Annotated in this window: 43 protein-coding genes, 1 tRNA gene, 1 pseudogene and 1 riboswitch (2 of these 46 running past the window's edge); of the genes and pseudogenes, 21 read left to right on the forward strand and 24 right to left on the reverse strand. The window is 37.0% G+C overall.

The window, feature by feature from the left end:
• A protein-coding gene (locus H4J66_RS10570; protein ID WP_182174142.1) for a lipopolysaccharide biosynthesis protein crosses the window boundary here: on the forward strand, positions 1-1,175 show its 3' portion. It extends 322 nt beyond the left edge of the window; the window shows 1,175 of its 1,497 coding nt (coding positions 323-1,497); its start codon lies beyond the left edge, outside the window; it ends in the stop codon at positions 1,173-1,175.
• Between the two features lie 75 nt (positions 1,176-1,250).
• Complete coding sequence (locus H4J66_RS10575; RefSeq protein ID WP_182174145.1) at positions 1,251-2,945, forward strand: hypothetical protein; 1,695 nt, start codon at positions 1,251-1,253, stop codon at positions 2,943-2,945.
• An 8-nt stretch (positions 2,946-2,953) separates the two neighbouring features.
• Here the strand turns inward: H4J66_RS10575 and H4J66_RS10580 are convergent, their stop codons facing one another.
• The 4 genes from H4J66_RS10580 to H4J66_RS10595 form a co-directional block, all read right to left on the reverse strand.
• Positions 2,954-4,240 (reverse strand): O-antigen ligase, encoded by a 1,287-nt coding sequence (locus H4J66_RS10580; RefSeq protein ID WP_182174148.1) that lies wholly within the window; start codon positions 4,238-4,240, stop codon positions 2,954-2,956.
• 145 nt (positions 4,241-4,385) lie between these two features.
• Entirely contained in the window at positions 4,386-5,357 is a 972-nt protein-coding gene (locus H4J66_RS10585; RefSeq protein ID WP_182174151.1) for an NAD(P)-dependent oxidoreductase, read from the reverse strand.
• Positions 5,354-6,421: a Gfo/Idh/MocA family protein gene (locus H4J66_RS10590; RefSeq protein WP_182174154.1), complete on the reverse strand. Its 1,068-nt coding sequence runs from the start codon at positions 6,419-6,421 to the stop codon at positions 5,354-5,356. The genes H4J66_RS10585 and H4J66_RS10590 overlap by 4 nt, the downstream gene beginning before the upstream one ends.
• An 81-nt stretch (positions 6,422-6,502) precedes the next feature.
• Positions 6,503-7,906: a TIGR03013 family XrtA/PEP-CTERM system glycosyltransferase gene (locus H4J66_RS10595; protein ID WP_182174157.1), complete on the reverse strand. Its 1,404-nt coding sequence runs from the start codon at positions 7,904-7,906 to the stop codon at positions 6,503-6,505.
• A 212-nt stretch (positions 7,907-8,118) separates the two neighbouring features.
• On the opposite strand from H4J66_RS10595, the gene H4J66_RS10600 reads away from it, so the two are divergent.
• The 5 genes from H4J66_RS10600 (at position 8,119) to H4J66_RS10620 (ending at position 13,970) form a co-directional block, all read left to right on the forward strand.
• A complete protein-coding gene (locus H4J66_RS10600) occupies positions 8,119-8,754 on the forward strand; it encodes an XrtA/PEP-CTERM system exopolysaccharide export protein (protein WP_182174160.1) in 636 nt (211 codons plus the stop codon).
• Positions 8,755-8,815: 61 nt separating this feature from the next.
• Positions 8,816-10,414, forward strand: a complete 1,599-nt coding sequence (locus tag H4J66_RS10605; RefSeq protein ID WP_182174163.1) for an XrtA system polysaccharide chain length determinant — start codon at positions 8,816-8,818, stop codon at positions 10,412-10,414.
• A complete protein-coding gene (locus H4J66_RS10610; protein WP_182174166.1) occupies positions 10,411-11,283 on the forward strand; it encodes an XrtA-associated tyrosine autokinase in 873 nt (290 codons plus the stop codon). Before H4J66_RS10605 ends, H4J66_RS10610 begins: the two co-directional genes overlap by 4 nt.
• A complete protein-coding gene (locus H4J66_RS10615; protein ID WP_182174169.1) occupies positions 11,249-12,847 on the forward strand; it encodes a TIGR03016 family PEP-CTERM system-associated outer membrane protein in 1,599 nt (532 codons plus the stop codon). The genes H4J66_RS10610 and H4J66_RS10615 overlap by 35 nt, the downstream gene beginning before the upstream one ends.
• 4 nt (positions 12,848-12,851) lie before the next feature.
• Positions 12,852-13,970 (forward strand): XrtA/PEP-CTERM system-associated ATPase, encoded by a 1,119-nt coding sequence (locus H4J66_RS10620; protein WP_182174172.1) that lies wholly within the window; start codon positions 12,852-12,854, stop codon positions 13,968-13,970.
• 58 nt (positions 13,971-14,028) lie between these two features.
• On the opposite strand, the gene prsR is transcribed toward H4J66_RS10620, so the two are convergent.
• From prsR to H4J66_RS10640, 4 genes are all read right to left on the reverse strand, one after another.
• Positions 14,029-15,381, reverse strand: coding sequence for a PEP-CTERM-box response regulator transcription factor (gene prsR / locus H4J66_RS10625; RefSeq protein ID WP_182174175.1), 1,353 nt, complete (start codon positions 15,379-15,381; stop codon positions 14,029-14,031).
• Positions 15,382-16,134: 753 nt separating this feature from the next.
• Positions 16,135-18,168: an XrtA/PEP-CTERM system histidine kinase PrsK gene (gene prsK, locus H4J66_RS10630; RefSeq protein WP_182174178.1), complete on the reverse strand. Its 2,034-nt coding sequence runs from the start codon at positions 18,166-18,168 to the stop codon at positions 16,135-16,137.
• Positions 18,169-18,195: 27 nt separating this feature from the next.
• Positions 18,196-21,246, reverse strand: coding sequence for an efflux RND transporter permease subunit (locus tag H4J66_RS10635; RefSeq protein WP_182174181.1), 3,051 nt, complete (start codon positions 21,244-21,246; stop codon positions 18,196-18,198).
• 5 nt (positions 21,247-21,251) lie between these two features.
• Positions 21,252-22,220 (reverse strand): efflux RND transporter periplasmic adaptor subunit, encoded by a 969-nt coding sequence (locus tag H4J66_RS10640; RefSeq protein WP_182174184.1) that lies wholly within the window; start codon positions 22,218-22,220, stop codon positions 21,252-21,254.
• A 238-nt stretch (positions 22,221-22,458) separates the two neighbouring features.
• Between H4J66_RS10640 and H4J66_RS10645 the strand changes: the two genes are divergently transcribed.
• Positions 22,459-22,535, forward strand: a tRNA-Arg gene (locus H4J66_RS10645).
• Between the two features lie 83 nt (positions 22,536-22,618).
• On the opposite strand, the gene H4J66_RS10650 is transcribed toward H4J66_RS10645, so the two are convergent.
• The 10 genes from H4J66_RS10650 to H4J66_RS10695 form a co-directional block, all read right to left on the reverse strand.
• Positions 22,619-23,599 carry a DHHA1 domain-containing protein gene (locus H4J66_RS10650; RefSeq protein WP_182174188.1) on the reverse strand — a complete coding sequence of 327 codons (981 nt, stop codon included), beginning with the start codon at positions 23,597-23,599 and terminating at the stop codon, positions 22,619-22,621.
• A 62-nt stretch (positions 23,600-23,661) separates the two neighbouring features.
• Complete coding sequence (cysC, locus tag H4J66_RS10655) at positions 23,662-24,312, reverse strand: adenylyl-sulfate kinase (protein ID WP_182174191.1); 651 nt, start codon at positions 24,310-24,312, stop codon at positions 23,662-23,664.
• A 32-nt stretch (positions 24,313-24,344) separates the two neighbouring features.
• Positions 24,345-26,069, reverse strand: coding sequence for an SLC13 family permease (locus H4J66_RS10660; RefSeq protein WP_182174194.1), 1,725 nt, complete (start codon positions 26,067-26,069; stop codon positions 24,345-24,347).
• A gap of 154 nt (positions 26,070-26,223) precedes the next feature.
• Positions 26,224-27,636 carry a sulfate adenylyltransferase subunit CysN gene (cysN, locus tag H4J66_RS10665; protein WP_182174197.1) on the reverse strand — a complete coding sequence of 471 codons (1,413 nt, stop codon included), beginning with the start codon at positions 27,634-27,636 and terminating at the stop codon, positions 26,224-26,226.
• Positions 27,636-28,544, reverse strand: coding sequence for a sulfate adenylyltransferase subunit CysD (cysD, locus tag H4J66_RS10670; RefSeq protein ID WP_182174200.1), 909 nt, complete (start codon positions 28,542-28,544; stop codon positions 27,636-27,638). Before cysD ends, cysN begins: the two co-directional genes overlap by 1 nt.
• 386 nt (positions 28,545-28,930) lie before the next feature.
• Positions 28,931-29,995, reverse strand: coding sequence for a hypothetical protein (locus H4J66_RS10675; RefSeq protein WP_182174203.1), 1,065 nt, complete (start codon positions 29,993-29,995; stop codon positions 28,931-28,933).
• 354 nt (positions 29,996-30,349) lie between these two features.
• On the reverse strand, positions 30,350-31,288 hold the full coding sequence (locus tag H4J66_RS10680) for a phosphotransferase (protein ID WP_182174206.1): 939 nt from the start codon (positions 31,286-31,288) through the stop codon (positions 30,350-30,352).
• 4 nt (positions 31,289-31,292) lie between these two features.
• Positions 31,293-31,964 carry a nicotinamide riboside transporter PnuC gene (gene pnuC / locus H4J66_RS10685; RefSeq protein ID WP_182174209.1) on the reverse strand — a complete coding sequence of 224 codons (672 nt, stop codon included), beginning with the start codon at positions 31,962-31,964 and terminating at the stop codon, positions 31,293-31,295.
• Complete coding sequence (locus H4J66_RS10690; RefSeq protein WP_182174212.1) at positions 31,964-32,230, reverse strand: hypothetical protein; 267 nt, start codon at positions 32,228-32,230, stop codon at positions 31,964-31,966. Before H4J66_RS10690 ends, pnuC begins: the two co-directional genes overlap by 1 nt.
• A 526-nt stretch (positions 32,231-32,756) precedes the next feature.
• Positions 32,757-34,880, reverse strand: coding sequence for a TonB-dependent receptor (locus tag H4J66_RS10695; protein WP_182174215.1), 2,124 nt, complete (start codon positions 34,878-34,880; stop codon positions 32,757-32,759).
• Positions 34,881-34,970: 90 nt separating this feature from the next.
• A riboswitch (TPP riboswitch) is annotated at positions 34,971-35,089 on the reverse strand.
• 119 nt (positions 35,090-35,208) lie between these two features.
• On the opposite strand from H4J66_RS10695, the gene H4J66_RS10700 reads away from it, so the two are divergent.
• From H4J66_RS10700 to H4J66_RS10710, 3 genes are read left to right on the forward strand one after another with little or no spacing between them, the layout of a single operon-like run.
• Positions 35,209-35,859: a single-stranded DNA-binding protein gene (locus H4J66_RS10700; protein ID WP_070375161.1), complete on the forward strand. Its 651-nt coding sequence runs from the start codon at positions 35,209-35,211 to the stop codon at positions 35,857-35,859.
• A gap of 45 nt (positions 35,860-35,904) precedes the next feature.
• A complete protein-coding gene (locus tag H4J66_RS10705) occupies positions 35,905-38,010 on the forward strand; it encodes an SHOCT domain-containing protein (RefSeq protein WP_182174218.1) in 2,106 nt (701 codons plus the stop codon).
• 11 nt (positions 38,011-38,021) lie between these two features.
• Positions 38,022-38,690, forward strand: a complete 669-nt coding sequence (locus tag H4J66_RS10710) for a TVP38/TMEM64 family protein (RefSeq protein WP_182174221.1) — start codon at positions 38,022-38,024, stop codon at positions 38,688-38,690.
• A 30-nt stretch (positions 38,691-38,720) separates the two neighbouring features.
• Here the strand turns inward: H4J66_RS10710 and H4J66_RS10715 are convergent, their stop codons facing one another.
• From H4J66_RS10715 to ccoG, 3 genes are read right to left on the reverse strand one after another with little or no spacing between them, the layout of a single operon-like run.
• Positions 38,721-39,353 (reverse strand): thiol:disulfide interchange protein DsbA/DsbL, encoded by a 633-nt coding sequence (locus H4J66_RS10715; protein ID WP_182174224.1) that lies wholly within the window; start codon positions 39,351-39,353, stop codon positions 38,721-38,723.
• Positions 39,354-39,394: 41 nt separating this feature from the next.
• A complete protein-coding gene (locus H4J66_RS10720) occupies positions 39,395-40,372 on the reverse strand; it encodes a serine/threonine protein kinase (protein WP_070375165.1) in 978 nt (325 codons plus the stop codon).
• Entirely contained in the window at positions 40,372-41,805 is a 1,434-nt protein-coding gene (ccoG, locus tag H4J66_RS10725; RefSeq protein WP_182174227.1) for a cytochrome c oxidase accessory protein CcoG, read from the reverse strand. Before ccoG ends, H4J66_RS10720 begins: the two co-directional genes overlap by 1 nt.
• A gap of 134 nt (positions 41,806-41,939) precedes the next feature.
• On the opposite strand from ccoG, the gene H4J66_RS10730 reads away from it, so the two are divergent.
• Positions 41,940-42,296 carry a hypothetical protein gene (locus tag H4J66_RS10730; RefSeq protein WP_182174230.1) on the forward strand — a complete coding sequence of 119 codons (357 nt, stop codon included), beginning with the start codon at positions 41,940-41,942 and terminating at the stop codon, positions 42,294-42,296.
• A gap of 86 nt (positions 42,297-42,382) precedes the next feature.
• Here H4J66_RS10730 and H4J66_RS10735 read toward each other — a convergent pair whose 3' ends face one another.
• Entirely contained in the window at positions 42,383-43,744 is a 1,362-nt protein-coding gene (locus H4J66_RS10735; RefSeq protein ID WP_182174232.1) for a formimidoylglutamate deiminase, read from the reverse strand.
• A 130-nt stretch (positions 43,745-43,874) separates the two neighbouring features.
• Positions 43,875-44,666: an N-formylglutamate deformylase gene (gene hutG, locus H4J66_RS10740; protein ID WP_182174235.1), complete on the reverse strand. Its 792-nt coding sequence runs from the start codon at positions 44,664-44,666 to the stop codon at positions 43,875-43,877.
• A gap of 309 nt (positions 44,667-44,975) precedes the next feature.
• On the opposite strand from hutG, the gene H4J66_RS10745 reads away from it, so the two are divergent.
• Together H4J66_RS10745 and H4J66_RS10750 are read left to right on the forward strand one after the other, a co-directional pair.
• Complete coding sequence (locus tag H4J66_RS10745; protein ID WP_182174237.1) at positions 44,976-48,230, forward strand: ATP-binding protein; 3,255 nt, start codon at positions 44,976-44,978, stop codon at positions 48,228-48,230.
• Positions 48,231-48,385: 155 nt separating this feature from the next.
• A complete protein-coding gene (locus H4J66_RS10750; protein ID WP_182174240.1) occupies positions 48,386-49,114 on the forward strand; it encodes a glutathione peroxidase in 729 nt (242 codons plus the stop codon).
• A gap of 96 nt (positions 49,115-49,210) precedes the next feature.
• On the opposite strand, the gene H4J66_RS10755 is transcribed toward H4J66_RS10750, so the two are convergent.
• Positions 49,211-51,091, reverse strand: a complete 1,881-nt coding sequence (locus H4J66_RS10755; RefSeq protein ID WP_182174243.1) for a methyl-accepting chemotaxis protein — start codon at positions 51,089-51,091, stop codon at positions 49,211-49,213.
• Between the two features lie 162 nt (positions 51,092-51,253).
• Between H4J66_RS10755 and H4J66_RS10760 the strand changes: the two are divergent.
• From H4J66_RS10760 to hemN, 7 genes and pseudogenes are all read left to right on the forward strand, one after another.
• Positions 51,254-51,490: pseudogene (locus H4J66_RS10760) on the forward strand (VF530 family DNA-binding protein); the annotation flags it as partial.
• A 131-nt stretch (positions 51,491-51,621) separates the two neighbouring features.
• Positions 51,622-52,482, forward strand: coding sequence for a formyltetrahydrofolate deformylase (purU, locus tag H4J66_RS10765; protein WP_182174249.1), 861 nt, complete (start codon positions 51,622-51,624; stop codon positions 52,480-52,482).
• A 124-nt stretch (positions 52,483-52,606) separates the two neighbouring features.
• Complete coding sequence (locus H4J66_RS10770) at positions 52,607-54,430, forward strand: M61 family metallopeptidase (RefSeq protein WP_182174252.1); 1,824 nt, start codon at positions 52,607-52,609, stop codon at positions 54,428-54,430.
• 120 nt (positions 54,431-54,550) lie between these two features.
• Positions 54,551-55,075 (forward strand): VOC family protein, encoded by a 525-nt coding sequence (locus H4J66_RS10775; RefSeq protein ID WP_070375174.1) that lies wholly within the window; start codon positions 54,551-54,553, stop codon positions 55,073-55,075.
• 786 nt (positions 55,076-55,861) lie between these two features.
• A complete protein-coding gene (yihI, locus tag H4J66_RS10780; RefSeq protein ID WP_182174255.1) occupies positions 55,862-56,449 on the forward strand; it encodes a Der GTPase-activating protein YihI in 588 nt (195 codons plus the stop codon).
• Positions 56,450-56,458: 9 nt separating this feature from the next.
• Positions 56,459-56,950 (forward strand): DUF2489 domain-containing protein, encoded by a 492-nt coding sequence (locus H4J66_RS10785; protein WP_182174258.1) that lies wholly within the window; start codon positions 56,459-56,461, stop codon positions 56,948-56,950.
• 153 nt (positions 56,951-57,103) lie between these two features.
• Positions 57,104-57,671, forward strand: the beginning of a protein-coding gene (hemN, locus tag H4J66_RS10790) for an oxygen-independent coproporphyrinogen III oxidase (RefSeq protein ID WP_182174261.1). Its footprint extends 803 nt past the window's final position; 568 of the gene's 1,371 nt are visible here — the first part of the coding sequence; it begins with the start codon at positions 57,104-57,106; its stop codon lies off the right edge, out of view.

Consider the following 57,671-nt stretch of genomic DNA (forward strand, 5'->3'; position numbering starts at 1 on the left):
CTGATAGTAATATTGAAAAATGGTTACTAATATTGTTGTTTTTTAGTGTCGCAATCAAAGCAGATTATATGTTTAGAGTATCAATATTTAAAGGGATAAAGCGCTTTGATATCATTGCAAAAACAAGTTTAATAGCGAACCCTTTCAACATTGTTGCCGTATTATTATGTGCTTTTATTTCTCCAAAAGTTGAAAGTTTTATTATAGTTTATTGTTCTGCTTGTATTGTTTATGGGATGAGTACTCGATTTTTCAATAAGCAATTACCCTTACAGAAATACAACAATGAGCATATTGCAGAACACAAGCAGCGCATGATGTTCCAAGTAATATCAGCAACGATTATCGTATTACTTGGTGCCTTAATTTTCAGACAAAGCCAAGTATTTGTTTTAGAAGAAAATAACTTTCTGTCTGAGGCAGGTTTTTTTAATATTGCCTTCTTACTTTCTACAGCAGCGATTACTTTAGTACCGGGAATATATCAAGAGATTTTACTCCCCAAGATTACTGAGGCAGTTCAAGACGGCAATGTAAAATCACAAGTGGCTCAAGCTGAACGATATTTACTTACTTTATCATTACTTGTAGTTGTTCCTGTAGTGCTATATGCCAATGTAATTATTGAACTTTTATTTGGTTCACGCTACTTACCTGCCGTTTTCCCTCTACAAATGATGATGATTTTCAAAACTATTATAACCTTGAATCAAGGCGCAAATTTAACCTTGATCAGTAATGACAAACAAGTAAGTATGGCAATGGTTCATGTTGCTCTATTCATTTTTGCTTGCGCTATTAGCTTTTTCATTGTTCCACAATGGGGTTTAGATGGTTCTGTTGCAATTTTTGGGCTGTTAGTGGTCATAATGCTATTTAGTTATAAGAGTCTCGCTACGAGGGTTGGCTATCAAATGATTTCTTTTATGATCGCTTCAAGATTGGTTTCTGCCGCGGCCATATCTGCGATCCCAGCAATAATCATTGATCAATACCTCGATGGAATTCTTTCAGCCATTATTGGCTCCATTGTTTTTGCACTATCTTACATCAACCTGCTATTTATTTTTAAAGGTTTTGATCAGTCTGTTCTGTATATTTTGAAAAAAATAGTTTCTACAACACCAAAGCCAATCAAAGCATATTTGTCTTGGGGTATAAAATGTTTATCCTGATCAGCAGTATATTTAAAATTTTTTTAGAAAAAAAAATCATAGCCGTAATTGACATGCCACTTAGGACAAAAAACATTGTTTAAGCAATTAATTTTTATCTTAATGTTACTCTCTTATCAATCTTATTCTAGCGATATGACGAGTTCGCTTTCTCCCTCAGATGAAACCTGTAGAACTGTTGATATCGGATTCAAATGGGAAAAACGTAAACGTGCTGCTTTTGCAACTTCACTTGCACAGCAGCCAAATAGCTTAGTGCAATCAAATTGCCTGTTATTCACGGGGATCAGCCCGTTTATCACCTTAACTAATGAATCCAATATTGAAGTATCAATTGATGGCGGGGATTATCGTCCTATGCCTGCAATCATTTTCTCAGGAAATACTGTCCGCTTACGCAAAGCAGCAAGAAATCTGTTCGGTGATAATAAAATATACTCCATATATATTTTAGGTGATGGAAAAAATAATCATAATATGCAAACAGGACGTATTGAATGGACCATCCAAACTCATGGTGTCTATAGAGAGAAAAAGATATGGAATGTAGGGCCAAATGAACCCGCTAAACAACTTAAAGACATTACAAATCTTCTAGCGCCAGGTGACGAAATACACTTAATGGGTGACGCAATTTATGACCCGATAGACATACGCGGTATATCAGGAACAAGAGCTTTGCCCATAACATTAAAGGGCATCAGTAAAAATGGAAAACGACCGACGTTAAGAGGTGGCACAGAACGTTTCAACTGGACATTAGCTCTAAGAAACTCTCATTTTTGGCATATTGATAACATTATTTTGGAGCGTGGTGGTATCTGCTACCGGCATGAGTCAGCGTACATAAAGCTTTCAAAAGTTCTAATCCGTCACTGTGGTAACGGTATATTAGGCACGGATTATAACTCGGGTTCATTACATATTTCTCAACTCGAGTTAACACGTTCGGGTGGAAAACCAGAAAAGAAAAACTGGCGACACGGCATTTATATGGCAACAGATAGAGATAGGTTTCCTGAGAGTATTTTTACTATCGAAAAAAGTTTTTTACATAACAATAAAGGTAATTCAATAAAGTCGAGAGCTGAGCGCACAGAGGTTTATGGGAATTGGCTAGAAAACACGACCAATCAACAATCTATATATGCCCTTGAATTAATTGGTTATGATGGATATGAAACCCTAGAACCTATAAATCATGACGTTGTGGGTAATGTTATTGCTATTAACAGCATTAAATATGGTGTCCGTGTGGGTGGCGATGGGACAGGTTCTTCAAATGGTCCTAGCCGTTTTTCAGAGAATATTTTCTTAATGCCAAAAGACTTCAAAGGTTATATTTTTCGATTATTAGGCCATCTCCAATTCCTAGATATCACAAACAATATGTTTTTATCACAAAATCAAGGCAGTAAAAGTATAACCTTAATTAAAGATTATATCCCAAGTGCACAATGGTTTTATCAAATGCCACACATAAGGGTTTCAGGAAATACATTTACTTCCAATATTAATTTTTATCATAGCGAAGAGAGTGGAAAGGTTACCAATTATGAAGGAATCTATAAATATATTGATGTTAATAATAATGAAACATTACAGCTTGATTTTTTAACAAATGGATCTATACACAATATTATCTTTGAGAAATTAAGCCTAAAAAAAGCATACATTAATACGAAAGTTACTCATCCGAAGTTCTTTAAAAAGTTATATAACCCAAAACTTAACCAACGGCCACATGCTGGTGGTATTCCTTTTCAATAAAGCTATATTTACAATAAGAACTTTAGTGATAAGTTAATTCCAATTAATACACAAAAAGCAATAAGGCATAGCTTTTTAAAAAGTTGACCTGTAAATTTTATAGGCTTATCTATAAAAAGGTTCATTTGCTGCATAAGACCTACGGAAACAGCACAAAACATATAAAGAGGTACAAAAGTCAGCCTACTCAGAAAAACCACCCCGATTGCATACCCACATAAACTATAAAACATTACTTTGGACATCAGTAAATAGCGATTAAATTCAAATTCAGTAATACCTTTTTTTACATTCAATTTTTCTTTTGAAAATTGAAGTTCTGAAAAACTTATTTTGTGTAGCATAAAAATAATTGAAAAAAGAAAAGAGAACCAAACTAAGAACCCCACGACACCTAACTCACTCCAACATAACACATAGGTATTATGAGCAGTTAAATGATGATTATCTAAAAACCCGCCTAATCCTGTACCAAAAAGTGGGTTACTTTTAAGCATTTGTGAACCTGCATACCATGCATCTAAACGCCCATGAGCAGATTCTTCGCTAGCACTTATTGAGCGAAAGCCACTAAAAACTAACAATAAAACTGGGATAGCGGAAATAACCAAGACATTAGCCACAATTTTCCCATAGCGTTTATAAAGGTATAAAACGATTAAGACCAAAACACCCAGTAATGTTCCTCTTGAGTTAGTTAAGTATATTCCATAGAAGATAGCGACAAGGCTCAAAACAGATATTTGTCTAACGAGCCAATTTTGTGTTTCGCGAAAGTAGAATATGAGAGGTATAGTCATTAAAAACAGTAAACCTACATCATTTGGATCACTAAAAATCCCAACAAACTTAATTCTTAAATCACCATGTTGGTCAAGTATTTCTGCACCACTCCAACCAATCCCAGAAGGTAATGTGACTTGTTGATAGCCGTTATATACTATAGCTACCGCAGCAAAAATAATTGTCGCAAAAATAAATTCTTTAGACTTTCGAGTAAAAGCTAAACCTAAAATAACAATGAAAGGCAAAGCTGTTGAAAATAACAACTTGGTTAGTGCAGCTATTGCCCCTACAAAATAAAAATTGAAAACCTCAGAAATAAATCCAATCAAACATAGCGTAAAAAGTAACATCGTATGATGATTAGTGATCACATTTTTTTTCGTAACCGCAAAAATGGCTCCTAGCATGCCAACCACCATCACAACAGGAATCCCTTCAAGTGGGGACCACCAATCTTGAGGGCGGATGAAGACTAAAATAGTAAATAATGATGCTATTAAGGCACTCATAAATAGGCTCCTGATGTAGGTATTACATAAAATAATAAGTAATAATCAAGAGATTTCATATGAAGCCTTTTTATGACGTACGAAGTTAACAGAGGGTTAGAATGTAAAAGAAGATATAAGCCATAAGACCTTTATCTTCTTCATTTTACTTTTCTTTTAATGTCTCTTCTAGAGTAGTTACCGGTTGCCATTTCAATACATTGACTAGTTTGTCATTACTAAATTCAAGCGGTGTATACATAGTTTTAGCGCGATATGCACTAAAGATATTTGGAAAATTTCCTTTTGATGCTTTATGAATTTTTTCAGCAAACTTACAAATGGTTAAATAAAGCCAAAGTGGTAAGGTAATTTTTCTTGGTATTTTATTTTGAAACTTTTCATACAAAGCAATAAATTCTTTTTGCGTAGGTGTTTCATCAACAAGATTAAATATTTCACCATTGGCCGCATCACTAATCACCGATAGTGCTACACCTAATCCACAATTTTTCACATGTACGAAAGGAATTTTTGATTTTCCTCCAACAATAATAAAAAATGGAATTTTGGGTAATGCTAAACCTACACGTGGGGAAAGTATATTATGCTCTTTACTATAGATGACACCCGGTCGATGTATAACTAGCTCAATGCCTAAGGTTTTACAACGCTCAATACAAAGCTTTTCTTGATAGAATTTAACCCAAGAATAACTATCACGTAATTCTGGATTAGGCTCAACTGGAGTTTTTTCATCTACCGTTTGTTTTGCAGATAATAGCGATGTCCCATAAAGCGAAAATGAACTGACAAAAACAAATTTTTTCACTTGAGATGCTTCTATAGCATCAAAAAGTATTTCGGTCGCAACGACGGTTTCTGTGAACATCCCCATCGGACTACCAGATTTTGAGGCCGCTAGATGTACAACAGTATCTAAACCCACTAAAGCATCTTGAACATTTTTTTCACTATTTAAGCTACCGCGAGAGACTTCAATATCGAGTTCACTTAATCCATTAAGAGAACTACCAGGACGCACCAAACAGCGAATGTCATTAACTCCTAAGTCGACCAAAGCTTTAACAACTTCAACGCCTAAAAATCCGTTGGCTCCAGTTACTAATATACTCATGATTTTCCTCCTGGCGAGCTAATTTGTTGACAGATTTTATCAATAATATTTGAAGTCCGTTGAATTTCATTATATGGAATAGGCGCATCCGTTTTGGTCTCAATCGATTGATAAAATTCTTCTACCAGTCGTTTCATATCAGAAAAAAATGTTTCTCTGCCTAACCAAAAAGCTTTAAAATTTGTCCAGTATTGTGTCTTTAATTTTTTGGCTCTAGCTCTTATGTTTAGACTTAATCCTAAACCACCCGGAAATGTTGGTGCCGTATCTTCCATCCAAAAATGTTCTGTTAAATTTAAGTTAATTGTAGATTTAGAACCGAAATAACGTACAACAAATTGCACAGGTAAAGCGTTTGAAGTAAATAGTATGGAACAAGTGACTTTGTTTTTTCTATCAAAAATCTGCACTCTTAATTCGTCATTAACGACGCCATTATTGCTTCGATCAAAAGCAAATGAAGTGATCTCTAAATCATCACTTAAAAATGGTGTCAGCATTGCTATGGGATGAGAAATATTATTTTGAAAAAGTTGTCCTGGGAGCTTTGCAATCCAATGGTCTGGGTTTGATGTCACTAACTTCCCGAAAATACCATTCAAATTATAGCCAAAGACTGCATCCATGTGGATCATTTCACCGAAACGACTTTCCTCATTTATTGCTTTAAAAACTTCAATAGTCTCAAATGAACGTAATCTATGTGTACCGGGGCATAATTTCAGGTTGCTATCTTTTGCAACCGCAATTAACTTTTCTGACTCTTCTGCAGTTAGCGTTACAGGCTTCTCTATATAAACACTACTACCGCCTTGCAATATTTTCAAGGCAAGAAAAAAGTGTGAACCGGGAGGAGTCGTGATATGAACAACATCAGGTTTTGCAACTTCTAGCATCTCATCAATAGAAATATATGACGCGGCAATGTTATATTTATCAGCAAGCGCTTGCGCAGGAGTTTTTCTTAAATCGCACAAGCCCACAATGGTTGCGCCTTTTATTTTCTGAACTTCTTCAATGTGAGCTTCGGCTATTTGCCCTGCTCCGACAATACATACTTTCAACCTAATTCTCCAAAATATACTAATTCTGTCTTTCCAAATTTACTTTATTCTTTCTGTTTTAAAACGTTATTAATCGTGTGATTAACGACCTTTACCAAACAAAACAATTTCAACGGTTCTAATTAAAATTAATAAGTCCAACATAAAGCTACGGTGCTTAATATAATACAAGTCATATTTAAGCTTCTCTAATGAATCTTCTTCTGTTGAACCATAAGGGTACTTTAATTGTGCCCAGCCTGTTAAGCCTGGCTTAACATTATGACGTTCATTGTAGTAAGGTAGGTTTTTAATAAGTTGCTGAACAAATTCAGGACGTTCTGGACGCGGGCCAACAAACCCCATGTCGCCACGAATAACATTTAAAATTTGTGGTAATTCGTCGACACGATATTTACGAATAAATTTACCAATACTCGTGGTGCGATCATCATTTTCAGAGGCCATTTGAGCACCATTTTTCTCGGCATCGATTCGCATACTTCTAAATTTATAAATATTAAAAGCTTGGCCGTCAAGACCAACGCGCTCTTGGAGATAAAAAATAGGGGCTTTCATGCCTTCGTCTAATTTAATAAGAATGGCTGTTATTAACATAACTGGCCAAGTAACTAAGGTTAAAGCTATAGCAATAGCAGCGTTAAAAACCCAATCTAAGGTATTGCGTAAATGGTTACCTGAAGCAAAACCATTTGAATAGATAACCCAACTTGGATAAATAAGGTTTACCGCTATTTGGCCAGTTTCTCGTTCTATAAAGTCGAGTATTTCGGTAATTTCTACGCCACGTATTTTACAGGCAAAAAGTTCATCAACTGGTAAATTATCACGACGTTCGTCGCTTGCCACAACTATTTCGTCGATACCATGCTCTAGTGCATAATTAACCAGAGAACCTTCTAATGCAATACGGTTTTCGTTAACTATGCCGGTTTCGGTGTCACCTGGCATAATAACAAAGCCGTGCATGTAAAACCCTTGCCTATCGACATCTCGGCGCATACGTTTTTCGATAATAGAGGCTCGGTCACCGGCGCCAAGTACTAATACTACCCGCTTACTAAAGCCAAAGAAGTCCACTTGCAGGGTAAAATAACGAAAAGCACTATCAATAATAAGACTAAATAATGCCGCCAGTGCAAGTAATTCAATTTTTAAAGCATGTTGACCATATAAGGGATTAATTAAGGTAACAATAAAGAAGCCAATCGCTACTGAAACAAGCAAACGCCTGACAATACCACGATAATTTTCACGCAGCTTCGAGTTATATAAACCTAGAGCTAATAACGATAGTTGTACCATTAGAGCGAAAACAATCGCGCAAATAGCCAATAAATTAGTAGGTATATTTTGATGCTCGACAAATAAAAACAAGCTATTTAAATAGACGGTCAATAATAACGAACCAGCGAAAAAAATCAGTTCAATAATAACTAAAGATTTACTACCCGAAGATAGATCTCGAAACTTTGGGCTAGACATATGAATTAATTATTCCCTTTATTATTAATAGATTCAACTTGCTCATTTATTATTTTTAGTAAAAACACCCAAAACATAAGCGTGTAAGATAATAGCAATAATCATAAGTTTTTTACACCTATTAAATGTTGTGCAACCTTTGTAAAAATCACATACAATCAAATAGCTTAGTATCAATTTAATAAATTCGATGTATAAAGAAGGTTATAACCATGGAAAAGAATATGCTCGGTCAACTAAAAACAGCAATACTACTAACTATAGCTTATGTTATTTCAGGTTGTAGTACATTAACCTTACCACCCGCAACCATACACCAATCGAATACGGTTGATGTTAGCTCTTATAAATATTTAATTGGTGCCGGTGATGTTGTTAATATATTCGTATGGCGTAACCCTGAAGTTTCAGGCACATTTGTTGTGCGTCCCGACGGAATGATAACCACCTCTTTAGTTGAAGATATCCCTGTATCAGGCAAAACACCAACCGAACTCGCTCGAACTATTGAAGAAATTCTAGCAACTTACCTCAGAGAACCCGTAGTTACCGTAACCGTAAATAATTTTGTTGGCCCATTCAGTGAACAGATCCGTGTTATTGGTGAAGCTGCAGAGCCTAAGTCAATCAATTATATTCAGCAAATGACGTTGCTCGACGTAATGATTCAGGTTGGTGGCTTAACTGAATTTGCTGATGGTAATGATGCTGTTTTAGTAAGAGTGGAAAATGGCGAGCAGAAACAATATGAAATTTATATTGAAGACTTAATTAAGAATGGCGAGATAGCGGCTAACGTTGACGTTTTGCCAGGTGATATAATTGTTATCCCTGAAACTTGGTTTTAGTTTTAGTTACATAAGATAACAATCGCCTATTTTATTAATCGCCTGTATTTAGAGGTCAGGAATGCAAGAAATACTTGAACAAATTTTAGATTATTTAAAGGGTATGTGGATAAAACGCCGCTACCTTATGATTGCTACTTGGCTTATTTGCCCTTTAGGTTGGTTTGGCGTTTCACAGCTACAAGATAGTTATGAATCAGAAGCGCGGGTATTTGCCGATACTCAATCTATTTTAGGCCCTTTGTTAAAAGGGATGACGGTTGAGTCGAATCCTGATGAACAAATCAGCTTGATGGTAAAAACATTGCTCAACCGCCCAAATTTAGAGCGTATTGCTCGGATGACCGATCTAGATGTTCAAGCGAATACCCCACAAGAATTTAATGACTTAATTGAACGATTAACTAAGGATATTTCAATTAAAAAGACTGGCGGCATGAGGCAAAATATTTTCAATATCACCTTTTCTGATAAAGAGCCCGTAATGGCACGCGATGTTGTGCAAGCGGTTATTACGGTGTTTATTGAAACGACTCGAGGTGAGAATCGTCGAGATTCTGATTCTGCACAAAAATTTCTTGATAGCCAAATTAATGAATACGAAAATCGCTTATTAAAAGACGAAGCAAGGTTAACTAATTTTAAACAAAAATACAGTGAAGTGCTGCCTAACCAGTACGGTGGTTATTACCAAAAGCTAAATAACTCAAAAGAACAATTAAAAACTATTGAACTGATTTTGCTAGAAACAAAAACACAATTAGCTGGTTCAAAAGCTAAATTAACGCAATCTTCAACGTCAGAATCTAATCAGCAAAATAATATTGTTGATTCGAACAGCATAAAAACGACTTTTGATGACCGTATTGCCGAATTAGAAGGACAATTAGATTCACTTCAGCTTAGATATACCGAACAGCATCCTGATGTGAAAGAAGTTCAACGTCGCCTTGAGCATTTATCAAAGAAAAGAGATGATGAAATTGAACAGTATCTAACAAGCAGTAATGAAGCAGGTAATGACTACACGCCAATAAGTCAGAACCCGGTAATCCAAGATGTTCAAATTCAAGTGAATCAACTTGAAGGACAAGTTGCTTCGATGGAAGTAAGAGCTAATAACTACAGAAATACTGTTAGAGATCTTGAAAATAAAATTCATACATTACCTGAAATCGAAGCAGAATTAGTGGCGCTTAATCGCGGCTACAATATTACTAAAAAACAATATGAAGACTTGCTTGAACGTAAAGAGAAAGCACAAATAGGTCAGTCTGCTAACGAAACGACCAGTAAAATAAATTTTAAAGTGATTGACCCTCCTCGTGCACCTTTACAACCTACAGGTCCTAAAAGGTATCTGTTTTATGTAGTGGTTACCTTTTTAGGGGTAGGTGTTGGATTGGGACTTTCCTTTTTATTCAGCCAAATTAACCCAGTTGTAACTTCGAGCAGCCAAGTAGCTCGGGCAACGGGCATTCCTATTTTTGGTATTGTTTCGGCGACTGAAAATATAGGTCTACAAAGTAAAGATAAACGTAAAACGATACTGTTTTTTGTCTCTAACAGCTTATTAATTTTAATATTATGCTTTTTTATCGCTTATTCGTTATTTCCGGATGCAATACAAGCGCCAATACATAGGATTTTTAATTTATGAGTACCATAGAAAAAGCACTCGCTAAACAAAAGATGGCTCAACAAGACAAAACACCGGTTGTTACTGAAAGTGTAACGATTGATAAACCAACTAAAGCTGTTGAAAGCTCGACAGCCTCAGTAACTTATGAAAATAATGATGTTTTAGTGCTTAACAAAAGTGATCTTGAAAGTCGTGGTTTCTTAATCGATAACGGTACCAGAAAAAGTATTAAAGATGAGTTTCGTCAAATTAAACGTAAGCTCTTAAACAATGCCTTTGGCTCAGGCTCTAAAACGCTTAAAAACAGTAATTTGGTTATGATAAGTAGCTCTAAACCAAATGAAGGTAAAACTTTTATTTCAATTAACTTAGCGCTCAGTATTGCTTTAGAACAAGATAAAACAGTATTGCTAATTGACGCCGATGTTCTTCGCCCAAGCATAAATAGAGAATTAGGCTTTAAGCAAGTCCCTGGTTTGATTGAATACTTACTGGGTGATAAGCAGGATATTTCTGAAATAATGTACAGTACCAATATTGATAAGCTTAAAATAATACCTGCAGGTGAACCTCATCATCTTTCTAATGAATTACTCGCCAGTGACCGTATGGAGTCTTTAGCTAAAGAACTTGCAGAGCGCTACCCTGACCGTATTGTAATATTTGACTGTCCACCGTTAATTGGCGTTACAGAAACGATGGTCTTAGCCAACTTAATGGGCCAAGCGCTTGTCGTAGTTGAAGAATCAAAAACGCTCTTAGCAGATATTGAAAAAGCGACAGAAAACCTCAACGAAGATTTAGCACTGGGTTTAGTGCTAAACAAAGCAATCAGATCTCACAAGGATATGTATGGCTATTATGGTTATGGATACGGCACTAAATAAGACAGTATTAGCTGCAGCAATCTTTGCCATTTTACCTGCAGATACTTTTGCAGGGGAATGGCAGTTTACACCACAATTGATTATTGATGAAACCTATACTGATAATGTTAATTCATCTGTTAATGAAAAAGCATCAAGTTTAGTTAGTCAAACAGGTGTTAAATTAAGTACACTATTTTCATCAAAAAAATTAAATTTTACCTTTGATGCAAAAAGTCTTTATGCAATGTACACCCATGACCATGATACCGATGATGACTATCATACATTGGACAGTTCTTTTCGCTTAAAGTTAGGTCCTAAAGGACTTGCTTTAATTGGTAGTGCTGCAATATCAAACCAATCACGCAATAATTCCCGTAATGCGCTTGCAGATATTGTCTCTGGTGACACCATTAGAGTTGAAAATTATTCAGGTGGTTTACAATACACGATTAATAATAGTGATTTCATTGTTGGTACGGGAATTCAATACCAAACAACTAAATCACAGGACGGTATAGGTGAACGAGAAGGCTATGCGATAAAGTTTTTGAGTGAAAATGGCTCTGCTGCTCGAAATGTATATTGGGATGCGTCATCTGAATATTCTGATGCGACTAATCAAGGCAGAGACGGACAGTTATTCAAAGGCGAAGTCAAAATCGGTTTAATTACGGGTTATAAGATAACCCCGTTTATACGATATTATGATGAAACTAATGAAGGTGATCTTGTTAATAATAGTTCATCACTTGAGTCAGACTCTTATGGCGGCGGCTTACGCTGGTTAATAAGCCCTAGGCTCTTATTAGACCTATCTTATAACACGCCTACTGGTACTCAGCTAAACCTCGACGGTAAAGAACAACAAGACTATGCTGCGGCCACAATTCGCTGGGAGCCTAGTCAAAGAACAACCTTAATAATTGATTACGGCCAGCGCTTTTACGGTGAAAGTTATGGGTTTGACTTTGTACATAAAAACAAGCGTTTAACCAATACCATTTCTTATGTTGAAGAGGTTAAAGCATTTACCCGTAATAATTATGAAAGTGTTGCCTTAGGTAGCTTTTGGTGTCCACAAGGTGACATAGCTGACTCTTCAAATTGTTTTGTCAATAATAATGATAATATCGATTTTGATAATTATCAGCTAGTCAACTTAAATGATTTTGTTTTAGTGGAAGATTTGGGCCTTTCATTAAACAAAGAGTTACTGTGGTCTTCAGAATTAGCACTACCGCGAACCACTTTCAGCGTTGAGCTATCAAAATTGACCCGCGAAAATTTAAATACCCGTACCCAAGATGAAAATAAAAAGGCATCGTTTGCGATTAAACGCAAAGTGAGTGGTAAATCAAATATAAATTTCATGCTTGAATATACTGACACCCACTTTTTACTTGGGCAAGAAAGTGGCCGTCAAGACCGCTACCGACGTTATAGTCTTGAGTATGACAAATCCTTAAATAGTAAACTAACTGTTAAATTAGGTGTAAGCCATCTTAACCGCAGTTCTACTACACAATCATTCAATTATGAGGAAGACAGAATCACCCTCAAATTCAGTAAAGGTTTTTAGCAGTATGTACGAAAATTATTATGGTTTTAAAGAGCGTCCTTTTCAGTTAAGTCCCGACCCACGTTTCTTTTTCGCGTCAAGCAACCACCAAAGAGCAATGTCTTATTTACAATATGGTTTAGATCAAGGCGAAGGCTTTATCGTAGTTACTGGGCCTATAGGCACGGGTAAAACAACAATAGCGCGTAATCTTTTAAACAATATTGCTGACGATTCAATTGTTGCCGCTCAACTTGTCACGACTAAGCTCGACCCGCAGGAATTACTTGAGCTTGTCGCCTTTGAATTTAAGATTACCGTTAAAGGTAAAAGTAAAGCTGAGCTATTACAGTCAATAGAACAGTTTCTTATTGATTTGAATCGCCAAGGTAAACGGGCTTTGTTGATTGTTGACGAAGCACAAAACTTACCGATAGAAACGGTTGAAGAACTCCGCATGTTATCTAATTTTCAGCTGGATAATAAGCCATTGATACAAAGTTTTCTTCTCGGGCAAGAAGAGCTTAAAGATATTATTCAAGCGCCTAATATGGAGCAATTTCGTCAACGTATTATTGCATCTGCGCATTTAAAGCCACTGACTGGTGACGAAGTTAAAGAATATATTAATCATAGATTGCAGCAAGCAGGTTGTATTAAAGAGGCACTCTTCTCAGATGAAGGCTTTAACGTTATTCATGAAAAAACGTTAGGCGTTCCAAGAAAAATCAATATTTTTGTTGACCGTTTATTATTGTTTGGGTTTTTAGAAGAACTAGCTTGTATCGATGTTGACGCAATTAACGAAGTCGCGTTAGAGATGCAAGTAGAGTTAACCGGTTCACTGCATAAAGTACAATTAACCAGTAATGAACCTAGCCAGGCAAGCGCACAGCTCATCGTGAATTCAACTGAGAATGTTGAAAACATGAAAGAAATATTAAGGGAAGTAGAAGAGATATTAGAGTCGTCGATTAAGCAGAAAATTAAAATGGCGCGTTATGTTGATAAACTCCTTAAGCAGAAGAGTCGTTTATATGCTGAAAGTAATATCGATGAAAGTATTGAAGCCAACTCAGAGCTAACGGCTGATACAATTGCCGATACTAACTCTGAACGAAGTAATGAAAACGATAAGAGTTAACATCATTAATTAGTGGAGAAGATTTTATTACAAAACCTTCTCTATATCTTCACATCAGCTAGGTTTCGTTAATTATTAGCCCATATTTTTCAATTAATGAATACAATGTTGGTCTAGTTACACCCAGTAATTCTGCAGCTTTTGACATATTGCCTTCGGCTAACGCATAAGCTTTTTGAATAGCCAGTGACTCTGCTTTTTCTCGCACCGAACGTAAATTCAAAGACAACTCAAATTCAGTACTCGTATGATCAAAAAAGCCTAAGTCAAAGGCAGTCACTTGTGTACCAGTCGTCATAATTACCGAACTTTTTACTTTATTTTGTAACTCACGAATATTACCCGGCCATTTATGAGCCTTAATAGCACTTAAACCGTCTTCTGAAAAACTTTTTACATTACGTTTATATTCAAGTGCGTACATCTGTAAAAAATATTGAGCTAGAATTAATACGTCTTCATCTCGGTCACGTAGTGGGGGTATATTTAAGGTTATTTCACTAACGCGGTAAAATAAGTCTTCACGGAAAGTTTTATCTTTAACCATTTGTTCTAAGTTTTGATTGGTTGCACAAACCACTCGAACATCAACATTAATTTCTTGTCGACCACCAAGGCGTTCAATTGTTTTTTCTTGTAAGAAGCGCAATAGTTTTGCTTGCAAGCTAAAGGGCATATCACCAATTTCATCAAGAAATAATGTTCCGCCTTCTGCACACTCTATTTTGCCTTTAGTCGCACGATGAGCCCCGGTAAAAGCTCCTTTTTCAAAACCAAATAATTCACTTTCTAATAAGTTTTCAGGGATAGAAGCACAGTTGATGGCAACAAAGGGCTTATTACTGCGCTCACTGGCAATATGCACGGCATTGGCTGTTACTTCTTTACCTGTGCCGCTTTCGCCCAGTAATAAGGCTGTAATTTGTGTTGGCGCAATGCGCTTTACCATCATGCGGAGACGGTCAATAGCTTCACTGTTACCAATAATGCCAATATCACTACCCGCAACTTGACGCATCTTACGGTTTTCTTCTTCAATTGCCGAAACACTAAACGCCCGAGCAATAATGACATTGATCACATCAGCATCTATTGGCTTTTGATAAAAGTCGTAGGCACCCGCCGAAATAGCTTTTAACGCATTAGTACGATCATCATTGCCGGTGATCACTATCACCTTAGTATGAGGTGCTATGGTCAAAATTTCCTGTAATGCCGCTAAACCTTCAGTGGCATTAGCTTCATCTGGCGGCAAACCTAAATCAAGCGTAACAACTTTGGGTTCAAAACGACGTACTGCAGCAATAGCACTTTCACGATCACCAGCTAATACAGCCTCATAATCAGATAAGCTCCACTTAAGTTGCTTTTGTATTCCTTTATCATCATCAATGATCAGTAACTTTTCCATACGACTAAAACCCTTTTATTATTTATACACTTTATTTGAGCGCCTGATCCTAAATTCATGTACGTCATGCTGAATTCACGAACGTCATGCTGAATTTATTTCAGGATCTTAACCCAGATACTGAAACGAGTTCAGCATGACGGAGGAAAACAACCTTGCCTATCGACATACTGAATCCACGAACGTCATCCTGAAACCACTACGTCATCCTGAATTTATTTCAGGATCCCAGCCCAGATATTGAAACGAGTTCAGCATAACGGGGAAAAACAACCTTACCTATCGCCGTCAAGAAATCACACACGTTATACTGAATCCATGTAAGTCATCCTGAAACCAAGTACGTCATCCTGAAACCAAGTACGTCATCCTGAATTTATTTCAGGATCTCAGCCCAGATACTGAAACGAGTTCAGCATGACGGAGGAAAACAACCTTACCTATCGACATACTGAATCCACGAACGTCATCCTGAAACCACTACGTCATCCTGAATTTATTTCAGGATCTTAACTCAGATACTGAAACGAGTTCAGCATCACGGGGAAAAACCTTACCTATCGTTGTCATAAAACCACACACGTTATACTGAATCTACAAACGTCATCCTGAATTTATTTCAGGAACTCAGCCCAGATACTGAAACGAGTTCAGTATGACGGGGGAAAATAACCTTATTTATCGTCATCCTGAATCCACAAACGTCATCCTGAATTTATTTCAAGATCTGTATTACACGGTAATATATATCATTTATAAGCTTGGGTTTATTGGTAAGTCTATTATAAAAACAGTGCCTTTATCTTCAATACTTTCGACTTTAATTATTCCGGCAATACCTTCAAAAAATTGCTTAGCCTCAAAGACACCAATGCCCATACCCGCATTACCTTTAGTGGTATCAAAAGGTTTGAATAGTCGATTATTAATAAAGTCTGTCGACATACCGCAGCCATTATCAGAAATTTTAATGCCTATGTGGTTTTCTCTCTGAGTAAGTTCTACTTTAACCCAGCCATCTTTGCTTGTCGCTTCCTGTGCATTCTGTATTAAGTGATTGAGCACTGAATGAAATGTCTCATTATCAATAGCCATTTCGCAATGGTTGATTTTATCAAAGGTCACCTTAGGCAACTCAATATTTCTCTGTTCTATTACACTGTTAATGACAGCTGAGATATCAACCAACTCACTTTTGGATTGAGCTGCTTGTTTATTACGTAATTGCGAAAGTACTTTAGATAAACGTTCTGTCGCTGACTCTACCGTTTCAAAAACATCAGCAATAAACTCTGGATTATCTCGGTGTTTTTCTGCATTAGAGGTAATAAGTGCTAACTGAGCTTGTACATTTTTCAAATCATGCACTAAAAAAGCGGACATGCGGTTAAAGGCATCAAACTGTTTTGATTCTGCTAATTTATCATTAGCTTCATGTAAAGACACGAAATTTCCTAACTGTTTTGATATGGCGAAAAGTAAGTCTCTGTCTTCCCAATTTAATTGCTTAACCTCATTTTTTCCCGCTAAAATAAACATCCCATAGAGTGCTTTACCAATAAAAATAGGGACTATAATTCTAATGTCTTTGGTATCGAATAACGATAAGTCTAGAGATAAGCCAGGATAAACAGTTGGCGTTTGGCGATATTCTTCAATATCAATGATCCAACCTTGGCGCTGACAAAAAAGACTGCACTCGACCAGTTGTTGATTAAAGGTATCATCTAGAAGCAATTTTTCAGAGTATTGAACACTGAAACGTTGACCTGTTACTTTTTTCAAAATAGCGCCAGCATAAGCATCTACTTTTGACATCATTATTTGAGTTGCCATTTGATAATAGCTTTCAGCATTGGTGGTTTCTATTTTTCCAATAAGGTTTAACCATTCATCTCGGTATTCGTATTTATTAGCAAAAAAGTTTTTTGCTATAAACACTTTTAATTTCCGGCGCAACGATTCGGTAATCAATAAAGCGACTAAGACCAAAGCACTTAACATTAGAAAGCCGATACTAACAACGCTGCCCCACTCTCCACCTATGTAGTTAATAACATAGCCAGCAAAGGCCATAACCAACAAATATATACCGGCAATCATCAACATTGAGCTATAAAAAACAACATGTCGAGAAACAAAAATCCTTACCGCGCCATTACGAATCCGTCGAGTACTGATCAGTAATAAAGGCACAACAATAAGAGAGATAAAGCCACGACTAAACCAAAAATCAAAATCAATACCATCAACCATTGTGGCTTGTGCATATAAAACAAAGTCAAAAATTGCAATGCTGGCTAATGCAATAACCATCGGCCAAATAGCCCAGCGCACTTGTGAGTCAGCACTTCGGTATAACTGTTCTAGTAGCACTAAACTCCATAAATTAAGCACAATAAAAAGCAGAAATAAATATTCGTAAGAGTAATGAAGTAAGACACTCGCCAACCAGCAAGCAACCATGAGTATGGTCCAAACTTTGATATATTGACGAATATGTGAATTCGCAATTATCGCTCGAAAAGAACGTTGTTCGGTGTTACAAAGTAGAATTAACAATGACCAACAAGCTACTTTAAGACCGTCAGCAAGCATTGCCCACTGCAAACTAAAGCCGATCTGTATTTGCAAGGCAGCAACCACATTAGCAATGACGGTTACTAATACTGAAACTAATACCCAGCGAGCTAGGCTTGTCTTATTTCGCGCCGCAAAAATGAGTAATGCAAAAACAAAGTATGCAGCACTCGCTAACGAATAACCAAAGAGCCCTAATGAATCCATAATATAAACTTCTTATTGAGTTTTTGTTTAATCGTTCTGCACTGCATTTTCTTTAGTAAATATTTCAGTTAATACCGGTACCAGTAGAAAACTAGCAATCGCCGAAACGCATAATCCTGAAATAATCACTGTACCTAATGGCTGCCATAAACCGCCGCCAAAAAGAGTGAGTGGTAATAAGCCGCCAATAGTCGTTAATGTTGTTAATAGTATTGGGGTAAAACGGGTGGCACTGGCATTGAGTATCGCTTGCTTTAAATTATTCGACTCAACAAAGTTACGGTTCGCCGTATCAATTAATATAATGGCGTTATTCACCACAATACCAAACAAACTAATTAAACCTATAAATGCCATCATCGAAAATGATTGACCCGTAATATATAACCCTATAACTGAACCAGCCATCGCAAATGGAATGGAAGTAAATATCACCAGCGGTTGTAAAAACGATTTAAACTGTAAGACCAACACCGCAAATATACCTATAGCAGTAACCAGCATTATTTGTGCTAAACCTGAAAAGTTTTCTTGACGAGATTCTTCTTCTCCGCCCAAGGTATAGCTAACTCCCTCAGGCATTTCATACTGCGCTAAGTAGTCGATAACTTTAGTGGTTAACTCACTTACGGTATGATTTTTATCAACATCTGCAGATACCTTCGCCATACGTAACTTTTGGTAATGATAGAACTCAGTACGACCTTTTTGCAGCTTGGTAGTAATAACTTGATTAAGCGGAATAGCTTCACCTAAACGGTTAGTGACATTAATATCAGCTAAACCGTCAACATCAGGGTTTTTACGGCGCACAACAATAGGATAGCTTTCACCATTATCATCATTAAATCGACCTACAGCCGTTCCAGAAAGTATTGTCTGTAAAGTAATATCAAGGGTATTAATATCAATGTTAGATAAGCCCGCTTTTTCATAATCAATATCAAGTAAGAGTTCGGTATTAGCAATGCCAATAGGATTATCAATGTTTATAATGCCTTTAGTGCTTGCCATCATAATTGAAAGGTCATTAGCGACCTGCTCTAAATCAGACAGTGATTCGCCCATTAGTCGAACACTTATTGGTAGATCGGTAACCGGTCCTTGGGTAAATTCACTGACCGTAATTTTGGCTTGTTGCCACTTGCCAAACTCTTCACGAAGTTGACTAACAAAATCAGATACTCTTTGTGCATCATACTCACTTAATACAACAATGACCTGACCATAAGTTGCCACACCACGTTTAGGAATTTGATTATAATAAATACGCGGGTTTGCATTGCCGACATTTAAAGCAACTTTATCAACCAACTCATGCTTTTCAATAACCTCAGTCATTTTTTGCATGATGCTATCTGTATAGGCTAACGATGAGTTGGGCGGTGTTTCAACATCAAGCATAATCATTGGCTTTTCGGCTTTAGGAAAAAGACTCACTCCCACTTTACCAAATAATGACAACATACCCCCCAAACAGACTACGGCAATAGCGATAACAATCCAGCGGACATTCATAAATCGTGACAGCCATTTCGCATAAATGTGCTCGGCAAATATATTCACGTAATGCTGAAGCGTTTTTATTTTAGCTTTATTTTCAGCTGTATTTTTTGCAAAAAAACGACTGGCTAACAATGGCGTTAATGTCAGGGCGATTAATAAAGATGCTAGCAGTACTAAAACAACCGTTACCGGCATTGAACGAACAAAGTCGCCTGTGTTGCTGGCTAGCATTAACATAGGCAGAAACGCTAACATCGTGGTAACAGTACCGCTGGTTATTGCCCAACCTACTTTTGCTGTGCCCGCTGCTGCAGCTTCAGCAAGATTTGTTGTTGTTTTCTTTTCTCTATGGATGCTTTCAGTCACCACTATCGCATTATCTACGAGTAAACCTAAAGCGATAATCAAACCCACAATAGACATTTGTTGTAAACCAAAGCCACTAAAGTCTAACCAACCTATTGCCACTAAAAAGGACAATGGAATAACGGCAATGACCACTAAAGATTCACGTAGTCCTAAAAATAACAGTGACATAATGCCGACGAGCACCAGTCCTTGCCACAGGTTGTCAAAAAAACCATTCACTCTCATTTCTACACTGTCGGCTTGCTTAAACAAAACATCAACTTTCATATTGTCGGGTAAGCTGTCAGTAAAGTTGGCGATTTCATTATCAATACTTTCAGTTAGGCCAAAAATATTGGTATTAGGTCGTTGTTCTATAGTGAGAAAAATAACTGGCTTATTATCATAATAAGCTAAATAGTTTGGTTCTAATCCTGAAAACTCGACTGTCGCTATGTCTTTTAAACGCAGTACAAAACTATCATCTGAGCGAATAACCGTTTCACCTAACTCAGCTAGTTGTCCAAAGTTACCACTGGCTTTTACATTAAAACGCCGTGAACTCGCGTCAACATAACCTGGGGTAATATTTACCGCACGTCCTTGTAAAACTGAGTTAATATCGGTAACAGATAAGCCGTAATGTTTTAGCTGTGCTAAATTAATGTCAATGGCGACAATTTGCTGAGGATAACCCCAAACATCAGCTTTTCGAACATCGTTAATCGCTTCTAAACGTTTTTCTAACTGTTTGGCATAAAATTCCATAACTTTATAATCTATTGGCTCACTCCATAATGCCAATTGCATGATAGCAACACTTGTAGGCGTTGCTTTTAAAACGAGTAAATCATGAACACCTTCAGGTAGTGTTGGCTTTACTGTTGAAACCGCCTGCTTTACTTTGTTATAAGATGCCTCAGGATCTGTGCCGTACAGAAAAGTAATTTCAATACGTGCACCACCATTTTTGACTTGTGATTCTATTTTTTGAATGTTTTCTATATCAGAAAATTCTTCTTCGAGCGGATTAACCACTAAAGTTTCAATATCTGTTGGTGATGCGCCAGGGTAGATCACTTCAATTAAGGTGATGGGCATATCAAACTGTGGATCTTCTGAACGTGGCATTTGAAAGTAGGAAACAATACCAACGAGTACTAATAGCACCACTATTGTTAGGGTAAATTGTGCGTTCTTTATAGCGAGTTTAGGTAACAGCATAGTAATTACTTACCTAATTTAATATGTTGCCAGCCACTACTGACTATTTGTATGGGTTGATCATCAACTGAAGCAAACAAATACACAAATTGGTTATCTAAACGGTAAATATCGTAATACTGATAAACTAGTTCTTGATTGTCTTTTACAATAACAACAGCTTGCCCTTTATCGTTAACAGAAATCAATGCTGATATCGGTAAGCGATAAACAAAGTTATCACTAGTGAAATCGATAATGATTTCGGCAATTTGCCCAGCAACAATCCCACTGTTCAGATTAATATTTGGTAGCAACACTTCAATGATAAACATATGACCCTTGGTGTTTGAAATTGCGGGTATTTTACTTACTTCGCCAATAACACTACCAAGTGCTTGTAAAGAAACATTCACTTTTTGACCTAAACGCACTTGGCTGACTTCGTTACCTGTTAAGGCAACTTTTACCACCCAATTTTGTTCTAATGCGGCTATTTTTAGTACATTACTTCCTGGTGATTGTAGTTCACCTAGTTCAGTATAACGATTTAATACCACACCTGAAAATGGCGCAAAAATTTGTGCTTTTTCAAAATGATAAAACGCAACTTGATAGTTAGCTCTGCTTGTTTCAACACGAGTTAAGGCAAGATCAAGATCTTGTTCTGAACTTAATTTATTTTCGAGTAGTTTTTTTTGCCGGTTAACTTCGCGCTTTGCTTGTAATAATTGCGCATAAGTAGCGTTTTTATTTTGCAGTAATTCGCGAGTATCTAAAGAAGCAATGAGCTGGTTTTTTTCAAAGTACTGCCCTTCATCAAAGACTAACTTAGCTAAATACCCACTACTTTTAAATGACAAATTTAACGTTCTTTTAAAATCAAGTTTCCCTGTCCGTTTTATGGTATCGGCGTAGGGCTCAACAATGATCTGTTCAAAATCGTAACTCTGCGACAATGTCGATGATGATGCAAGAATTGTCATTCCTATCATCAAAAACCTAAAAAAACTATTCTGTGATTTCATATGCAATTCTATAACGCGTTAAATTAACTGATTTTATTATAGCCAATACTTTAGGGTTGTTGCTGAATAAAGTACATCTTTTTTCATTATTTTTGCTTAGCGCAATAAAGATGGATAGAATTCCCCCCTGTACCTAAAATAAAGACGACAAAGCTAGACAATTTTCACGATTAATTATAGTATTTGCCGCGCTTAACACAGCAAACCACCCGTAGCTCAGCTGGATAGAGTTCACGCCTCCGAAGCGTGAGGTCACAGGTTCAAGTCCTGTCGGGTGGACCAATTTTTTCCTAAAAACAAAATTCACGTTAAATAAACAGTTTTATTTTTACAATGACCGCTTATCTATTTTACCACGTCACTCATTAGCTGTAGTAAGCTGCTACTGCAGCTAAAAACGCTTCAATCTTATCTTTAGGAAGCGCATTGATACCAGCGGCAGCGGCACGTCCTCCACCTGTCGCAAACTGACTACAAATATCGCCAGCACCTTGTTTATTCGCTAATGGCGCTCTTAAAGAAACCGTATAGGTGTTATCTGTATTTATTGTAAAAATAGCGTGTGCTTTCTTTGGGTTTATATTGGCTAATTCATTACCAAAAACACCACTTATTCTTCTGGCCCATGTTTCATCCGGTAATTCAAATGCGGTTAATAACGCTGTGTCATAAAATGCTTTGGTGTTAACGGCTTTTAAATGGTCTTGGTTATATAGTTTTTGCAAAATATAATAAGGAGAGTCTAGATCTTTAATTGCATCAAAAGGGCTTGAGTAAGCTAACAGTAATTCATATAACCTTGCCGGATGAAAATGCAAGTCGTCAATATGTGAACCATAACCATTGTAGTTAATTAAGGTACCTAACGTTTCTAACTGCTCGCATTCGTTATCGTTTAAACCGGCTAACTTGGCTAACTTAGTCGCTTTAGCAATAAGATTGTCACCAAAAGCGGCACAAATTGCCCAATAATGAAACTTCCCAGCTAAAATCTTATCAACGATTAAAGCCGTACAAGTATTTGCATCTAAATCAATATGCGTTTGTAAATTTACATGTTCCGGAATGTCACCCGCACGGTGATGATCGATATAAGTTACGTTGCCGCCTTCAGCTAATAAGGTATTCAATGCGTCTTTATTTTTTTCCATTGAAATATCTAAAACGCGGATAACACTCCCGTCTCTACTATTGCCTTGGGCATTTGTTATTTCAACGACTTGTTGTAGTAAAGCAATATCACGTTTAACGCCAGTAATTTTGACACTTACTGTCGGATTGGCTAATTGCAACTGCAGCAAAGCGATAATTCCGTCGGCATCACCATTAAATACGTCATAATTCACAGATAAATCCTTTATTGTTATTATTTACAATAATTTCTTTTCGATAAAGCCATTGGTAAAGACTATGATTTTATAATTTGTTTTTCTATTAAAGCGTTTATCACTAAATCAGCACATTGTTCAATTGATAAATGCGCTGTTTCGATATGTATTTCAGCATTTTCAGGGGCTTCATAAGCTGAACTTATACCGGTAAAGTTAGCGATTTCACCTGCTCTTGCTTTTTTATATAAACCTTTAGGATCTCGGTTTTCACAAACATCTAAAGGTGTATCAATAAATACCTCTAAAAATAATGTGTCTTTGAGTAACCCTCTTGCTTGGTCTCTATCTTTTTGAAAAGGAGATATAAAGGCCGTTGAAACTAGCAAACCTGCGTCTACAAATAACTTAGCCACTTCACCTATCCTGCGTATATTTTCAATACGGTCTTCGTCAGTAAACCCTAAATCATTATTTAAACCGTGGCGAACATTGTCACCATCAAGTAAATAACTATGACAGCCACGTTCCAGTAATTTCTGCTCAACTGCGTTGGCAACGGTAGATTTACCCGAACCACTTAGGCCGGTATACCATAGTAATGCTGCTTTATGGCCTTTTAACTGGGACTTTTGCTCAGCAGTGACACTCTGTTGATGCCAAACCACATCTGACGATTTTTCTGTGTTGTTTTTTTCTATATAAGGGCTTGCTGGGTTATTTTTTTTCATAATTCACATTTATTATTGAACGCTATTTATAGCTAAAAAGGAAAGAAATATAAAATACTACCTATCGCAGTAGTGCAATATATAACGCTAATTGGCACACCTATTTTTATAAAATCTATTAACTGGTATTGCCCAGCACTAAAAACCATTAAATTGGTTTGATACCCATATGGGCTAATAAAACTAGCACTAGCACCAAAGGCTACGGCCATAATAAAAGGAGTAATATCTACGCCATAGTTCAACGCTATACTGTAAGCTATTGGGAATATTAGCGCGGCTGCGGCATTATTAGTGACCAACTCGGTTAATAATACCGTCAATAAAAATATAATAATTAAGGCGACAGTCGGTGTAATACTGCCAGAAAAAGAAGTAATTGTTTCAAGAGATGTTAATAACCCACTATTTATTAACGCACTGGCAAGCATTAGCGCCGTAGAAATAATCAGCCAAATTTGTATTGGAAAACGTCTAATCACTTCATCTTTAGACAAGCAATTTGACAATAAGAAAAAAGAAAATAGTACTAGCATTCCTTTGAATAAAGAAATAATCCCTAGTGCACTTAATGCTACGGTTAAGAAAAAACTTATAATAACAAAAGGTTCTTTTTTACCCGTCAGTTTTGATTCTGGCTCAACGCCATTGACAACAATAAAGTTTTTATCAACATTATTTCTGGCTTTAAAATCTTGGCCAGTTGCTAATACTAAGTAATCACCCGGACGAATACTAACATCCCCAAGCTTACCTGTAACGGCTTGCCCGTCTCTTTTCATTGCTACCACAGCGGCATCAAACTTAGCTCTAAAGCCAACACCTTTTAATGTTTTATTAATAAGTACACTTTCAGGTCGAATAAAGACTTCCGTCAAGTTGTCATCAGACAACCCTTGCTTGTGTGCAAAAACAGTTAAACCATCAAACTGCTTAAGTTGATTTACTTTAGTAACGTCACCATTAAAAATAAGCTTATCGTTGGCACTAATAACTTGATCGGGTGAAACAGGCGTAATTGTTTGCCCAGCACGAATTATTTCAATTAAAAATAAAGAGTCTAAATGCCTTAAAGCGTTTTCTTCTACGGTTTTGCCAATCAATGCCGAATTAAGTTCTACTTTAGCATCTAATAAATATGAACTTTCTAGCGTTGAATTAATATCTGTCTCGGGTAAATATCTAGATAAAAACCACAGCGCACAACCACAAGTAATGACGATAAAAAAACCTACCGGGAAGAAATCAAAAAAACCTAAGGCAGGTAGGTCAGCATTTAAGACTAAACTGTTAACAATTAAGTTAGTAGACGTGCCAATTAAGGTTAGCGTACCGCCAAAAATAGCCGCATAAGACAAAGGTAATAATAATCGACTGGCAGAGTGATAAGGGTTGTTTCGAATCGGCGCCAGCATGGTAGAGACAACAGCGGTATTATTTAACAAGGCTGAAGAAACAACCGTTAAACTAAAAAGCCTGATCCATGTTTTGCCATAACTTGAGAATAAAACTTTACTGGCAAGTAAGCGTAGTAAGCGGGTTTTTTCTAACGCTAGAGAACACAGTATTAACAAAATAAGCGTTATTAAGCCTTTATTAGACATACTGGCTAACACAGCTTCATTTGAAACTTGTCCACTAATAATAAGAGCAATAAAAGTAAAGCCAAAAACCTTTCCAGGCTGCTTCTGAAACTTTAATAAACCTATAATTGTACTAATAAAAATTAATAGTACGAACGCTGCATCTATATTCAAATATATAAATCCTTTTAACTTTTAACTGCTAATCTTAAGAAAAAAGTAGAGGTAAATAACAACTAAGAACAAAGCGGCTGAATAAAAAACTGAGATATTGCTAGCTGTTTTTTACACAAACCTCATTGCCCTTAGTTTACATCTTTTAGCCTCGTTACTTTTTAGCTAAATTTTTAGCTCCCCAATGAGGAAAGTGCTTACAAACAAAAGCATTAAGTTCAAGTTCGTAATCACTGTACTTTTTAGGCTGTCCTTTTTCCAATGGCGTCAGTTGTGAAGCTATCATGCCAGCGCCAACTGTTGCATTGGTCAAACGGTCAATAATAATGAAAGCACCTGTTTGACGGTTCTCTTGATAAGCATCAAACTGCACAGGTTCGTTTAACGTAAAATTACAACGCCCTATTTCATTCAACGATAAATGCTGTACGTCTTGCTTTTCCATGGTATTAACATTAACGCTATACTCTATTTTATCAACAGAACCAAACGTGGCATGAGTGCCCACTTTAATAATGTATTCACGGTCTATTTGTAGTGCCGCTTCATCCATCCACACAACATCTGCACTAAACGAATTAGAAGAAGCGGGTTGCTCATGCGGTCGCACAATCATATCACCACGACTAACATCTATCTCATCTTCAAGCGTCAACGTTACAGCCATATCGGCATAAGCCGTTTCAAGTTCGCCATCAAAGGTTACTATCGACTTAATTTTACTTTGCTTACCTGAAGGTAGCGCAACAATAGTATCACCAACACGTATTTCACCTGAAGCAATCGTACCGGCAAATCCTCTAAAGTCTAAGTTAGGACGATTAACGTACTGAACAGGAAAACGAAAAGCACTGTTTTTTTCACCGCTAATTTGCACGGTATTCAATAATTTAAGTAAAGGTGACCCCGGGTACCAAGGCATATGTTCACTTTCGTTAACTACGTTATCGCCGCGTAAAGCTGAAATAGGCACAAAACGAACATCTTCAATTTTTAATGATTTAGCAAATTCACGATAATCACTTTTAATTTTTTGGTATGTTTTTTGGTCATAATCTACTGCATCCATTTTATTAATAGCAATAACCACATGCTTAATACCTAATAATGAACAGATATATGAATGACGTCGTGTTTGCACTTGTACGCCATGACGCGCATCAATTAATATAATGGCTAAGTCACATGTAGAAGCACCCGTTGCCATATTACGTGTGTATTGCTCATGGCCAGGAGTATCGGCAATAATAAATTTACGTTGCTCTGTAGCAAAGTAACGATAGGCAACATCTATAGTAATACCCTGTTCGCGTTCAGACTGTAAACCGTCAACGAGTAACGCTAAATCAAAATCACCATCTGTGGTATTAAACTTTTTAGAATCTTTTTCAATAGCAGCCATCTGATCTTCAAAAATCATTTTGCTATCAAAAAGTAAGCGGCCTATTAATGTCGACTTTCCGTCATCTACACTGCCACAGGTGATAAAGCGCAGCATATCTTTGTTTTCATGCTGTTTTAAGTAACCTTCAATATCTGTTGCCAATAATGTTTGTTCATCGTTCATTAAAAGTACCCTTCCATTTTTTTCTTTTCCATTGAACCGGCTGAATCATTATCAATGACTCGGCCTTGTCGCTCAGAAGTGGTTGTTAAAAGCATTTCTTGAATAATTTCAGGCAATGTTGTTGCAGTCGATTCAATAGCGCCAGTAAGTGGATAACAACCTAGCGTTCTAAAGCGTACTGATTTCATTTCAGGCACTTCACCCTCATTTAGAGGCATGCGTTCATCATCTACCATGATTAACGATCCATCACGTTTAACAACAGGTCTTTTGGCTGCAAAATAAAGTGGAACCATTTCAATATCTTCTTGATAAATATACTGCCAAATATCAAGTTCAGTCCAATTAGACAATGGGAACACACGAATACTTTCGCCTTGATCAACTTTGGCGTTATAGATATTCCAAAGCTCTGGACGTTGATTTTTAGGATCCCAACGATGATTTTTATCACGAAATGAGTAAACACGTTCTTTAGCACGTGACTTTTCTTCATCGCGACGAGCGCCACCAAAAGCGGCGTCAAAACCATGCATGTCTAAGGCTTGCTTTAAACCTTGTGTTTTCATGATGTCGGTATGTTTTGCACTGCCATGAGTAAACGGACCTACACCCATAGCCAGTCCTTCAGGATTTTTATGGACGATTAAATCGAAGTCATACTTTTCGGCTAGATTATTACGAAATTCAATCATTTCTTTGAATTTCCAATCGGTATCAACGTGCATTAATGGGAAGGGAATTTTCCCTGGATAAAAAGCTTTACGCGCTAAATGCAAAAGAACAGAAGAATCTTTCCCTATTGAATACAACATAACAGGATTATCAAATTCAGCAGCAACTTCACGCATTATTTGAATTGATTCAGCTTCCAGTGCTTTTAAATGTGTTAATTTATTCTTATTCATATATGCCCTATTTTACATTTTTTATGTCAAAATCTTACAAAAAATTATATCAAACCAAAACGATATAGCGAAATAACTAAATAACTTAGGTTATAACTAGCTTGTAATAAACTAACTATACATAAACTAAAGCTAACTTAGAGAATTAAATTAAAACGACTAAACAAGAGTGAAAGCACGACTATTACAAACGCTATGTTAGTATTATTAAATATAGCTACCTTGCAATGATTATGGCGGTGACGAAGTTATTCTGCAATTAAATATTTAGCTGATTATAATGATCTATTTTTCTATATTTAGCATTATTATTGAGCATTTCTGGCAAAAAAAAACCGATAGATAAATCTATCGGTTTTTATTCAGATAATAGTTACTGGGATTAGTTACCCACCAGTACCACCGCCACCAGTACCACCTGTACCGCCAGTACCACCTGTACCGCCAGTAATTTCGTCATCTAGATCAACAGAAGCTGCAATATCATCAGGATTGATTACGTCAGGAATATTTACAATACCCACAGCATTACCTGTATCGCCCGAAATAACTGATGCTAAATCTATAATTGCTTGCGAAACTTGAGCTTGAACAGCATTAATACTTGCCATTGCCGCTACTGTGTCAGCATCTAATGCTGCGCCAGGGTTATTAATAATCGCTTTGGTAACTAGTTTAACTGCAGCGATATAAGTTTCAATTGCATCAGCAAGAGTTTCATCAGTGCCTGGCTCTAAACCTGAAAGCGAACCGTTAATAAGCGTTAACGTTGCTGCTACCATATCATCTGTTGATACATTTGCAGATACTGAAGCATCAACAATTACAACGTCAAAAATGTTAGTTTCAGATAAATCTAAACCTAAAGTAGCACCAATTACTCGAGAAGCATCTACTTGAAACGCTTCAAAAATTTCTGGGTCAGAAAGGTCGATATCTGCATCGTCTTCAATTACCGCTAAAATAGTTTCAGTTGCAAGTGTTGTTAATGCGTTAACTTCAGCAAAGATTGTACCGCTACCGTCAGAATTGCTCATTGTTGAAAGTTTTAAGCCCGCTAATTGTGAAGCAGGAACAACGCCACCTCTAACTACGTCACCACAAACTGTAGCATCACAAATCATTGTAGTATCTTCGTCAGCACTTACGCTTACAAAAAAAGTACCTGTAATTGCTTCACCAGAAGCATCAGTTAATGAAAGTGTGTAATCACCATTTTCATCTGTTTGAGTGTTTGCTAGAGCAGTTTCTAAATCTGAGCTATCAAAAACCTCAACTAAAGCGTTAGCTAATACACCTTTGATACCAGAACCTGATACATCTAATGTAGAAGGCGTTGGTGGAACCGGCGGCGCTTGGTTTGGCGCAAGAACAGTACCATCATCTTGGTAACATGCCGATAAAGTCAAAGAAATTGCCGCAGCAACTGTTGTAAGCATAATTTTATTCATTGTTAATCCCTGATTTGAAAGTAAAAAACCTAACATTCCTTGTTATATAGATAAACAACAGAATGATCTTTGCAGTAAATATTAGCATCGACATCACGCCTGATCAACAAAAAGAATAACAATAAAAAAATATTTAATGGCTGATTTGCATTATTAAAATCTTAAGCCTTTATTGCATTTTTATTACGGTGCCGGATGTTCAATAACTTAAATAAATCACTGTGATACAAAAGTAACTTCGCGATATAAGTTGATATAAACTAATAAATAGTCAGTAACTAAATTCAATATAACTACTTTATAAACAGTAGCTATTATTGAGTAATTTACTGAGGATAATAAAGATAGTACAGATTAAAATAATAATGTTATTTTTTCTGTTAACAAGCCTAATTGGTCAAAAAGTACAAGCTGCTGGTGTGCCTTAGCCATTAATTTTTTCGCTTGCTTGTGTTGATAGCCAGCCTCTAAGTACCACAAGCCATTAATGAGATAACAACAAGCGAGATATGTACGCACTTTTTGTTCATCAATCGTCGCATTAGTAAATTGCTGATAGTCTTGTATTAGAACATCTATATCGTTAACACTGAATTCGTTAATTGCGATAAACATGGCGAGATCATATTCGGCTTCAGCTAAACAACTGCATTCGAAATCGACTAACCAAGCATGCTTTTGCGGACTTTCATTATTAAACAGTGCGCTTACACGAATGTTTTCATAATTAACATCACCATGACAAAGTACTAAGTGATTATGCTTGGCTTGCGGAGGTGTTATTTCGCTGATTATTTTCTGTAGCGCGATATGCTGAGACTGCGAGAGTTTACTATTGGAGGCTTGGTGGTAAAGCAGCTCTTCAATGGCTAACACCGGATGATTTTCTGGTGGCGTTAGCTGATGAGTTTTTACCATTAAGTACATCGCCACCGTAAGTTTGTTATTAGCTGCACTGACAGTTTGTTGCTTATAAAAACAGGTTAATGAATCACCGTTAATAAACTCGGTAACAAGCCATGATGCTGAATGATAAATAATAGCCGGTGCTACAGCCATGTTTGCTGCTAATAAGTGACTGGCAATCTCGGCTTTTGCTGTTTGTTGATGGCCCGCAAAGGACTTTACAAAAAAATTTTGCTCAATAGTATTTTTGTTAACCGTCACTTTAAAACATTGATGACTTTCCCCCCCTGTTAATCGCTCAATTTTACAATCGCGATGAGTAAAACAAGGTAAGGCTTTAATCTCTTCAGAGTTGCTGTTACTTTTTTGATTGATTAAAGCCGCCACTCAACTACTCAGTCGCCGAGGCTACATTGCCTGTTGCTTGTTGATGACTCTTTTGATATTTGCTGTACCAAATTGCATAACCGACCATAGCCATCACTACATATAAGCCAAATAACACAGCGGTAGGTTGCAAGCCTTTTTCTAAATAGAGATAAATGGAAACAAAATCGATGACTATCCAGTATAACCAATTCTCTAAAACCTTTTTAGTGACTAAATAAGTCGCAAACACCGCAAATACCGTAGTTGCAGAATCTAAATAAGGGAAGTGTGTTGGCGTGTAATTGTCCATTAGCCAACCAATAGCCAAAGAGCAAGCAGCTAGTAAGACCACTATTTTGATATGAAAGAGTAGCGACCAGCTTTGAATGGCTAATGATGTGCCTGAATGACTATTATTTTTTGTGTTATTTTGCGACAAAGAAACATGGCGCCAGCAATACCAGCCAAAAATGGCCATTGCTAAATAATAAACCTGCAATAAGGCGTCCATCCATAAATAAACATCATAAAAAATAACGCTATAAATAATGGTACTCACTAGTGCAGCTGGCCAACACCAAATATTTTCTTTTGCCGCTAACACCACATAAAATAATGCTGAAATTACCGCTAATAATTCCCAGAGAGGCAAATGCGTAAAGTAATTGACTGTTGCTGATAAAGATTCAACCATTAGCTTTCAGCTTCGACTTCTGAGCGATCACCACCAATAAACTTACATACAAAAACAGCAGCATTTAAGGTTTGATGGACATGCTTTATTTCTGCCATGACATGACGGGTAGCTAAGTCGTAGTCTCCAAATACTTGTGTACTCATGCCATTAGTCACTACATTTAAGCCCACTACATTACGAAGGCGCTTAATGAATGCCCAAATTTCAGTTTTAAATTTTTCTTCTGCTAGAGGATACAAACTAATTTCTATAGATATTTTCATATTATTTCCTAATGGTATGCCACTTTTTCAAGTGAACAAAAAACCCGTCATCCTGAACTTGTTTCAGGATCTCATTACTCTAAACCACAAATACAGATACTGAAATAAATTCAGCATGACGGCGTGTTACTTCAACATAACGGTAAGGCCGTTTTTAACAACGGCTCTGCCAAGCTAAAAAAACCGTCATCCTGAATACCCCCGTCATCCTGAACTTGTTTCAGGATCTCATTGCTCTAAGCCACGAATACAGATACTGAAATAAATTCAGCATGACGACGTGTTAGTTCAACAAGACGACGTTTTACTTCAGTATTACGGCATGTTACTTCAACATAACGGCATGGCGGTTTTTAACAACTGCCCTGCCAAGCTAAAAAACCCGTCATCCTGAACTTGTTTCAGGATCTCATTGCTCTAAGCCACAAATACAGATACTGAAATAAATTCAGCATGACAACGTGTTACTTCATCATGACGAAATGTTCGTTCAGCATGATCGTTTGTTAACTTAAAAGTGCTAGCTTTAAAAGTTATAATCAAACGTTACACCAATTTGTCTTGGTGCTCCAAAACGTTGATATTTTTTAGCTACCCAATCTAAATCAGGTTCGTTGCCGAAGAAGAAGCCACGTGTTGCAATTTTTTCATCGGTAATATTTCTAGCCCAAAGTGAAATAGACCAGTCAGCGAGTTCATAAGCAACTTTCGCATTCAATAAGTTTGAACTTGACGCTTTTTCGTCATGGCTATCAGAGAAGAAAAATTCATCTTTTCCTGACCAGTTCACATTAAAAACAACGCCATTATCGCTGCGATACGTAGAGCCAAGGCTGAAGGTATAGCTTGGTGCGTGTGCTAAATCGCGTCCTGAAATGTCAATGTTTGTACCGTACTTGTCAGAATAGCCATAAACATCATATGTTGCGTTTAGGTAGCCCACTGTCGAGTCGATCGTTAAATTACTATTAACTTGATATGTTAACTCAAGTTCCAAACCGTAACTGCTTGAACTGGTGGCATTTGCTGTGTAAATGGTGAATTGCTGTGGCTTATCAGGGTTCTGTTGAGAAGCATTAACTTGTTGATCTTGTCTGTCCATATAGAATAAGGCTAGTCGGCTGACTAAGGTATTATTTAGCATATTCGATTGTAGGCCTAATTCATAATTGACTAAGACTTCGGTATCAAATTCTTTAAATTGGATTAATTGCTCGGGTAAATCCATATTAAAACCACCCGCTTTGTAGCCACGCGCGACACGAATATAGGCAGAATGCTCATTGTTAATGATCTTACTCAATGCGACGTGTCCACCCCACATGGTTTCAGACGGTTCAAACTCATCGCCAGCACTATCGCTATAATCGGTTGAACGTTTTTCAACGCGCAAACCTACTGATAACTCATGGCCATAGTTAAGAACACTGTCTAACTGGGTAAAAATTGCATAATTATTAGCTGAGTATGTAGAGTCTAGTACTTCGTCTGCCCAACCATTATAAAAAGAGTCAAGGTCGTTATCTTCATTCATTTTGCTAATGTAAGTACCCACTAGCCAAGCAGTTGTATTGTCGAAAATTCTTGAAGCGTCATTTGATGATAATCGAAACTCTTGTGACCATACATCTCTATCGGCGCGTTTGTCCCAAAGGTAACTGTATTCACATGGCGCACCATCACAATTTTTACTTGCCCAATAATCTGCGTTTGCCCAATCACCATCATAAGCGTGCTGATGCTCTGTCGTGGTATAGCTACTTATCGCTTCGAATTTTGCAAATGACAAACCTTCAAAACTAAATTTTAGTGCCCCACCATGCGATTTTTGATTATCAACACCTGGATTGTCCGTGATCGTATTAAAGCCGTTGTTATCTAATGTCCAAGGATCGAAACTATTATCGTTATCCGCAAATATATAAGTAAAATCAACACTTAAATCTTCTATTGCCGTATATTGCAATTTGAACTTTCCAGAAAACTCGTCAATGCCATTAGTATCATCTCTATTTAAATAAAGATTGTCGCGATAACCGTTTTGTTGATGTTGCTCTAGTGATATGCGGTAATTTAAGTATTCAGTGAGAGCACCAGAGCTATAACCGGCAACATTAATTAAGTCGTCATTGCCTAATGTTACTTTAAAACCATGCTCGGGTAATTCTGTTGCGTCTTTTGATTTTATGTAAATTAAACCCGCAAGCGCATTGGCACCAAAACGTGTTCCTTGTGGACCTCTTAAGACTTCAACTTGTTGAACATCGTACATAGAAGCTGCCATGCCCAAGCCTGACAAATCGATATCGTCGACAATGAAGCCCACTGATGAGTTTGGCGCACCGCGGTATTCAGAGCGTTCACCGACGCCTCTAATTTGTAAATATTTCGGACGAGATGTTCCACCAGAGAAATTTAAGTTGGCGACACCATTAATAACTTCTTCAAAATGTTGAATGCCCTGCTCAGCTATTTTTTGTTGGTCGATGATTGCAATACTAGTAGGTGCTTGCGCTAAAGATTGCTTATTAAAACTGGAAGTGACAGTTATACGCTCAATATCATTTGACTCATTTGCTTGTGTGACACTGGCAAAAGTCAATAAAGTCGTTGTTACCGCGATTGAAATAGGAGATTTTATAAAATTCATACTGGGCTCTTTTTATGGCATGCAAGCAAAAAAGAGCAATAAGGCAAATACACCGTAAGTAAGCACTTACACAAAGTGTTTACGATAAATATTCAACATATTAACCATTCCTACGCCGGCATTATCCGTTTCAGGTATTAAGGGTAAAAATTCTCAGCAATACAAAAGCTTATTAACAACAGCTTTTTATTGCACCCCTTGGTTTGTTCGGCATACTAACAATTTTATCATCAAAGTACAGAAAAATTATGGTTGTTTAATGTCATGTATTTGCTTAATCTGATGATTTTCAGTAAATTAGCACTATAGTTTTTTTTATTAAATTGCCATGACAAATCATCTAAGCCAAAATCATTTATGTTCAGTAACCTTATTAGGAAATTTAGTTGCTAAGCCTGATATTCGTTATCAAGCAAACCCAGTCCTTGCTGTAGCTGAGTTGGTATTAGCAACCCATAGCCGATGGTTTGACAAAACGAGCCAACAGTTTAAAGAATGGACGAGTTATCATACGGTTAAAGTTATTGGTGATATTGTTGATCGTTCACTTATTCACTCGCAAAAGGGTGATATTATTTTAGTGCAAGGTTATTTACTTAATAGTAAAAAAGCTAACCGTGAAATACTACACGCCACTTATGCACAAACATTTGCAAAGGGTTACGCCCAGTCAATAAACCAAGTGCATATGAGTGGTGAAATAAGCAGCGACATTAATTTAGTACTAACCGAGAATAATAAAGAATTAGTCGCGCTTAACTTAACCGTTAATAATTTAGTGTATTCGCCTATAACACAGCAAACCCAAAATATTTCTATCGAACGTTCGGTACATATCTGGGGCAAACAAGCACATTATATTAAAGATAAAGCCGAGCTAGGCGACCAATTAGTTGTCGACGGAAGATTAAGCTATCTCAATGATAGTAAAAAATCACAATTTATTGATTCACACCAAGTCATTTTATTGAAACATTAAAACGGATTACCTATAATTTTATAAAATTAGGATTGTTGGCAAAATATGGACGTTTTTCATTATATAAAAAAAATAACTACGCAAGCACTTCTAATGTTGCTGGCTTTTTATTGGCTATTAACGCCCTTAACTACGGTTGCTGAAGAAGTTCGACTCGAAGTTTTAGCCCAGCTACCTAGCCTAAGTTCAACTAATAAAACAACCGTTATTGCATTACCTGTTAATAGTGAGAATAAGCAGCAATACTTAATTGCAAACGCTGCTGGCGAATTGTCTTTACTTAATAATGCCAAGCTCACTTTTTTAGCAAGCTTACCTTTAAATAATCATACTACCGATAAACAAGTTGAATTAACCGCGCTAACGTTTCACCCCAGTTTTTTGTTAGCAGATAAAACTGGCTTTCAAAACTTTTTTACTGCACATATTGAGCCCGCTAAAATAAACAATAATGTTGCGCGATTAACGCTATTAGCCGATCCGGTTGCATTGCCATTTGACGCTGTGATAACGCAGTGGCAATACGACAACACAGCGGCAATTAAAATTGATGTGCAGCAACGCAGAGAAGTGCTGAGAATTGCGGTGCCAACTGCCACACACCAAATACAGAAAATTGCCTTTAATCCATATAATAAAGTATGGCACGATGATTATGGCTTAATGCTTGTTGCTTTGTCTGACAGTAACGCTAGCTTAGCCAACGCTAGCGAAGGCGCTTTATATTCTGGCGTTGTGTTACGCATTAATCCTGAAAAATTGGGCTTAAGAAATTATAGGGTGCCAAGTAGTAACCCTTTTATGAAAACAAACGACGTTAACAATGAGATCTTTATTTTAGGTGCTCAAAGCATTAGTTCTTTTTCGTGGTCAAAAAAACATTATGGCGCATTACTCGTAGAACATGACTACGATGGCGGTCACCAAGTTGTTGTTGCTGATAAAGGTGCTGACTGGCGAGATTCTTACCAAAACAACCTTGTTTTTCCGCTGAAATCTACTCAAGGGACTCATGGAAATATTTTCCCTTATTATGGGCGAAACCTAGAAGCGTCTGTGGGAAGTGTCTTATATCTTATTAATGATTCAAAAAATTGGCAACTTGCCCAATTGAATACCACGATGGTAAATAGTGAGGCTAAAAGTGGCGCCGCTGCATTACCTATTTTGTCTTTTAGTCGTGATGAGCTTTCTCCAAAAAATAAAGTGTCATTACTCTTTAATCACAACGGCGAACCCTTACTGTTAGATTTAACCAATAAACAATTATTATCGGTAAAGGCTATCCCATTAAAAAGTGAGAATAGTAAGCGTATTCAGGTGGAGAAAAAAAGTGATGAACAATCGGCGCCACTCAACAATAGCGCTTATGGCAAACTACTGCTTACCCTGTTTATATTGGTGGTTGCGGTGGCGTTTTATCGATTACGACTAAAAACGGTCAATCAAAAAGCAAAATTAAGAGGTATGTTTGCACGCTTTGAACTCGATACTAGCCAAACAACCGTATCGTTTTACAAGCGCCATCAGTCAGAAGTAGACAGTCAATTGGCTATTGCCGATATTGTTAAAAGTGAAATTTGGGTAAACGATAGCAACGTCAGTATTATTAATGAGGATATTAACCATGGTTACAATGAGCAATGCGAGAACAAACTGCGCTTGTCATTTAATCAAGCGCATCGCCATAAGCTTATTAATGATGAAACTCGACAAGTCCTGCTTTATTTAACCGATAAAAACGCTAAAACATATGTTGTATGCTTATATTTTAGAAAAGGTAACCAGCGTCTAACCAAAGCGAAATATTTTGATACCTTAGAGTCATTAATTGATTGGAACTGGTTTATTGCCACCCAGCTGAATCCAGAAGCAACAACGCCACGACCACTAAAAGTAGCCATCGCTAAGAGCGCGATAAAAAAAGTTTTTAAGAAAAAAAAGGCCGAGCCTAAAAGCATTGATGCCTCCGTAATAAAAGAACCGCTACCTAGTAAGCAAACCGCAGCGGTATTGCACGACATCGTTGTTCATGACTCGGAATTAATAAGTGCGCTAGACAAGCTTGTTGATTTAAAACAACAGGGTTTTTTAACCGATGAAGAATTTAGTTTAGCGAAAGCGAAAATTTTATCAGATATGATTGTTTAATATGGATAGAGATGCTGAGCAAACAAACTAAAACACTTTTTTTAATGACCACATTAATTAGTATTGCCATTCTTTTTAGCGTGTTATTTTCTTTAGATGTATTGAAAAACAATAACCTACAGCCATTACTTGACCAGTTTATTCCTCAAGGATATCTGGGGGTGTTAATGGTTTTAAGTCTATTGGCATTACTGACCAGTATAGGTTTACCCAGGCAAGTCGCTGCTTTTTCTTGTGGTTACATCTTTGGCATTGTTTATGGGACGCTGCTGGCCACTTTAGCGGCAACACTCGGTTGCATGCTAACGTTATTTATCGCAAAAACCTTTTTTAGACAAAGGGTGCTTGACGCTTACCCCGAAAAACTAATCACACTATCTACTTTTTTCTCAACGGACACCTTCAGCAAAGCTCTAGTTATTCGTTTGTTACCTGCGGGCTCAAACTTTTTAACTAACATATTAGCAGGCATGGCTAAGGTAAGGTTTATCCCTTATGTTACAGGCACTTGTATTGGCTTTATTCCACAGATGTTGATATTTTCATTACTTGGCGCAGGTATTAAAGTCGGGGAGGAACAGCAAATATTACTGAGTTTATCTTTACTGGTTGTTGCGTTAATTTTTGGCTATTTGTTGTATAAAAAAGAAAAAAAACGCGATAAAAAAGGAGCTATTTAGCTCCTTTTTTATTGTCTTGCTAACGGTCATTTAGTCGAGTGTTAACAAATACTTCACTAAGTTGCTGTAGTCAGCTTCAAAGTTGTTTTTATCTAAACCTGCATTTTCAATTTTGTAGCGGCCATTAACAATAACGGCTGGCACACCTGTTAAACCACCACTTTTTGCGTAGTAGGTTTGCTTTTTCTTCATTTGTTTTACTTGGCTATTTACACCAAAGCTTTTCATTAATTTGTCAAACTTTTCGCCATCAGCGCCATTCAAAACAAAAACATTACGAATATCTTTTTCAGAAGTAAAGACTGCGCGCTGCACATGAATATAATTAAAAAGTGCGCCCATTAGCTTAGTTTCCATGTCCATTTGCTCGGCAACAACTACCGCTTTACTTAACGTTTCCTGCATCACTTGAGAAGCGCCACGTAAAAAATCAACGTGATTGAATTCAAATTTAACCCCTGCTGGTAACTGCTTTTTAACGCTAGTCATGAAAGGTGAAAACTTGAAACAATGTGGACAGTAAAATGAAAAGAATTCACGTACTTCAGGCTTTTTGGTAGCCTGTTCGCTCACGATTGTATAATGCGTACCTTCTTGATAATTTGCTGCTGATGCCATTAATGGCAATAATAACATCACAAATAAACTCACTAATTTTTTCATTTAACGTTTTTCCTCAAACAATAGCCCTGCGCTATTAATAATTATGCAGGTAATAAACTTAATGGTGGCTGTTGAAGGGCAGACACTTGCTCTTTCAACATTAAAATTTGCTGTTCCCAATACTTATCAGTATTAAACCATGGGAAGTTATGCGGGAACGCTGGGTCTTGCCAGCGCTTACATAACCAAGCCATATAATTAACAACACGCATGGTACGTAATGATTCTATCAAAATAAGTTGCTTGGGTTCAAATGAATAAAATTCTTCGTATCCCGAAAGCATAGTATCAAGTTGTAATAACCGTTGTTGGCGATCACCTGAAAGCATCATCCATAGGTCTTGAATAGCAGGCCCCATGCGACAATCATCTAAATCGACAAAATGTGGACCTTTGTCTGTCCATAAAATATTACCGGCATGACAATCACCGTGTAAACGTATTTCATGGCTGGGTTGATATTGCTGCGCTGCAATATCAACCACTTGTTCTAAAATAGTAAAGAAAGCTTTGCTTAGGTAATGTGGCACAAAACCAGAGTCTTTTATAATATCGGTGGCCTGAAAAAGCATTTCTTGCTTGTTATAGGTCGGGCGATGTTTAAAAGGTTTTGTCGCCGCGACGGCATGAATACGTCCTAAAAATCGTCCCATCCATTCAAGCTGATCTAAATTGTCTACTTCGAAAATACGTCCGCCCCGACAAGGGTAGATAGCAAAATGAAAGCCTTGATGAGAAAAAAGTGATTCTCCACCAATTTTTAACGGCGCAACTAAGGGTAATTCATGTTTTGCTAATTCAAAAGAAAAGCTATGCTCTTCTCTAAGTTCAGCTTCGGTCCAGCGTTGCGGTCGATAAAACTTGGTGACGTATTTTTTCTTATCTTCGTCATGAAATTGATAAACACGGTTTTCATAACTATTTAAAGCCAGCAAGCCGCTATCAACAAAGAGGCCAGTACTTTCTAGGCCATCTAAGATCAAGTCGGGTGATAGGGTAGTAAAATCAAATACAGACATTAGCGTTTATTAAAAAACCTGCTTTCATGTTCAAGAGAAACGTCATCTTCCTCTGAAACCAACTCAATAACAAATGAAATATCGGTCATGTAACCTTTTAATTCATAGGGGTCTACAGACAGACTCATCGGTAACGTATACACAGCAGCGGCTTTTACCATGACTTCTTGCTCGCCATGCCACTTAGTGTTTTCAATCCCTTTAACAGACAAGCGATAAACGTTATCAGTTTGCGATTTATTTAAGATTTTTAAGGTGTACACATTTTCTATATCACCGTTAAATTTTTCTTTGGCCAGTTCATTTCTGTCGCGAATAATGTCCATAGTGACCGGAGCGCGATTAACAATCTCTAAAACTAACAAGCTACACATCACCAATAAAACGATGGCATAACCTACTAATTTTGAACGAATAAAATGAACCTTCTTACCTTGTAATTCATGCTCGGTGGTGTAACGTATTAGCCCTTTCGGGTAATTCATTTTTTCCATAACCCCGTCACATGCGTCAACACATGCACCACAATTTATACATTCATATTGTAAGCCGTTACGAATATCTATACCGGTTGGACAGACCTGCACACAAAGGTTGCAGTCAATACAGTCACCTAATTCTAATGATTCATGTGCTATTTTACGCGAGCGTGCACCACGACTTTCACCGCGATTAAAGTCATATGTAACCGTTAAGGTATCTTTATCAAACATCGCTGATTGGAAACGTGCATAAGGACACATATGTAGACACATAATTTCCCGCATCCAGCCAGCATTACCATAAGTACAAAAAGCAAAGAACCAAACAGTCGCCGCTAAAGCAAACGAGGCCTGAAAAGTAAAAAAGTCAATAAACACTTCATCAACCGGTGCAAAATAACCGACAAACGTTAATGCCGTTAGTATCGAGAAAAATAACCAACAAGTATGTTTTAAGGCTTTACGCCAGAATTTGTCAAAATCAAGTTCGCGGCTATCCAGCTTTTTACGCTGATTAGCGGTCCCTTCAATTTTTTCTTCAAACCAGATAAAAATAAAGGTCCAGACAGTTTGTGGGCATAAATATCCACACCAAACACGCCCTAAAAAGGTGGTAACAAAAAACAGTAAAAAAGCACTAAGAATACAGAGCCAAGCGAGTAAGGTTAAGTCTTGTGGCCACAAGGTTAGTCCAAAGAGCGTGAAGCGTTGTTCTGCAATATCAAATAAAATGGCTTGATGATCGTTATATCGTAACCAAGGCAGTGCCGCAAAAAGTGCTAAGAAAAAAAAGTTCATCCGCTGCCTAAGTAATTGGAAAATACCACTAACTTTGCGCACATAAATTTGATCACGAGGCTGGTAGGTTTCTACCTGATTGGGTTGATGTATTTTAATATTTTTAACGGGAATTTGTATCTGCGCTTTTTTGATCTTGTCTTCTGATTTCACGATAAATCCTTGATATACGAAAGCCTCAAGATTATAACGATATTTATCTAAGAATACGTTATAAAACAATTAATATTAGTGAATAAGCCGAAAATTGATTATTCTTATATAATCATTCAATTATATAAAGAATTATGAAAAATTTATTGATCTTAATCGTCGCAGCGGCATTATTTTTACACTTTTATCCTCAACCAGAAGTAGACGAGTGGTTTTCAGAACAGAAAAACGCCATTTCTAATGCCTTTTCAGAAGCTACAGATACCAAAGTAAGGTTGAAGGCCGATAAAATTTATACTGACCTAAAGAGTCAGCTTGTTAATTTTAGTCTTGAAGAACAACAATTTTTAAAAGAAATAACCAGCGATAGAAAATCAGTAAAAGCTTTTTTTACTGATTTTTGTAATGCCAAACAACAATCCCCACATTTGCACCGAGAAAACCAAGCGAAAGTTTGTAAAACAATTGCTCAGTATAGTTCGTTGTTATAGGCAAATTGAAATATTAATAACCTATAAAAGATATAAAGCTGTTATCGAGCAGATCTACAACTTAGATGTGCGATAACAGTTTAATGCTAAGCAGAAAGACTGGCCAATAGCTTAGAGAATGCTTGTTCAGACTCTTGCTCTAGGTGATGAATGCCGCCGTTAATCACCCAGTGGCCATTGACCATAACGTCGTTAATCATATTATGCTGACTTGCAAAAATCATACTGTCTAATAAGTGTTGGTCGTGGTGAGCAAACAAAGCCACTTTTTTGGCATTAAGTACCAGTAAATCGGCTTGTTTACCTATCGCTAACTCACCGGTATTACTATTTGTACTTTGGGCGCCCCCTAAGGCTGCTTGTTGCCACAAATTACGACCTACTGAAGGTTGATCTTCTGTTGCTAAAATAGCACGTTGTTGCTTAATTAAGCGTTGTGCGTATTCTAACCAGCGTAACTCTTCGATAGGATTCACTGAAATATGACTGTCAGAGCCAATCGCTAAGGTGCCATTTTCTGCTAAAAATTCGCTGGTGGGGAAAATACCGTCACCTAGATTTGCTTCAGTGGTTGGGCAAATTCCTGCAATCGCTTTACTGGCAATAATGCCTTGGCGTTCTTGTTCGTTGATATGTGTCGCATGAATTAAACACCATTGTGGATCTAATGTGACATTATTTAATAACCATTCCACCGGGCGTTGGCCATAATGCGCTAAACAATCATTGACTTCTTTTTGCTGCTCAGCGATATGAATATGCACTGGCGCTTTATTATCTAAACTACGGACATGTTTTACCGCCTGCTCTAAAGACGTTTTATCAACCGCTCTTAATGAGTGAGGCGCAATGCCAACATTGGTATTTTGATAATGAGCACTTAAGGTAAAGCAGTCACTGACCAGTTGATTGAATTGTTCTATTGAATTAATAAAGCGCTTTTGGCCGTCATTTGCCGGTAAAGGACCAAAGCCACTGAAACGATAAAGTACTGGTAATAATGTTAAACCAATTCCCGACTGCTTACTGGCCTTAAAAATGGCTTTTGCCATGGCAGCAAGTTCATCATGGTTTTCACCATTAATTTCATGATGTAAATAATGAAATTCTGCAACACGGGTATAACCCATTTTAAGCATTTCAATATAAAGCTGTCGGGCAATTATTTCGGCATCGTTTACCGTCAGTTGATCGATAAACTTGTACATGATGCTGCGCCATGTCCAAAAACTGTCTTGCCCTTCACTACCTTGTTCACTGAAACCCGCAAAGGCACGTTGAAAAGCATGGGAGTGGCAATTAACCATACCAGGAATAACAACCCCTACTCGCTCAGCGCCATCAATATGGCCTGATGCTATTGCGGTGATTAAACCATTTTCTATGGTTAATGTTTGCTGCGTATGCCAACCGCTGCTTAATAAAATACGTTCTGCAAATAACTTCATCGAAAATACCTTTACTAATTTTTGTTGTAAAACCCAATCTATATTTACTGCGTTTACCTATTCACCACTGACTGATGATTAAGGCTTAATAAAATAGTTATCGCGACTCATTCATACGAGCACACCTACACTAGAATTTTTGTTGTGAAAACTTAATCAAGGTTTCTACTAACTGTTTAAGCTTAGGAATAACCTCACTTGCCAACACTTCATTGTATTCTGGACTGGGCTCACTCATGTAAGTACGTTGTGAAAGCTCTAACTGTACCGCATGAATATTTTTTAGCGGTTGACCATACTCTCGGGTAATAAAGCCGCCTTTAAACCGCCCGTTAGTGATCATGCTATAAGGTGAGTAATCAAGTTTTTGTAGTGCGGTGATTAATTCAGGCGCGCAGCTTTTACCATCAGCTGTACCAAAATTAAAATCGGGTAATTGCCCTTCAAAAAATCTCGGCACGGTCGACAAAATAGAATGGGCCTCTAGTAAAACGGCTTTACCAAATTCATTCTGCATGTCAGCTAGAGTGCTTTTTAATGCTTGATGATAAGGCTGCCAATACGTGGTTACCCGATGTAATATTTCATCTTTTTCTGGAGCTTGCCCTTCAAGGTAAAGTGGCGCAAGGTCAAATGAGGTCGTCGGACACAATTCAGTACTATTGGCACCAGGGTATAAATCAACACCTGCTGGATCTCGATTTAGGTCAATAACATAGCGGCTATATTTGGGCATAATAATATATGCACCCCGCGCTTGAGCAAAGGCGTAAAGCTTGTCTTTATGCCAATCAGTATCAGCCACTTTTCTGCCTTGTTCAGTCATTTTATTGGCAATATATTCAGGTAAAGCCTCACCGTTATGCGGCATGCTGATAAGCAATGGAATTCGACCTTTTATTAACGTGTAAGTGTTAGACATCTTCAACCTTTTAATTGTATATACAACTTTAGGGGTAATTTATCATGCTGTTACTGTAGCAAGCAAATTTATTGCGCTGTGATACTGATCTTTTTAGTTGCTTTACTTGTTGGCCACTAAGGTTTATTTAATAATAACTCGGGAAGCAGTAGCTAGTATTACCTAAAAAACATCTGATTTTCATTATATTAAATCAATCACTTATTTATTAAAATTTGCTGGTTTGCTACTTATAGCATAGAGTGTATTTATTAAGACTTCACTTCTGCCTCCATAGATAAACGCAAATAAAGACCTAAGTTTTAAACCATGAATGATGACATTATAAGCGATATAAAGAATATGTTATGGCACTTGTCTACTTGGCTTAAACGCACATTATTGTGCAGTATTTTGTTAGTCACTTTTAGTGTCTATGCAGAGCAACTATCCAACAGTAAAGCGCCCCTTCGAATAGCTTTACCTGATAGAGCGTCAATCAATGCAGCTTCTGGAGAGAAGTTTCAACTGCTGGTTAACTTTCTTAAAGAATATTGGCAAATTTGGGCAATAGATAATCAACGTGAAGTATCGTTTAGCTACATGCCAACAGAAAAGGCTTATCAATCACTTGCTAATAAGAGTATTGATGTCGTCGCCGTTACTCGTTACCAGCAAGATCAAACAGATGTATTTTTTAGTATTCCCTATGCTAAATTCAAACAAAAAGTGTTTCGTCGCATTCAAAGTAATAAAAGTAACGGCCTGCAAATAGGTATCTACTCTGACGATCAATCAACTTTAAGTTCTATTAGTCGCGATATTGAACGCTATTATTATCAAGATCTTGATAAGCTGCTTGGCGATTATAAAAAGTATGATGCCTTATATGCAACAAAACCCTGGTTACTTAATGAAAAGTTAAAAGAATATAAGCTCAGTGGCGATTTTCACATTACTGAAGATGAAGCACCGGAAGTTGACTTTCGCTTTGCCGTGAGTAAAAACAATAGAAGCTTGATGCATAAAATTAACGACGGCATCCGCTCAGTAAGTCGACAACAAGCCGAGTTGTGGAATAACAAATATATTACCTTAAATGAAGGAAATATCTCGTTAACTTTTGGCAGCTATTTTACAAATTTATCTGTTGCTGAAAAAGATTTTATTATTGACCATAATCAACTTTTTTTTCCTGTGGTGTCTGGAGGTTTTCCGCCCTACATTATTACTAAAAACTTTAATCACATTACCGAGCGAGGCTTCACCATTGATTTATTTACGCTTTCAACTGAGCGTACCGGTATTATCTATAAACCTGTTTATGTAAGAAATGTAGAGCAAATTTTTTCGTCTTTAGCACAACAAAAAATTAATGTGCTGCCGTTGGTTGAGCGTAATAAAGATCGAGAGAAAAAGCTTATTTTTTCTGAGCCCTATTTGCAAGCCAGTTATAGTATGGTTTATCGCCATAATGACACAATAATAGATGGCTTAAGTGGCATAGGTGACAAAAAAGTTGCTGTGGTTAATAACTTTAATGCCACCCAATTATTATTAGAAAAGCTTCCTTTTGCGCACCTTAATTACTTTGACTCGATCAATGCGGCCATTACTTCAGTATCCTTGGGGGAATCTGATGTCTTTATTGGTGGCTCTCTCATTTCTTCTTATTTGGTTAAAGAAAATCAACTCTCTAATCTCACCAGCCAACCATTAATAAACTTTAATGATAATGCTCAATTTTTTTTCGCGAGTCCCCCCGGTAACGATATTGTTATTAGCTTACTTAATCGCACCATTAAAAGTGTTTCTGCTAAAGATTACGAAAGACTTTATACAAAATGGAGTCAAACGGCTTTCCATGAAAATAATGCCGATAAACAAATTGCTACTGCCTATCGAAATGTCAGTTATTTGTTTGTCGCTATTATGCTTTTTGGGCTGATTATTTTTTGGATTTATTATCGACAGCTTAGGGTCAGAAAGCTTGCACAACTAAAAATTGAACATGCATTATCAATTGCTGAGTCTGCAAAAATAGAAGCTGAGAAATCAGCACAAGCGAAAATTACTTTTCTTGCCCGGATGAGTCATGAAATTAGAACGCCGATGAACGGTGTATTAGGTATGGCAGAAGCCCTTGCTTTCACACCTTTAAATAAAGAACAAAATGATTTACTTGAAACATTACAAGGCTCGGCAACTAACTTACTCGCTTTACTCAATGATGTGCTCGACTTTTCAAAGATGGACGCCGGCAAACTGACTTTAGAATCGGTGCCAGTAAATGTTAACTTACTTTGTAAAAATATTATTAGTGGCTTTAATCACATTGAACACCACAAACCATTAGATATTAACTTACAAATAGACAATAAAATAAGCCACTGCTATTTAACCGACCCGACACGCTTCACACAAGTGCTTAATAATTTGCTTAGTAACGCGATTAAGTTTACTGATAAAGGAAAAATCGATTTAATTGTTACGGTTGTTAGCAGTGAGGTTATCAATAAAAATACCTACGACACACTTTATTTTGATGTAAAAGACACCGGCATGGGCATAGCGGCAGAAAAACAAACGTTTTTATTTACGCCCTTTATTCAAGCCGATGACGACATTACGCGAAAATATGGTGGTACGGGTTTAGGGTTAAGTATTTGCCAAGAAATAATATCAGCGATGGGTAGCGAAATTAAGATTGATTCAACGCTAAACCAAGGGAGTTCTTTCCATTTTAGCTTAAAGCTAAAACAGTCAACTTTAGAAAGTTCCACCGATAACCGTCGCAGTAATACCCGTTTAATTAATGCCGCTGACGATAACCGTTTTCAAGATCTACGTATTCTTATTGCCGAAGATAACCTAGTAAACGTTAAAGTGCTCTGTGCGCAACTTGCGCGTCTAAATATTAAAGCCGATATTGCTTACGACGGCCAAGAAGCTTTAGATTTACATGAAAAACAGGCTTATGACATTATTATATCTGATTGTCATATGCCAAATGTTGATGGTTTTGAACTCGCTCAAACGTTAACAGCAAGCGAGCAAAGCCGACCGCTTTGGTTAATTGCTGTAACCGCCGATGCTTTGAGTGGCGCGGCAGAAAGGTGTATTGCTGCAGGTTTCAATGACTATATGGCTAAACCTTGCCCACAGGAAGAAATAACCAACAAGCTCAACAATGCTTATCGACAGTTATTAAAGAAGCAGCAGAAAAACGACTTAATTAAACAAAATTTCAGCCTTTTTGATTTAGACATGCTGCTGAAAAATAATGAGCACGACATCGAACTGAGTAAAAATGTTGGTCGACTTTTTATCGCCTCATGGCAAAAAGAAAAAAAGCAGTGGCTAAGCGCCACCGAGAATTTTGATCATAAATATATACAAGCACTTGCTCACAAGCTAAAAGGCAGTACACGGTATTTTTCCCATCCTGAAATAGCTAAAACGCTCAATGAGGTTAGCCAGCAAGCTAGGGCTGAAAATAGTAAAGATATAAAAGCATCTGCTAGCTACCTTTATTTACAACTTGATATAATGACCGAAGAAATTAAACGTTGGCTATTGTCATAAGTCATGTGATTCTTTCATTATCAATCTGGATTAAAATTTTTATTATTAATCGCTTTAATCAATCATTGTAAATTGTTTTTATCACTTTATTAAATCAAGTTATTCACCCATACTAGTGCCACTTAATCGATTCAAATCAATCAAAGCGAGTGACTATGTTTACCAATAAAGAAACACAGCAAGTTCCAAACACTACTTTTCCTATTATTACTGCCGATGGTTGGGCAAGTCGAAACAGTGATGAAATTTTTGCGAATAAAACCGTCATTGTATTTTCATTACCAGGCGCATTTACACCGACTTGTTCATCTTCACATTTACCAAGATACAATGAACTAGCGAAAAAATTTAACGCTAATGGTGTTGATGAAATTGTTTGTATTTCTGTTAACGATACCTTTGTAATGAATGCTTGGGCACAAGACAAAGACGCAGCCAACATTAGTTTCATTCCTGATGGCAATGGTGACTTTACTCAAGCGATGGGTTTATTAGTTGATAAAAAAGAAATTGGTTTTGGTAAGCGTAGCTGGCGCTATTCAATGCTAGTAAAAAATGGTGTTATAGAAAAAATGTTCATTGAACCTGATTTACCCGGCGACCCATTTGAAGTATCTGACGCCGATACCATGCTCAATTACATTAATCCTGAAGCGGTGCAGTCTCAAGAAATTACAATTTTTAGTAAGCCCGATTGTCTATTTTGTAAAAAGGCTAAAGCATTATTAACAAGCCAAGGTTTAAAGTTTGAAGAATTGATCGTTGGTAGCGACGTAAATACTTCAATGTTCCGTGCTATTACTAACTCAGATACCGTACCACAAGTATTTATTGATGGTAAAAACATTGGTGGTAGTGAAGATTTAGCCGCTTACTTTGGTTAAACTTTATTATTAGCCAGCACTCAACACTTATTGTTGGCGATACAATAAAAAAAGCTAGATAACTCACGTTATCTAGCTTTTTTATGCACTTGCACGTTAGACTTTAAACTTACCCACTATATCATTTAAGCCGGTGAATTCTTGTTGTAAACTGTCACAAGCTTGCTGCGTTTGCTGTAAATTTTGTACGCCTTGCTGATTTAAATCCATCAAATTTAATATATCTTCATCAATTGATCTGATCACATTAACTTGTTGTTGAGTCGCTTCAGTTACTGCATGATTTTCATTATCAACCTGTTGTAACATATGAATAATTAATTGCATTTTTTCGTCGGCTACTTTGGCTTTTTGCACACTACTGGTACTATTTTTTTGACTTTCGTCCATAGAAATAACCACAGCGTCGGTGCCTTTTTCTAAGTTATCAATCATGGTTTCGATTTCAAGTGCAGCTTCTTGAGTACGTTGTGCTAACTGTCTAACTTCATCAGCTACTACAGCAAAACCTCGGCCCTGCTCCCCTGCTCGTGCTGCTTCAATAGCGGCATTTAACGCGAGTAAATTAGTTTGTGAACTAACCCCTTTAATAACATCTAAAATGCTGACTATATTTTTAGTTTCACTGCTTAATTTTTCAATTTCGCCGCTTGACTGTGTCATTATTTTCGACAAATGTTCAATTGACTGAATATTTTCATTGAGTGCCACCAGCCCTTCATTTGACTGCGCTTGCATGCCTGATGTTAAGTTAGAAGCCGTTAGTGCGTTAGTCGAAATTTCTTGTGAAGAGTTATTTAACTCGGTTACCGCTGTCGATACACTTTCACCACGATTAAGCTGTTGATCGGCCATATCAATACCGACTTGTGAGCTTTGTCGAACTTGGCCAATCTGCTGTTGTAAATTTGCCGCTGACTCTTTAACTCGTCGCATCGAATGATGCATAGTTTCTATAAAATCATTAAAGTTTTCTGATAGTTCACCAAACTCATCGTGGCTCTCAACCGATAAACGTTGGGTTAAATCACCGTCGCCACGAGAAATACCTTTTATGGCAAGGTTTAAGGTATGAATAGGTTTCATTAAATAGCTAAACAATAAATGCATAAGAATAATCGTTGCAAGTAAGCTAGCGATAACCACAGTAATGGCAGTGTTTCTCGAGTTCACCATGGGTTGGTAAGCTTTTTCGCTGTCAAGTACGACACCTACATACCAATTAACCGAGTCAATGCCTTTAATGGGGATAAATGAAACTATGGTGTTATTATTAATCTCATTTAAGTCACTCGAAAATGGCGGTGTTTGACCTAATAATTCACTCACCTCTTTATCGACATATTTCACATCAGGATGACTGAGAATCTTCCCTTTTGAAGTCATTAAATAGGCATAGCCTAAATCAAGAAAATCAATTTCATTCAGAATCGATGAAATTTCATCTAGAAAAATATCACCTCCTGCTGCACCAATAAATTGTCCATTTTTCAAAATAGGCGCTACAGCAGTCAATACTTTTTGATCCGTCGTGGCATCTATATAAGTTTCAGTAAAAGAAGACTTACGCCCTTCTTTTGCAAGTAAATACCAAGGGCGCTGCCGAATATCAAAACCTTCTGGAAGTTGTATCGATAAATCATCAAGGATAAATTCGCCGGTACTGGCTAGTCCAACAAAGGTATTTTTCATCATCCCGGCTTTTACTGCTTGCTGAACCGCATGAAAAATTTCTTCATGACTATTAATGTCAGTAATATTAAGCGCCACTGCATCAATTATTTGTAGACGATTTGTTAACCAGTTAGCAATATTTCCAGAAACCGAACGGCCTATTTCATCGATAGCATTATTAAGATTTTTTTGGGTGTGATCTTTTAAAAATATATAATTAATTGATGTAGATACCGACAAGGCTATTAGTAATAATACTGTAGTCGCCATAATTATTTTATGGGAAAATTTTAATTTAATCACTGATGATCTTCCTTACTTTATTAGCTAACTTCATGGCATTACCATAGCACTGGAAATATCTAGATCCAACTTCCCGTTGCATTTAATCTTTTGAAAGCAACTTCAAAATTAATCTGATAAAATAACACTATATTTTTATTAATAGTATCGCTAATTACTCTTATGGACAATCAACCTTTCAACCCATTACATGGCATCACCTTAAAAGCACTTGTTACCGAACTTGTTGAATTTTTTGGTTACCCTGCGCTTAGTCAACAAATAAAAATTAAATGCTTCACTGAAGATCCTAGTATCAATTCAACCTTAAAGTTTTTACGTAAAACACCTTGGGCACGTGAAAAAGTTGAGGCACTTTTTATCAAAAATTATCATAAAGTGCATCAAGTAAATGATGAAAAAAATAGCGGTCAATAATCACGCAAGCTACTCATACTCAATAAAAATTTTAGCTTATAGCGCAATAAACTAATTGCTTGATTAAAAACCTGTCACACTGACTCCATATTCATTATTTTTTGGAGTCAGGTATGAAACCCATTAATCACTATATTTTAACTTGGCAATGCCCTGATACTTCAGGAGTATTAGCAAAAGTTTCTCAGAGCCTTTATCAACACGGCGCTTTTATTACTGAAACCTCACAGTACAGCGACCCGTATACCTCGATTTTTTTCTCGCGTATCGCATTTGATGACAGAAATTTAACCGTTTCAATTGCACAATTCCGTCAAGCCATAGCCGAATTAGCCCAACCGCTTGCGATGAACTTTCAATTAAGAGAACGTGATGATTTTCCAAATGTTGTTATCGCGGTATCTAAAGATGATCATTGCTTGGTGTCGTTATTAACCAAAGTGAAAGCCGGTGTTTTACCTATTAATGTTGCTGCTGTGGTTTCAAACCATCAGGACTGCCAAGCTTTAGTTGATTGGCATAAAATTCCTTTTCATCACTTACCTATTTCTACTTCGACAAAAGCGCAACAAGAAAGTGAATTACAAGCCTTATTAATAAACTACAAAACAGACTTATTAGTGCTTGCGCGTTATATGCAAATTTTGTCTGATGATTTTTGTCAACAATGGCAAGGTCGAGCTATTAATATTCATCATTCTTTTTTACCCAGCTTTAAAGGCGCAAAACCTTACCATCAAGCCCACCAACGTGGTGTGAAAGTGATTGGCGCAACCGCCCACTATATCACTAGTGACTTAGATGAAGGCCCTATTATTGTGCAAGAAGTAAAAGCCATTAACCATAGCCTGACGATAGAGCAGATGGTTCATAGTGGTCACGACATTGAAGCAACAGCATTGTCTCATGCGGTTAGAATGCATGCCGAGCAACGTGTCTGTTTAAATCAGGGCAAAACAGTTATTTTACTTTAGCGGTTAATTTATAAGGTAAACATAACGAGTAAAGCCCCTAATACGCTGGGTGCTTTACTGTTTTCATTCACTATTTCTGCTACATTAAGCCATAACCTTTTGTCTTAATTAGTTGTGTTTTCCAATGATCCACTACCAAATAACGCCTAAAAATCTAAACAGCCATTTATTTTTGGTTACGCTTTCTTTTGCCACACAAGTGAATAAGACTTATCATTTATCGCTACCCGCTTGGTTACCGGGAAGCTATATGATCCGTGACTTTGCAAAAAATATTACTGAAATTAGCGCTTATAACAGTGACCCAAAAGCAGCTCAAAATACTGAGACAATTGCGCTGAATAAAACCGACAAACAAACTTGGAAATTTACCGCAACAAGTGTCAATACTTCAATATGTTATCAAGTATTCGCTTTTGATTTATCGGTACGCACCGCTTACTTAGACAGTGAACGTGGCTTTTTTAATGGCAGCTCAACTTTTTTACAAGTGCAAGAATTGCCAGAAGAATGCTGTCAGTTGACTATTGCATTACCAAAAGAATTAACAACTGAATCGTCGCAACAGTTAAATAGTTGGCGAGTTGCCACGGGCTTAACACGCGCTACAGGCACTGATAAATATCAGTTAGGTGATTATATTGCTAAAGACTATCAAGAACTTATCGATTGCCCTGTTGCCATTGGTAACTTTGATGCTTTTGAATTTGTTGTCGAAGGTGTTACCCATCACTTAGTCTTTACTAGCCAACATTTTGGTGATCGGGAGCGCCTAAAACGAGATATAGCTAAGCTTTGCCAGCATCATATTAACTTATTTGGCGAGGTCCCTTTTAAAGAGTACTGGTTTATTACCCATTTGTTAGGCAGCGGTTTTGGTGGGCTTGAACATAAAAACTCGACAATTTTACAAGCCAGCCGCTTTGATTTACCCAACCCTAATAAACCTGATGAAACGTCTGAAAATTATCAAACTTTTCTCAGCTTATGTTCACATGAATACTTCCACGCTTGGAATGTATGCCGCATTAAACCGAAAGAGTTTATTCCCTACAACTTACAGCACGAAGTGCACACGAGACAATTGTGGGCCTATGAAGGCATCACTTCTTATTATGATGATTTTTCATTGTTTCGCAGCGGATTGATCAGTTTTGAAGACTATTTACTGCAATTATCTAAGACAGCGACTCGAGTATACCGGAGCCAAGGGGAATTAAAACAAAGTGTCAGTGACTCTAGCTTTGATACTTGGACCAAGTTTTATCAACAAGGTCCAGATGGCGTAAATAATATTGTTAGCTATTACACTAAAGGCGCTTTAATTGCACTTTGGCTAGATTTAACGATTAGAGAAAAGTCAGCAGGTGTCTACAGCTTAGACACCTTAATGCGCGAATTATGGATACATTTCGGTAGAACAAATATTGGTACCCGTGAGGAAGACTTTATAAACATTGCCAATATTCTCTGTAATGACGATATTACAGTGGCTTTTCAAGCCTTACTTAACAGTGCTCAACGTATTGAGTTAGCACCATTACTTAAGCAAGTAGGTATTGCCTTTACTGCTCAAAAGTTTCAGAAACTTAATAGCTTAGAGACTACTGACAATAAAGCCTATTCTCCTTATATCGGTGCACAATATAGCGCGTTACCTCTAGGCGTGAAGATTACTCAGGTTATTGAAAACTCTCCTGCAGCTGAAGCTGGCTTGGCAGTTAACGATATTTTACTTGCCGTACATAATATAAAAGTCACTGAAAAATCTTTGCAGCAACTGGCTGATCATTTACCAGAAAATACTGAGCTTACCTGCCACTACTTTCGTGATGATCAATTAATGACCGGTCACATTGTTTTTCTTGATTCACCACTGGCCGCCATCGCTATTACTGAAGTGGACAGCACGCTCAGCAAAAAATGGCGCTGTAAAAATCTACTGTAAATTTTTTGCCACAAAAAAGTAAAACGCTAGTGTAATTAAAAAACCACAAACTAGTAACAAAAGTTACTTTGTGCAAAAATAACCTTATTGCTTTCAAAACTAGAATATTAAGGGTTTAAAATGATCAAAATGAAACGAATTCACCACGTCGCTTATCGTTGTACTGATGCAAAAGTTACTGTTGATTGGTACAAAGAACATTTGAACATGGAGCTAACGGTAGCCATCGCTGAAAATGAGGTACCGTCGACTAAGGCACCAGACCCTTATATGCACATATTTTTAGACGCGGGCATGGGTAATGTTTTAGCCTTTTTTGAAATTCCTAATTCTCCAACCATGGGCCGAGATGAAAACACACCAACATGGGTACAGCACATCGCATTAGAAGTTGAAGATGTTGATGCACTTGTCGCCGCAAAGGAAGAGTTACAAAGTAAAGGTGTTGATGTATTAGGCCCAGTTCATCATGGTGTATTCAAATCAATTTATTTCTTTGACCCGAGTGGTCATCGCTTAGAATTAGCAGCGAATACCGGTACGGTTGAACAAATGAAAGAATTAAAAAGGGTTGCACCTTTAATGATTGAAGAGTGGGCTGTTACTAAAGTTGCACCAAAACACGCGGCCTGGTTACACGAATAAAACTATTTTATCCCTCATTAATCATTAATCATTAATGCTCAAACGATATCCAATAAATAAAACTAAGCTATTATTTCTATTTAGCTTAGTTTATTGCGAACACGGTATAACCTAAAAATCACAACAAACTTCTCTCATAAACTAGACAAGATAGGACATTAGTACATAAAACGAAGGATTTCGTATATAAAGCGAGCGCAACAATGTACTCCATTTGTGATTATTAATGTAAGACACTAACCATAGAGAAAACATATTCTTACCATTCAATAACTTTTAATTAAATTAATAGACTTTAAAAACAACAAGTTAATCTTTTTTATCCCATGAATTGTAAATAAATGTATATTTATAACTTGCGACATTTATAAACTAAGGTAAAGTATTGCCTAGCTACTTTGTAGCCAAATAACAATATGGATTGAATTGCACGGAAAGCCTTAACCTTCTCTTATGAGTGGTTACTTTAAAAGAATACGGATGATTAAGTTAAGATTAGGATGATTGTTAATATTTAGGTCAATAGACCGATAAGGACAACCCAATAAAGTGTCAGGATGACCGATAAAAAAGAACCGAGTATTTAACGCAACATAAAAAATAATAATACGTTAAAGCTTATAAACGGAATTGCTAATAGGTTAGGATAACCAATTAAAGTTTGATGAAAACGATGACTTGTTCATCGTTTTTTTATGCCTGAAAATTAATCATGAAAAACACTATCGCTGTTTCCCACAATATAACGTAAAATAGAACCATTGAATTTAAAAACGAAATTATTTTATGTCTCGTACCAAAAAATCTAGAAAACAAGGCAATGGTCCTATCGGCGCAGTAAAAGATGATAAGAAAAAAGCCCTAGTTCCTGTTGATAGAAAACCAAAGAAGAAAACAGGAAAGCAAGCCGGCAACCGACAAAAAGAAGCTTTTGATGCAGGTAAAGAATCTCACTTACCTACAGAAAAGAAAGATCCGCGTATTGGTAGTAAAAAACTAATAGATCTTGGCGGACCGGTAACAGCGGCAGTGCAACCTTTTAAAGCCAAAAACAAAGTAAAAGCAGATAACTCTCCAATTGCTGCTATTCGTGTTGTTGAAGCTGATACCTCATTGCAACAAGAGCTATTCGCTATTGAAGAAGATAGCCGTTTGCAAAGTATCCTTGCCCAGCAAGATGAAGATATTTCGCTAAGTAACGAAGATGTTGATTATTTCAATGAAAAAATGGAACGTCATCAACAACTACGTGAGATACTCGGCATAGAAGATGAAGATGACGACGACGAATCACCTGAAACGACAAGCACAGCAAAATCTGGTGATGATCTTTGGGATAAATTTGACAACAGTGACCTGTCAAAATTCGAATAAGGCTTTATCATGTTTTCAACCCCTTGGATTTATGTAGTAGTTGGCGGAGTAATGATTATTGCAGCGCTTGTTTTTTATGCGGTGAAATTATTAAGCCAGCTAAAGGCACAAACGGCTAAAATAAAACAGGCAGAGCAAGATAAAAAAATTGCCTTAGCAAAACACGATTCTAAGATCCTTAGTAGTGTCGTGATTATTGCCCACGCAATGAAAGAAGAGCAGTGTGATATCGCTGAGGGTTGTTGGCGATTGAGTGTATTGCTCGACTCTTTAAAGTTGAGTAGTGGTTTGTCAGCAGAGTTTCCTGCAGTCTTTGAACTTTATGATAAAATTAAACATATGCCTATTCTTGATGCAAGAAAGAAACTTGCCAAAAATGAGCGTATGAAACTTGATTTTGAACGTATGAAAGCAGAGAGCGATTTATCCGCACAGATAAAAATTGACGTTACCTCTTTGCATCAATATGCCCAAGAACGTATGAGTGCCCTAGCAAGTTAATTTTTATACCAAGTTAATAACGCTTTATTGCGCTCGATCAATATCATTAATGTTTGCATTGTTAAACTGTTACTTAGCATATACCCGTTACCATTCAACCTATATTTTGATTGATAACGCGTATATAAGTAATGGCTAACTCGGTAACCAACCATGCAAGCAAATCAATTTTTTGACCCTAAATTACTGGCTAAATATAATACCAGTGGACCTAGATATACCTCTTATCCAACGGCATTAGAATTTCATGATGAATTTTATGCACAAGATTTCGTCCAAGCAGTGAAAGATTCACCCAACCGTGAATTGTCCTTGTATGTACATATTCCCTTTTGCCATAGCCTTTGCTACTACTGTGGCTGTAATAAAGTTATTGCCCGCCACCGTAACAAGGCCGATACCTACTTAGAGTTTTTGTCGGAAGAAATTAGTGCACGAGCTGAATTATTTACTGACTATACGGTTAAACAGCTCCATTGGGGTGGTGGAACACCCAGCTTTTTAACCCATATCCAAATCACAAAATTAGTCTCTTTATTAAAAGAAAAATTCACTTTTGCTGAACATGTAGAAATGAGTATAGAAATTGATCCGCGTGAAATTGAAATGAACCTTGCTGAACACCTCTTTGATTTAGGTTTTAATCGTCTAAGTATTGGCGTACAAGACATTGACAAAACAGTACAAGAAACAATTAATCGTGTGCAATCAACCGAATTTA

This window comes from Colwellia sp. MB3u-55 (genome assembly GCF_014076785.1).
Classification (GTDB): domain Bacteria; phylum Pseudomonadota; class Gammaproteobacteria; order Enterobacterales; family Alteromonadaceae; genus Colwellia_A.

Bases quoted from the DNA above. Each gene is read 5' to 3' on its own strand.
- H4J66_RS10720 (WP_070375165.1), bottom strand. From the start codon at position 40,372: ATGTCTGTATTTGATTTTACTACCCTATCACCCGACTTGATCTTAGAT.
- H4J66_RS10595 (WP_182174157.1), bottom strand. From the start codon at position 7,906: ATGTCTAGCCCAAAGTTTCGAGATCTATCTTCGGGTAGTAAATCTTTA.
- H4J66_RS10605 (WP_182174163.1), top strand. From the start codon at position 8,816: ATGCAAGAAATACTTGAACAAATTTTAGATTATTTAAAGGGTATGTGG.
- H4J66_RS10690 (WP_182174212.1), bottom strand. From the start codon at position 32,230: ATGAAAATATCTATAGAAATTAGTTTGTATCCTCTAGCAGAAGAAAAA.
- H4J66_RS10600 (WP_182174160.1), top strand. From the start codon at position 8,119: ATGGAAAAGAATATGCTCGGTCAACTAAAAACAGCAATACTACTAACT.
- H4J66_RS10610 (WP_182174166.1), top strand. From the start codon at position 10,411: ATGAGTACCATAGAAAAAGCACTCGCTAAACAAAAGATGGCTCAACAA.
- H4J66_RS10750 (WP_182174240.1), top strand. From the start codon at position 48,386: ATGTTTACCAATAAAGAAACACAGCAAGTTCCAAACACTACTTTTCCT.
- H4J66_RS10730 (WP_182174230.1), top strand. From the start codon at position 41,940: ATGAAAAATTTATTGATCTTAATCGTCGCAGCGGCATTATTTTTACAC.
- H4J66_RS10735 (WP_182174232.1), bottom strand. From the start codon at position 43,744: ATGAAGTTATTTGCAGAACGTATTTTATTAAGCAGCGGTTGGCATACG.
- H4J66_RS10775 (WP_070375174.1), top strand. From the start codon at position 54,551: ATGATCAAAATGAAACGAATTCACCACGTCGCTTATCGTTGTACTGAT.
- purU (WP_182174249.1), top strand. From the start codon at position 51,622: ATGAAACCCATTAATCACTATATTTTAACTTGGCAATGCCCTGATACT.
- H4J66_RS10635 (WP_182174181.1), bottom strand. From the start codon at position 21,246: ATGCTGTTACCTAAACTCGCTATAAAGAACGCACAATTTACCCTAACA.
- H4J66_RS10620 (WP_182174172.1), top strand. From the start codon at position 12,852: ATGTACGAAAATTATTATGGTTTTAAAGAGCGTCCTTTTCAGTTAAGT.
- H4J66_RS10640 (WP_182174184.1), bottom strand. From the start codon at position 22,220: ATGATAGGAATGACAATTCTTGCATCATCATCGACATTGTCGCAGAGT.
- cysC (WP_182174191.1), bottom strand. From the start codon at position 24,312: ATGAAAAAAAATAACCCAGCAAGCCCTTATATAGAAAAAAACAACACA.
- pnuC (WP_182174209.1), bottom strand. From the start codon at position 31,964: ATGGTTGAATCTTTATCAGCAACAGTCAATTACTTTACGCATTTGCCT.
- H4J66_RS10615 (WP_182174169.1), top strand. From the start codon at position 11,249: ATGGCTATTATGGTTATGGATACGGCACTAAATAAGACAGTATTAGCT.
- yihI (WP_182174255.1), top strand. From the start codon at position 55,862: ATGTCTCGTACCAAAAAATCTAGAAAACAAGGCAATGGTCCTATCGGC.
- H4J66_RS10580 (WP_182174148.1), bottom strand. From the start codon at position 4,240: ATGAGTGCCTTAATAGCATCATTATTTACTATTTTAGTCTTCATCCGC.
- H4J66_RS10715 (WP_182174224.1), bottom strand. From the start codon at position 39,353: ATGAAAAAATTAGTGAGTTTATTTGTGATGTTATTATTGCCATTAATG.
- cysN (WP_182174197.1), bottom strand. From the start codon at position 27,636: ATGAACGATGAACAAACATTATTGGCAACAGATATTGAAGGTTACTTA.
- H4J66_RS10745 (WP_182174237.1), top strand. From the start codon at position 44,976: ATGAATGATGACATTATAAGCGATATAAAGAATATGTTATGGCACTTG.
- H4J66_RS10695 (WP_182174215.1), bottom strand. From the start codon at position 34,880: ATGAATTTTATAAAATCTCCTATTTCAATCGCGGTAACAACGACTTTA.
- hutG (WP_182174235.1), bottom strand. From the start codon at position 44,666: ATGTCTAACACTTACACGTTAATAAAAGGTCGAATTCCATTGCTTATC.
- H4J66_RS10585 (WP_182174151.1), bottom strand. From the start codon at position 5,357: ATGAGTATATTAGTAACTGGAGCCAACGGATTTTTAGGCGTTGAAGTT.
- H4J66_RS10710 (WP_182174221.1), top strand. From the start codon at position 38,022: ATGCTGAGCAAACAAACTAAAACACTTTTTTTAATGACCACATTAATT.
- H4J66_RS10700 (WP_070375161.1), top strand. From the start codon at position 35,209: ATGACAAATCATCTAAGCCAAAATCATTTATGTTCAGTAACCTTATTA.
- H4J66_RS10675 (WP_182174203.1), bottom strand. From the start codon at position 29,995: ATGAATAAAATTATGCTTACAACAGTTGCTGCGGCAATTTCTTTGACT.
- H4J66_RS10785 (WP_182174258.1), top strand. From the start codon at position 56,459: ATGTTTTCAACCCCTTGGATTTATGTAGTAGTTGGCGGAGTAATGATT.
- H4J66_RS10770 (WP_182174252.1), top strand. From the start codon at position 52,607: ATGATCCACTACCAAATAACGCCTAAAAATCTAAACAGCCATTTATTT.
- H4J66_RS10705 (WP_182174218.1), top strand. From the start codon at position 35,905: ATGGACGTTTTTCATTATATAAAAAAAATAACTACGCAAGCACTTCTA.
- prsR (WP_182174175.1), bottom strand. From the start codon at position 15,381: ATGGAAAAGTTACTGATCATTGATGATGATAAAGGAATACAAAAGCAA.
- cysD (WP_182174200.1), bottom strand. From the start codon at position 28,544: ATGAATAAGAATAAATTAACACATTTAAAAGCACTGGAAGCTGAATCA.
- prsK (WP_182174178.1), bottom strand. From the start codon at position 18,168: ATGGATTCATTAGGGCTCTTTGGTTATTCGTTAGCGAGTGCTGCATAC.